General features: G+C 45.6%; 39 protein-coding genes and 2 pseudogenes. 20 read left to right on the forward strand and 21 right to left on the reverse strand.

The features are described 5' to 3' along the window. Window positions 1-445 precede the first annotated feature (445 nt). From ACRBG0_RS23100 to ACRBG0_RS23110, 3 genes are all read right to left on the reverse strand, one after another. Window positions 446-1831 carry a DUF819 domain-containing protein gene (locus ACRBG0_RS23100; RefSeq protein WP_431489210.1) on the reverse strand — a complete coding sequence of 462 codons (1386 nt, stop codon included), beginning with the start codon at window positions 1829-1831 and terminating at the stop codon, window positions 446-448. A gap of 166 nt (window positions 1832-1997) precedes the next feature. Beyond that, window positions 1998-2819 carry an SH3 domain-containing protein gene (locus ACRBG0_RS23105; RefSeq protein WP_431489211.1) on the reverse strand — a complete coding sequence of 274 codons (822 nt, stop codon included), beginning with the start codon at window positions 2817-2819 and terminating at the stop codon, window positions 1998-2000. A 222-nt stretch (window positions 2820-3041) separates the two neighbouring features. Next, window positions 3042-3506 carry a hypothetical protein gene (locus ACRBG0_RS23110; RefSeq protein WP_431489212.1) on the reverse strand — a complete coding sequence of 155 codons (465 nt, stop codon included), beginning with the start codon at window positions 3504-3506 and terminating at the stop codon, window positions 3042-3044. Between the two features lie 606 nt (window positions 3507-4112). On the opposite strand from ACRBG0_RS23110, the gene ACRBG0_RS23115 reads away from it, so the two are divergent. After that, window positions 4113-6536 (forward strand): ABC transporter permease, encoded by a 2424-nt coding sequence (locus ACRBG0_RS23115; RefSeq protein WP_431489213.1) that lies wholly within the window; start codon window positions 4113-4115, stop codon window positions 6534-6536. A gap of 35 nt (window positions 6537-6571) precedes the next feature. Here ACRBG0_RS23115 and ACRBG0_RS23120 read toward each other — a convergent pair whose 3' ends face one another. From ACRBG0_RS23120 to ACRBG0_RS23140, 5 genes are all read right to left on the reverse strand, one after another. Next, window positions 6572-9079, reverse strand: a complete 2508-nt coding sequence (locus tag ACRBG0_RS23120; protein WP_431489214.1) for a DEAD/DEAH box helicase — start codon at window positions 9077-9079, stop codon at window positions 6572-6574. A 190-nt stretch (window positions 9080-9269) separates the two neighbouring features. Beyond that, a complete protein-coding gene (locus ACRBG0_RS23125; RefSeq protein ID WP_431489215.1) occupies window positions 9270-10007 on the reverse strand; it encodes a hypothetical protein in 738 nt (245 codons plus the stop codon). Between the two features lie 38 nt (window positions 10008-10045). Then, window positions 10046-11107, reverse strand: coding sequence for a 3-dehydroquinate synthase (gene aroB / locus ACRBG0_RS23130; protein ID WP_431489216.1), 1062 nt, complete (start codon window positions 11105-11107; stop codon window positions 10046-10048). A 33-nt stretch (window positions 11108-11140) separates the two neighbouring features. Next, window positions 11141-11443 (reverse strand): putative quinol monooxygenase, encoded by a 303-nt coding sequence (locus ACRBG0_RS23135; RefSeq protein ID WP_431489217.1) that lies wholly within the window; start codon window positions 11441-11443, stop codon window positions 11141-11143. 9 nt (window positions 11444-11452) lie between these two features. Beyond that, window positions 11453-13624, reverse strand: coding sequence for a CotH kinase family protein (locus ACRBG0_RS23140; protein WP_431489218.1), 2172 nt, complete (start codon window positions 13622-13624; stop codon window positions 11453-11455). A gap of 678 nt (window positions 13625-14302) precedes the next feature. Between ACRBG0_RS23140 and ACRBG0_RS23145 the strand changes: the two genes are divergently transcribed. Both ACRBG0_RS23145 and ACRBG0_RS23150 read left to right on the forward strand, forming a co-directional pair. After that, window positions 14303-15694, forward strand: coding sequence for a T9SS type A sorting domain-containing protein (locus ACRBG0_RS23145; protein ID WP_431489219.1), 1392 nt, complete (start codon window positions 14303-14305; stop codon window positions 15692-15694). 24 nt (window positions 15695-15718) lie between these two features. Next, the gene (locus ACRBG0_RS23150; protein WP_431489220.1) at window positions 15719-16174 is read left to right on the forward strand and encodes a hypothetical protein; all 456 of its coding nucleotides are present in this window, start codon (window positions 15719-15721) and stop codon (window positions 16172-16174) included. A 144-nt stretch (window positions 16175-16318) separates the two neighbouring features. On the opposite strand, the gene ACRBG0_RS23155 is transcribed toward ACRBG0_RS23150, so the two are convergent. Next, window positions 16319-18604: an ATP-dependent helicase gene (locus ACRBG0_RS23155; RefSeq protein WP_431489221.1), complete on the reverse strand. Its 2286-nt coding sequence runs from the start codon at window positions 18602-18604 to the stop codon at window positions 16319-16321. Window positions 18605-18870: 266 nt separating this feature from the next. Here ACRBG0_RS23155 and ACRBG0_RS23160 point away from each other — a divergent pair, with 266 nt between their 5' ends. From ACRBG0_RS23160 to ACRBG0_RS23200, 9 genes are all read left to right on the forward strand, one after another. Further along, the gene (locus ACRBG0_RS23160) at window positions 18871-19428 is read left to right on the forward strand and encodes a YceI family protein (RefSeq protein ID WP_431489222.1); all 558 of its coding nucleotides are present in this window, start codon (window positions 18871-18873) and stop codon (window positions 19426-19428) included. Next, a complete protein-coding gene (locus tag ACRBG0_RS23165; RefSeq protein ID WP_431489223.1) occupies window positions 19425-22307 on the forward strand; it encodes a ligand-binding sensor domain-containing protein in 2883 nt (960 codons plus the stop codon). The genes ACRBG0_RS23160 and ACRBG0_RS23165 overlap by 4 nt, the downstream gene beginning before the upstream one ends. After that, window positions 22304-23050, forward strand: a complete 747-nt coding sequence (locus ACRBG0_RS23170) for a LytR/AlgR family response regulator transcription factor (protein WP_431489224.1) — start codon at window positions 22304-22306, stop codon at window positions 23048-23050. Before ACRBG0_RS23165 ends, ACRBG0_RS23170 begins: the two co-directional genes overlap by 4 nt. Before the next feature lie 108 nt (window positions 23051-23158). Beyond that, a complete protein-coding gene (locus ACRBG0_RS23175) occupies window positions 23159-23908 on the forward strand; it encodes a c-type cytochrome domain-containing protein (RefSeq protein ID WP_431489225.1) in 750 nt (249 codons plus the stop codon). Between the two features lie 7 nt (window positions 23909-23915). Further along, window positions 23916-24281: a hypothetical protein gene (locus ACRBG0_RS23180; protein WP_431489226.1), complete on the forward strand. Its 366-nt coding sequence runs from the start codon at window positions 23916-23918 to the stop codon at window positions 24279-24281. Between the two features lie 8 nt (window positions 24282-24289). Beyond that, complete coding sequence (locus ACRBG0_RS23185) at window positions 24290-24703, forward strand: OB-fold protein (protein WP_431489227.1); 414 nt, start codon at window positions 24290-24292, stop codon at window positions 24701-24703. Window positions 24704-24749: 46 nt separating this feature from the next. Beyond that, window positions 24750-25304, forward strand: a complete 555-nt coding sequence (locus ACRBG0_RS23190; protein WP_431489228.1) for a YceI family protein — start codon at window positions 24750-24752, stop codon at window positions 25302-25304. 60 nt (window positions 25305-25364) lie between these two features. Then, on the forward strand, window positions 25365-26243 hold the full coding sequence (locus tag ACRBG0_RS23195) for a DUF5777 family beta-barrel protein (RefSeq protein WP_431489229.1): 879 nt from the start codon (window positions 25365-25367) through the stop codon (window positions 26241-26243). 285 nt (window positions 26244-26528) lie between these two features. Continuing rightward, window positions 26529-26741: a GDCCVxC domain-containing (seleno)protein gene (locus ACRBG0_RS23200; RefSeq protein ID WP_431489246.1), complete on the forward strand. Its 213-nt coding sequence runs from the start codon at window positions 26529-26531 to the stop codon at window positions 26739-26741. A gap of 54 nt (window positions 26742-26795) precedes the next feature. Here ACRBG0_RS23200 and ACRBG0_RS23205 read toward each other — a convergent pair. The 8 genes and pseudogenes from ACRBG0_RS23205 to ACRBG0_RS23240 form a co-directional block, all read right to left on the reverse strand. Then, window positions 26796-27026, reverse strand: a pseudogene (locus ACRBG0_RS23205) (hypothetical protein); the annotation flags it as partial. 2 nt (window positions 27027-27028) lie between these two features. Then, window positions 27029-27562, reverse strand: a pseudogene (locus ACRBG0_RS23210) (hypothetical protein); the annotation flags it as partial. 18 nt (window positions 27563-27580) lie between these two features. After that, entirely contained in the window at window positions 27581-28840 is a 1260-nt protein-coding gene (locus tag ACRBG0_RS23215) for a sensor histidine kinase (RefSeq protein ID WP_431489230.1), read from the reverse strand. Beyond that, window positions 28837-29514, reverse strand: coding sequence for a response regulator transcription factor (locus ACRBG0_RS23220; RefSeq protein WP_431489231.1), 678 nt, complete (start codon window positions 29512-29514; stop codon window positions 28837-28839). Before ACRBG0_RS23220 ends, ACRBG0_RS23215 begins: the two co-directional genes overlap by 4 nt. A 12-nt stretch (window positions 29515-29526) precedes the next feature. Further along, window positions 29527-29991 carry a PepSY-like domain-containing protein gene (locus ACRBG0_RS23225; protein WP_431489232.1) on the reverse strand — a complete coding sequence of 155 codons (465 nt, stop codon included), beginning with the start codon at window positions 29989-29991 and terminating at the stop codon, window positions 29527-29529. Window positions 29992-30008: 17 nt separating this feature from the next. After that, window positions 30009-30755, reverse strand: coding sequence for a phosphatase PAP2 family protein (locus ACRBG0_RS23230; protein ID WP_431489233.1), 747 nt, complete (start codon window positions 30753-30755; stop codon window positions 30009-30011). Window positions 30756-30886: 131 nt separating this feature from the next. Beyond that, complete coding sequence (locus ACRBG0_RS23235) at window positions 30887-32068, reverse strand: acyloxyacyl hydrolase (protein ID WP_431489234.1); 1182 nt, start codon at window positions 32066-32068, stop codon at window positions 30887-30889. Between the two features lie 55 nt (window positions 32069-32123). Then, window positions 32124-33593, reverse strand: coding sequence for an ArnT family glycosyltransferase (locus tag ACRBG0_RS23240; RefSeq protein ID WP_431489235.1), 1470 nt, complete (start codon window positions 33591-33593; stop codon window positions 32124-32126). A gap of 137 nt (window positions 33594-33730) precedes the next feature. Between ACRBG0_RS23240 and ACRBG0_RS23245 the strand changes: the two genes are divergently transcribed. Beyond that, the gene (locus ACRBG0_RS23245) at window positions 33731-36376 is read left to right on the forward strand and encodes an MGH1-like glycoside hydrolase domain-containing protein (RefSeq protein WP_431489236.1); all 2646 of its coding nucleotides are present in this window, start codon (window positions 33731-33733) and stop codon (window positions 36374-36376) included. Window positions 36377-36378: 2 nt separating this feature from the next. Beyond that, window positions 36379-36744 carry a hypothetical protein gene (locus tag ACRBG0_RS23250; protein WP_431489237.1) on the forward strand — a complete coding sequence of 122 codons (366 nt, stop codon included), beginning with the start codon at window positions 36379-36381 and terminating at the stop codon, window positions 36742-36744. Here the strand turns inward: ACRBG0_RS23250 and ACRBG0_RS23255 are convergent. Next, entirely contained in the window at window positions 36741-39155 is a 2415-nt protein-coding gene (locus ACRBG0_RS23255) for a TonB-dependent receptor domain-containing protein (protein ID WP_431489238.1), read from the reverse strand. The two genes, ACRBG0_RS23250 and ACRBG0_RS23255, sit on opposite strands and share 4 nt — an antisense overlap. 110 nt (window positions 39156-39265) lie before the next feature. Here ACRBG0_RS23255 and ACRBG0_RS23260 point away from each other — a divergent pair, with 110 nt between their 5' ends. Genes ACRBG0_RS23260 through arsB form a run of 3 tightly spaced genes read left to right on the forward strand, consistent with a single transcriptional unit; the run spans window position 39266 to window position 41392 of the window. Beyond that, complete coding sequence (locus ACRBG0_RS23260; protein ID WP_431489239.1) at window positions 39266-39598, forward strand: ArsR/SmtB family transcription factor; 333 nt, start codon at window positions 39266-39268, stop codon at window positions 39596-39598. 12 nt (window positions 39599-39610) lie between these two features. After that, a complete protein-coding gene (locus ACRBG0_RS23265; protein WP_431489247.1) occupies window positions 39611-40288 on the forward strand; it encodes a protein-tyrosine-phosphatase in 678 nt (225 codons plus the stop codon). 57 nt (window positions 40289-40345) lie between these two features. After that, window positions 40346-41392 (forward strand): ACR3 family arsenite efflux transporter, encoded by a 1047-nt coding sequence (gene arsB, locus ACRBG0_RS23270; RefSeq protein ID WP_431489240.1) that lies wholly within the window; start codon window positions 40346-40348, stop codon window positions 41390-41392. 225 nt (window positions 41393-41617) lie between these two features. Here the strand turns inward: arsB and ACRBG0_RS23275 are convergent, their stop codons facing one another. Continuing rightward, window positions 41618-42472 (reverse strand): cation diffusion facilitator family transporter, encoded by an 855-nt coding sequence (locus ACRBG0_RS23275; RefSeq protein ID WP_431489248.1) that lies wholly within the window; start codon window positions 42470-42472, stop codon window positions 41618-41620. Between the two features lie 508 nt (window positions 42473-42980). On the opposite strand from ACRBG0_RS23275, the gene ACRBG0_RS23280 reads away from it, so the two are divergent. The 3 genes from ACRBG0_RS23280 (at window position 42981) to ACRBG0_RS23290 (ending at window position 48555) form a co-directional block, all read left to right on the forward strand. Beyond that, window positions 42981-43604, forward strand: a complete 624-nt coding sequence (locus tag ACRBG0_RS23280; protein WP_431489241.1) for a response regulator transcription factor — start codon at window positions 42981-42983, stop codon at window positions 43602-43604. A 316-nt stretch (window positions 43605-43920) separates the two neighbouring features. Then, on the forward strand, window positions 43921-47094 hold the full coding sequence (locus ACRBG0_RS23285) for a SusC/RagA family TonB-linked outer membrane protein (protein ID WP_431489242.1): 3174 nt from the start codon (window positions 43921-43923) through the stop codon (window positions 47092-47094). 33 nt (window positions 47095-47127) lie between these two features. Beyond that, on the forward strand, window positions 47128-48555 hold the full coding sequence (locus ACRBG0_RS23290; protein ID WP_431489243.1) for a SusD/RagB family nutrient-binding outer membrane lipoprotein: 1428 nt from the start codon (window positions 47128-47130) through the stop codon (window positions 48553-48555). Between the two features lie 163 nt (window positions 48556-48718). On the opposite strand, the gene ACRBG0_RS23295 is transcribed toward ACRBG0_RS23290, so the two are convergent. After that, entirely contained in the window at window positions 48719-49669 is a 951-nt protein-coding gene (locus ACRBG0_RS23295) for a hypothetical protein (protein ID WP_431489244.1), read from the reverse strand. A 374-nt stretch (window positions 49670-50043) separates the two neighbouring features. Beyond that, entirely contained in the window at window positions 50044-50862 is an 819-nt protein-coding gene (locus ACRBG0_RS23300; protein WP_431489245.1) for a hypothetical protein, read from the reverse strand. Window positions 50863-50927: the final 65 nt, after the last annotated feature.

Here is a 50927-nt window from a genome sequence, read left to right on the forward strand (position 1 = left end):
TGTTCAGAGTTTTACCCTGTTTATTCCTAGCTCCCCACCCTCGAGACAAGAGGGCATGGCTGCCAGTTTCATCACCTCACAGTGTGTTGAAGTCGGAGGTCAGAAGTGGGAGGTCGGAAGTGTTTAGGTTCCGAATTCCGCGGTCTTTATCCGACGTTTTGTAAAATCGGAGGGAAAACTTAAAGCTGAAGCACTTTTACTTCCGACTTTCGATTTCCCACTTCCGACTTTGAAATCAGTATCTTTCTACTGATGATGTGACAAATTTAAAGCAAGTGCTGGTTTGTTGCAAATATTTTAATAAATAAAATTAATATTTACAAAATTGATATTATTTTGATGTTTTTGTTGATGATTTAAAAAAATAGAGATCAGTAATTGCGGTTGAATTACTGATCTCTTAATGGGTGCTATATGCACCTGTATTTTGCTTGATTTTTTAGGGCTAACTTACTGCTGCTTGCATTAAATAAGCACAAATAAGGGCACCATAAGTACCTAGTGCGTAGCCTAACACAGCCATTAATACACCCACTGGTGCAAGGGCTGGACTAAAGGCAGAGGCAACAATAGGTGCAGAGGCTGCTCCACCGACATTGGCTTGTGAGCCTACGGCAACGAAGAAGAAGGGCGCTTTGATGAGCCAGGCAACAAAGAGCAGTAAGATGACATGAACGAGCATCCAGATTGCACCAATAGCAAAAAGACCCAGGTTGTTGACAATATCCCCAAGGGCCATGTGCATACCGATGGTGGCAACGAGTATATAGATAAATATACTGCCCCAGCGGGAAGCTCCGATGCCTTCCAGCTCGCGGAATTTTGTAAAAGATAGGGCCAAGCCAATTGTTGTGGAAATGACAACCAGCCAGAAGAACCCACTTAATAAAGAGTTGAGACCGGCTGCTTTAAGGCTGTCTGCAAATGGTTCCAGCCAGCCAGTGATGAGCTCTGATCCCCAATGAGAAAGGGCCACCCCTCCGAAGCCTACGGCCAACAAAACATATAGGTCTGTAGCTGTGGGGATTTTCTTGATCTTATCCTGGTATTCCGCCACTTTCTTTTCCAGGTCTTTAATAGCGGTATTATCTGCTTTGAGGCGGGCGTCGATGCGGTCGGAAATTTTTGCGCCGTAAAGCAGGAAGCCCATCCATATATTGGCCACCACTATATCAACGACTACCATAGAAGCGAAGACACTTCCTTTGACCTCGAAAATTTCTTTCATGGCTGTTTGGTTGGCTCCACCTCCAATCCAGCTACCTGCAATGGTACTGAGGCCACGCCATAGCTCGTCGGGAGAAAACCCTACCAGGTTAGGGAATAAATAAGTGAGAATAATAAGTGCAATGGGGCCGCCGATAACAATTCCGAGTGTAGCCGTGAGGAACATGATAATGGCCTTTGAACCCAAGCGCATAATACCTTTGAGGTCGATGCTCAGGCAAAGCCAGATCAAACTGGCTGGTAAGAGGTAGCGACTGGCGACAAAATAGAGTCGGGAGCCTCCCTTGTATTCTTTGTAAACGGCTTCATCAATACCCGCTTGGCCAAATAGTTTTTCGATTTCGGCCACCGAAGCTTTGGCCGGTAGGTTTACCCCTAGTTCTTTGGCCAGGTCGTAGATGCCAGGCTCAAACCAGTCGTAGGCAATAAGGTTAAGAGGCCAGTGCAGAATGGCCGGGATAAAATAGCACAGCAAAATAGCTGGAACGAAAGTGTAAAATCGTTTCCAGGCTTTTTTGTCGCTACTAGCGGTAGTGAATACAAAGGCCAGGGCCAGCATCAGGATACCGAAAACAATAGCGTCATTGGTAAAAAATGGCTTCATAATTAAGGACGGATAGATGAATTGATTACAAAAGATGCCGTGCTACTGAGCCTCAGTGGCACGGCATCTTTTGTAATGTGAGAATTGTTGCCAAAATAGGAAAATTTGCGCAATGGTTATCCCGACAACAACCAATCAACCATCAACCAACAACCATTGAACCCACTCAATCTCCCGCTACTAGCAGCACCATTTGCCACTGTCCAGCTTCATTTTTTTGGAAACCGGCGCGGAAATCCAATGGTGAGCGGTAGAATTTTCCGTAGAGGAACCCTTCCATACCATCGGCTAAGCGGACTTTTATCCAGGGGTGTGTTTCTCCGCCAATGGTTTCCTGGGTGGGTGTTGTTTCCAGGTATTCCACGAGGTCATAGGACAGCGTTTTTATGATTTTGGTACTCAGGCCGGGGCTGGAACGTAGGCGAACGCCAGCACCAATGACGGCACCAAACTCGTAAGGTTCGGCGGTGTGTGGCCAGCAGGGACCAAGGTAGGGAGCCTCGAAGTAAGGGGCTTTGTCATAGTTGTGGAATTGCCCGCCCAAGGCAAGCAAACTTTCGAGGGTAGGCCAAAGGGTAGAGTTGGGAATTTTATCTGGGCTGTCTAATTCCCACATACGGATAAAATCCTGGAGGCCACCTTCTGCACCAAAACCCGTTTTGATGTTTTCACTAACAAAGGGCAAGAGCGCAAAAATATCTTTATTGGCAACAATGGTTTTGAGCTGTTCGCGGAAAAGAAAAAAGAGGGTGTCTTTGGGAGCGCCATCAGCAGGGTTGATCTTGCCAGCTTCGGGGTTGCAGTTTAATGGAAAAACCTCTTCCCTGGTTGTAAGTTGTTGTTGGTAGCTTTGGACAATACTATCGGTAAGGTGGGTGTTTTTTGTGATTGCAGTTTGCTCCGTCTCAGAAGTATTGGAGGAGGAAGTATCTGCTTGACAGGCCATAAAGCCCCAAACAAAAAGGCTTAGTATCAGGTAGGTTCTCATAGCTTGTGATTTTTGGTAAAAGTACGCTTTAGTAGATGCTTGCGTTAATAGATTTGTTCTACGGAGGCATATCGGTGGAAAAAATCTAATGTACAAAACCAGTTGATAGAACCCTAATAAAAAACCCTTCTCCATTTCAACTAAAGTGAAATAAAGAAGGGTTGCATTGGCAATCTGATATTGCACTATTCCTTATTGGCTAAAGGAGCATTTTACAAGCGCTTAGTTGTTGCCACCATCTTGGGATGCCCGCTTTTGGCGAGGCTGACCACGGCGTTCGCTTTTAGCTGCTGCCTGCTCTGCTTCGAGCATCTCAAATTGTTCTGGCGTAAGAACCGCCTGAAGTTCTGCTTTCTGGGCATCGCGAATGGCTTTCATTTGCTGGCCGTTGGCTCTACGATCTTCTCCGGCGTTGGCACGAGCTTCTTTCAGTTGGTCGCGGTATTTTTCGTTGATACCTTTAAAGGCGGTAGCCTGCTCTTCTGAAAGGCCGAGTTTTTCTACCATTGCCTGGTGGCGTTCTTCCATTTTTGCAGCACGCTGCTCAGGGCTTGGCCCCTGGCGAAGTGGCGCTTCCATTTTATCCATCGTAGCAGGAGCTGTGCTGGTATTGCCTTTGTCTTGTGCTTGCAAGCTGAAGGTGAAAAGAATGGCTAGACTGAAGATTGCGAATTTGGTCATTTTCATTATTGAATGTTTTTTGACGTGAATATTTGTTTGAAGTTGTCTAATGTATAATTGCTCACTTATAGCAGAATACTTTAGAGCGTTTCTGTCCTTTGGACTCTGGCATTAGACTAAAGTAACATGCCGATTTTCCTACGAATATCTTAAAGTTTTCTTAATTTTTTTTGCGCTAAGGATGGTAGCAGGACCCTGCCAAGGGTAGACCGGGCTGGCGCAGCAGCCCGGGCCGACCAAAGGGAGCTGCGCACAGCCTGACCCGCAGGGGAGCGCCCTAATAAGTGAGGTTTGTTTAAATGCTTTATTATCAGTGAACTGGACTAGAAAACCTCAGGGTACAAGGTAAAAGGTATAGGGTGCTAGGTCTATTGGAGCGCGTGCGGAGACTGTTCATTTTTATACCAAGATTGTTCGTTATTGAACACTAGAGTGAGGTTTAGTGGTGGTGTGTTTTTCTTAAATTGCTGATTATCAATAGATTTGTATGCTGGAATGATAATTGAAACTATTGTGAGTATCGTTAAATGAAGGTTCTTCGCCCTTTAGGTGAATGGATAGTACCTGCCATAAATGACGGGGAACCATTAGTACAGACAAAAGCCAAAAGCAATGATTAAAAACTACCTGAAAATAGCGCTCCGCAACCTGAGACGTAGTAAAGTAATGTCGTTTATCAATATTTCCGGGTTGGCGATTGGTATTGCTACTTGTCTGCTTATACTACTGTTTGTACAGTATGAATGGAGTTTTGACCGCTACCATGAGAAGGCAGACCGTATAGTGCGGGTGATCTTTAAGGGGATGGTGCAGGGAGAAAAGCTGAACGAGGCCAATGTGATGCCACCGGTAGCAGAAGCGCTGAAGGATGAATTTCCGGAAGTGGAAGCCGCTACCCGTTTGAGAGTAGCTGGTAGGCCTACGATTATTCATGGAGAAGAAACTTATAAAACACACGAAGCTGCTTTGGTAGATGCTGATTTCTTTTCGGTGTTTACGTTACCGTTGATAAGTGGTGATGCCGCAACGGCTTTGGTGGAACCCAATTCGATTGTGATTTCTGAAGCCGTAGCTGAAAAGTTCTTTGGTGGAGAGAATCCGTTGGGGAAAACCCTTGATTTTAAGAACGGAGGTGAGCCCCACAAAGTAACCGGTGTGATGAAAGAGATACCGGAAAATTCTCATTTTCAATTTGATATTTTTATTGCCATGTCTGGTCTTGAAGAGGCTCGGAAGCCATCTTGGATGACCTCGGAATTTTACACCTATTTGGTGTTGCCGGAGGGGTATGATTATAAGGAATTAGAAGCAAAATTACCGACAGTTTTCGATAAGTACGCTGGTCCGCAAATGAAGCAAGCGATGGGGATGGGAATTGAAGAATTTCGGGCGGCAGGCAATGATTTAGGCTTGTTTTTGCAGCCCTTGACGGATATTCACCTCTATTCGGATTTTGCTTTTGATTTATCTCCGCATGGAGATATCCGTTACCTCTATATTTTTGGTGCCATTGCGCTGTTTATGCTGTTTATTGCTTGTATCAACTTCATGAACATTTCTACGGCTGGGGCCTCTAAGCGAGCCAAAGAGGTGGGCGTTCGTAAGGTGATGGGATCGAGGAAGCGGGATTTGATTTGGCAGTTTTTGCTGGAATCTATCCTGCTTGCGATGCTTAGTTTGGCGATGGCGATTGTTTTGGTTTCCCTGGCATTACCTTTGTTTAATGAAGTTGCGGATAAGCACTTGAGTTTAAACTCACTACCGATACAGTGGCTGGTGCCGGGCTTGTTGTTGTTTGGGTTATTGGTGGGTACGCTGGCGGGGAGTTATCCGGCGTTTTTCCTGTCGTCTTTTCGTCCTTCGGTAATATTGAAAGGAAGTTTAGGTATTGGGAATAAAAGCGTGAGTCTGCGGCAAGGGCTGGTGGTCTTCCAGTTTTTTCTTACGATAGCCCTGATGATTTGTACAGGTGTCGTTTTTCGGCAGTTGCAATTTATCCAGGATGCTAAATTGGGCTATGATACCTCTGCGGTATTGGTGGTGCCAGAACTGTGGGCGTTGGGGGATAGTGAGGAGGTTTTTCGGCAACAGCTTGCGCAGGATCCGCGTGTGGTAAGTGCCAGCTACTCTGGTTACTTGCCAGCGGGGCCTTCTTACAACAACAATTTTTTCCTGACACAAGCCCATGACAATACCCAGATGGTAAAAACGCTGCGTTACGATGTAGACGAGCACTACCTGCCTACGCTGAATATGAAACTGGTAGCGGGCCGCAATTTTTCTGCTGAAATGGCGACAGACGCTAGTGGGATCATCCTGAACGAAGCCAGTGCGCTTGCTTTTGGTTGGAAGGACGAGGAAGCGCTGGGGCAGCAAGTGGTGTATGCCAATAACCAAGGGGAGAAAACAAGCTATCAGGTACTTGGAGTCGTAGAAGATTTTCATTTCAAATCGTTGCACGAGCAGATTTCACCTTTAGTAATGGTGCTGGGGGGAAATAGTGGTTCTGCTATCTTGAAAGTACAAACGGATGATGTAGCTACTTTGCTAGCTGACCTCAAAAAGAACTGGACGGCCCTGACTACTGAGCTGCCCTTTGATGCTTTGTTTTTGGATGAAAGAATTTACGAAACCTACAAAGCGGAAAGAAGAGTAGGTGTTTTGCTCGCTGTTTTTGCTGGCCTGACCATATTTGTAGCCTGCCTGGGGCTGTTTGGCTTGACGGTTTTTGCCACAGAGCAGCGCACCAAAGAAATTGGTGTACGTAAAGTACTGGGGGCTTCTGTAGCAAGTTTGGTGCAGCTTTTGTCGAAGGACTTTATAAAACTGGTAGCAGTGGCCTACGTGTTGGCTTGCCCTCTTGCCTGGTGGATCATGAACCAATGGTTGGAGGATTTTGCCTACCGGATAACGCTAAACGGTGGTGTTTTTGCCTTAGCGGGCATCCTGGCGTTGGCCATTGCTTTTCTGACGGTGGGGTATCAAAGCATTAAGGCCGCGCTTGCGCATCCTTTGAAGTCGTTGCGAAGTGAGTAGGTTTTTTTTGGGTACTAGGTATTTGGTAGAACTCTCTACCCCAATTTGCCAAGCAAACCACTCAGTAGCTTCAATCCATTTTGGACAATGTCTGCATTTTCTACCGGAATTTTGAGGTAGGTTTCTCCTGTTTTTTCGTCTTTTTTAACGAGGCTGTTGACCAATTGCTCGGTAGCAGCGGGGTTGCTAAGCGTTTGAGTCAAACGACTGAGGAAACTGATACCATCATTGACCAATTGCTGTGGCCCGCCAGCATTGGCGGTAGCAGATGCCGAGGGCTGGCGAGTACCTTCTTGGCTGTTGGTTACAGGAACGGAAGAAACAGAGGTTTTGTCTTCGTCGGCTTCCCACCATTCCTCAACGAGGGTTTCTGCGGGATCAAGCGTATCTTCCTGAGCGGGAGAAGGGCGTTCGAGATTTTCTTCGTGGATGGAAGAATTGTCATCGGTGGCCGGTTCGCCGACATCGGTGGTGGTGACGACCTGAAGGCGTTCCATAAATTCCTCAAAGCGGTTTTTGTCCATGAAGACATCCTTTTCGGTGGCTTCCAATACCGCCTGCGCGAGTGCCGACTTGAAGTTGAGGGTGAAGAGCATCCGGTGCTCGATGGTTTTTTCGGAAACCAGGTTGATCACTTGTACTCCTTTCTTCTGTCCCATGCGGTAAGCGCGGGCAATACGTTGTTCGAGGACGGCAGGGTTCCACGGAAGGTCCATATTGATGACGAGGCTGGCCTTTTGCAGGTTGAGGCCCAGGCCGCCGGCATCGGTAGAGAGAAAAACGCGGCAGTCGTCGTCTTCCCGGAAGCGGTCGAGTAGTGGCCCGCGTTGGGCACTGGGCACACCGCCGTGGAGGTGAACGAAGGGGATGCCTTGCTGTTCCAGCTCGCCAGCAATCAGCTTGGTCATGCGCGACCATTGGCTGAAGATAACGACACTTTCATGAGGTTCCGCGAGGCGCTCTTCCAGGATATAGAAAAGCTCGTCGATCTTGGTATCGTAGCGGGTTTGTTGATCCACCAGGAAGGTACTGTTGCAGGACATGCGCATCAGTTGAAGACAACTCATGAGCCGCAGGCGATCAGCTTCGGTGAGGAAATTTAGCCGCTTCCATTTTGCAACAATCTGTGCGACATCATTTTCGTAGCCGCTGTGCATACTCCGTTGCTGTGGCGTCATGGGCACGAAAAGGTGCTTGTCGACCCGCTTTGGGAGTTGTTTGAGGACATCCTTCTTGCGACGGCGCAGCATTAAGCTGCTAAGTTTTTTGGTGATCTGGTCGAGGTTGCGATAACCGATGATGATGCCGTTTTCTTCCTTGACCTGATGGCGATACAACAAGAGATAAAGTGGCCCCAGTAGAAATTGATCCAGAAACTGAACGATGGAGTAGAGGTCTTCCAACTTGTTTTCCAAAGGCGTACCCGTGAGTGCCAATCGGAAGGGAGCCTGGAGTTGTTTGACGGCCCGCGAGATTTTGGTATCCCAATTTTTGATCCGCTGTGCCTCGTCGAGAATTATGAAATCGGGCTGTTGCTGATTGATGAGGTGCAAATCCCGAACGACGACATTGTAGGTGAGAATTTTGTAGAAGGCTTCCTCGGCGTACTGTTCGGTTCTTTTCTTTTGAGAACCTTCTACAACAATGACGGTACTATCGGTGAATTTTTCGATTTCGGCCCGCCACTGGTACTTGAGAGAGGTGGGGCAGATGATGAAAACGGTGTTGATCTGATATTCCCGGCGATACAGTTCGGCGGTAGCCAATGCCTGGATGGTTTTGCCAAGGCCCATTTCGTCGGCCAATAGGCAGCGGCCAGCCTGGGCTGCAAAAAGCACACCTTCGCGCTGGTAATCGTAAAGCTTGGCTTTGATGAGGCCGTCGAGACTATTGGGTTGGCTTGCTAGTGTGGTTATCCGTTGTGCGCGGCGCTGGTCTTCCCGTTGGTCGATGACCCAGGCGAGGGCATCCTGGTAGCAGCGGAAGGTACTGCTGATGGCTTGAGCCTGCTGTAGGAATTCGTCAAAAGCGAGGTAGGCATGAGGAAAGAAGATACCATCGTCGTCGAAATATTTTTGTGCTAAAGCAGTAAATTCTTCCTGAGCTTCGGTGCCGATCCTGATTCTGAGGGTGCGTTGTTCGCCATAGTGAAGGTAGACGGAACTGTATTCGCCCACGAGTGGTGGTTTCTTGAAATGTTGTTTGTTGCCGTAAGTATGGGCCAGTTTGTGCAGCGCCCATTCGATGTGTTTACAAGTACCCAAGCCACTCACCTTATAATCGTAACAATCGCAGTAGTTATCGAAGGTTTGCTCTCCGCGGATAGCCACCCGGTAGCTGGAGCTCCCCTCGGGGTTGAAAACCTTAAAATCAGACCAAACAGGATGCTCCCCCGTATTGGTGAGCTTAAATTCCTGCTGTTGGCCATATTGTTGGCGCAGTTTAACTTGCCATTCGCGGAGGCTGAGTTCCTCGGGTTGGCGGTTGTAACTGACTTTTTTTTCTTTCTTCTCTTTCTTTTTCTGCTGCTTCTTCTTGGCCATTGTGTAATGGTTTTCGCTCGACGATGTAGATGGTCACAAGAAGCAAAACTATTTATAATTTTTCAATATCCGCTTTACTCAGGTCGGTATATCGCATTGTTTTTTTAGTGGCTCCGTATTTTTAGTAAAAGACCTCTAGCTATTTCGTTTAACAGCCCACATCTAGGTATCATCATTTCTGGGATTAGAATTACTTTCTTTTTTTCTTTAGAATATATCTTCTGCCTCTTATACTATACCCATTTTCATCAAAATCTACTTGATTTAAGATCATTCTATTCTTCTTAATTCTAAACGTGTACATAGTTTGCCCTGAATTATCGACCTTGATGAGTAATTGAGGCGAACCATAATTTACAAACCACCGGGAGGGACAAGATGACACTTGTTTGTTACTATTATAGCTGACTGGATCAGTTACACAGGCATGAAAATCAGCTTTACCTATCTCGTTTGCTAGTACTACTCCACCATTACGTTCAAGAGTAATCGGTTCATCTCTATAATTCCAAAAGAGTGAATCTTTAAATCCACAATAATTTAACTTAATTCTTCTCACTCTTCGCTGTTCTTTATCAGCCACTCTGTGGAAATACCAAACGCCATTTGCCGAATTCAGTAAATTGGTTCTGTCTGTTTTTTGTGCCTCAAGCTCTATTTCAAAAGAAAAGGCTTCATTTGTATATTCAAAGCTGAGTATATTGTCACCAGTAGCAAATTTATAGTCAATAGTAAATTCGTTATCCGTACTTGTTATAGGAATTATTTCCAAGGTATCATTACTAAATAAAGGTTGTATTGCTATATAGATCGTATCGTATTCTTTTATTTCAATCCTATCTAGTCTAACTTGAACAACTTGAGAAAGACATTGATTAACACTGAGCGTAAAGCAAAATGGAAGAAATAGGAAGCTCAGTTTTTTCATTAGTTGTTTCTTGCTCATTGTCGTGTAGCCTTTTCCCCTCACCCCAACGCCCGATAATACACCAAACTCCCCACAATCTCCTCTTCTGTAGCTGTTTGGTTGACGGCTACCTTTCCCGCAGCAGGGATCAGGCTGAAATTGATGCGTGTATCTTCGTTTTTCTTATCCTGCCGCATGGTAGAGAGGAGGAGTTCGTCGATGCCTTCGGGAATGGCTTGGTGGCCATAAATAGTTAGGAAGTAATCTGTGATGGCGGTAAGTTTGGGCTTGCTGAGGCCGAGCTGTTTTGCCGATAGCCAAGCTTCGCAGATCATCCCTGCGGCGATGGCTTCCCCGTGGAGTAGGGGCGTCGCTGTTTCCAGGAAGTAGCTTTCGATAGCATGACCGATGGTGTGGCCAAAATTGAGGGCCTTGCGGATGCCTTTTTCGTGAGGGTCTTCCTTGACAATCTCTTGTTTGATGGATACGGAGCGGGCTACCCATTCGCTCCAATCAATGCTTTCGAGATGGGTGATTTGTTGCAGTTCCTGCCATTGTTGTACATCAGCGATAAGGGCGTGTTTGATGATTTCGGCGAAGCCAGAGCGGAGTTCGCGGGCGGAAAGGGTTTGAAAAAAACGGGCATCCGCCCATACAGCGCGTGGATCACGAAAGAGGCCGATGCTGTTTTTGACACCATAAAAATCGATGCCGAGCTTGCCACCTACCGATGCGTCTACCTGAGAGAGTAGGGTAGTGGGGATTTGTATAAAGTCCATGCCTCGCTTGAAAGTGCCGGCACAAAAGCCACCCATGTCTCCGATGACGCCCCCCCCCAGGTTGAGCAAGCACCAGTTGCGACCAGCACCAGCCTGGAAAAGTTGTTCCCAAATGTGCTGGCACGTTTCCAAGGTTTTATGCTTTTCACCAGCTGGAACGGTGATGTAATGCGGTTGAAAAACTGCTAATTGCTCCTTGATAAGTGGTAGGCAATGCTGGGCCGTATTGTCATCCGTGAGTACAGCAATTCCGGCAAATTCCTGAGCAGCCAACCAACGTAGATGGTCGGTACCGATGGGGGAGATGTCAATGTCGTAGTGATCGAGTTGTAGAACAGGCATGGGGTAAACATTTGGAAAAAGTAAAAGGACGTTTTATAAAAGCTCCGCCAGCGTATCCACACTCCAGGCAGCGGCTTTATCGGCGAACAGAGGTTTGGTTTTGGCCCAGGTGTTGCGGAATAGATCGGAATGCCGATAGTTTTCCAGCGCTTCTTCGCTCTCCCATTTACTGAAGGTAAACAACACATTTTCCTGCCTTTTTCCGCGCCATAATTCCAGATGGAGGCAACCAGGGAAGGCACGAATATGGGCACTGCTCTGGTGAAATACTTCAAGGAAGTTATCTATTTCCTCGGGACGGAAAGTCATCTTTACGATACGTTTAAAGGAGGGCATATTTTTAGATTAATGAATAATGATTTTCCCTTCCGCTATGCGGTTGTCGGTATCTCCCACAACATAGAAATACATTCCGGCTGGTAGATTTTGTACTTCTAGCATGACACGAGGAGTAAGGATTGTTTGCTGATGGATCAATTGGCCGAGGCTATTGAAGAGATACAGCTGTTGTCCTTCACCAACGCCAAAGATATCAAAATTGAGTATCCCGCTGGCGGGATTTGGAAATGCCTGGATGTAGATTTCATCGTCGTTCAGCGTACCCGTGCTACAACTGCCAAACATAAAACGGTCCATAAAATCGAGGCGTTGAAGCGTCCAGGTTTTTAGATAATCAATTTCTTCATTGTAGGTGCTACCGACAAAGTTATTGGGCCAAACATATTCGTCAAGAATAGGCCAGCGGGAGAAGTTGCGGGGCTGCGCTTCCTCCAAAAAACTTACTTGCTCATCTATAAAACCCATGATCGAATCTGTATGCCAGGAGCCTGAGCGCAGTTCTCGCCAGCGGCAGTTCATAGCATTTGCGAAAGCGGTGTCAGCCGTTATCATTCTAGCCCAGAAAGGAGGGTTGAGCCAAGCGTCTCCCGAGCAGGCCGTGTTGAAATCAAGCTCCCAGCCGGAGGTTAGATTGGCTTCGCAATAATCGACGTTGCCCCAGGCGAGGTTGTAATCCCATAGTGGCCCGGCGTAGAGTTTGCCCCCATTGCTGTCTTTCTTTTTATAAAGAAAAGTACTGATGCGGTAGCTATCAATGTTTTTACACAACTCGGTAGTAAGAATGTAATCAACGAAAGAATTTACGTCGATATAGTTTTTGTAGCCCGTCGTAGGGTCATTAAGGTTTTCGCTGTAAATAGCAGATTCAAAATCAGTAATATACTTGCTGATGTATTCCAATTGCTGGTCGGTAATATCTGGCAGCTCCGGATAATGGAGCAGGTAGTTGGTGTTTTGAAAGCTTCCACTGAGGGGGGCGAAGGGCGATGTCCAGGCGATAGCGTCTCCGCCCGTTTCTTTATCAAGTTTGACGATATAGCCGCCGGTGAGTTCGTCACCACTGTTATCGTCCTCTGTTAGTTTGGCGATGTCTACCCTGCCATTGTCACGTTTGATTTTTTCCATAAAGACGTAGACCCCTCGGTAATCGCCGTTGATGAAAACCTCGCAAAGTTGGGTGCGTGGCACCCAGTGGCCGGTGCGTCGCCCCATCTCGAAAGTGAGTACATTCCTCAATAGGCTTTTGTCGCTGAAAGGGCCATTTAGTATCCAGTCGTTTTCGGAAGGCATCCCAAAAAGGGAGACATTGTTGTTTTCCCCTTGTGCGTCGCGCGTTTCCAACCCGTATGACTTTTTGGGGAAAATCGCCGAGGAAGACCCCCTGATTTCGATGCCGATGAATCCATTGTACTCATTGCCCGAATCGCCAAGATAATTTCGCTGATCGGGGCCGTTGTGAATGATTTGCATATTGCCCAATACTTTGGGCTCATCAGGTATTTCTTCGTTGGTATTGATGATCACAAGAGGGAGGTTGGTACTGCTAAAGGCCGGCGGCGAAAAAATGCCTGTTGTAGGGCGATAGTCACGCCGATTATTGCTAATACCAGCATGCAGCCAGACTCTGGCACTGAGGTCGCTGGACGTTTCATCTTTGTTGTGAACCTGCACCGCGAGTACGTTATCCCCTTCGTTGAGGAGGGTTGCCAATCGTTGGCCTCCTATTAATACTTGCTCCGGTTCACCGCCTTGATAAAGGAGCGCCTCCCGATCATCAATGGCGGTTTGATTGAAAGCTGGGATGCCACTGCCAGCTATATTTCGGCGAGCAACTTCCTGGCCGTTGAGATAAATGACGATGCCATCATCGTAGTCAAACTGAAGTAAAGCTTGTTTTACGAGATCGAGGTCGGTGATCTCAAACCGGAGGCGCATAAAGCAAGATAGGGTAGGCGTAATGGTGGTTTGGTCATCATCGTCGCCATAGCCAATACCCCCGTTGCCAGTGAGCCAGGCGGTATCATCAAAGTTCAAGTTCACCCAGTTGGCGTCAACAGGAGAAGAAGGGAGGAGGTAGTGCCATTCATCAGTTTCGAAAACAATGGTTTCCCAGTGGTTGACTTGTGCGCATACATGAAAGCTAAGTACTAAAAGCACAAGGGTCATCAATTTTCTCATCCTCTAGCTGATTGATTTTTTCCTTCTCTGACATTTTTTTAAGCACGCTAAGGTAATAGACAATTAGTAAAGTTTTATTGAGGTGTTTTTGTTTTTAAAATTATTTTAATAAAAGATTTGTGTTTTAATGTGTGGTGACTTACCTTTACGAGGTAAAAGGAATAGACCCATTCTTTTCTACTCATCGGTTCTACCCCTCACATGGTCAGTGAGGAATATCAGAGGTTTTAGTTTTACGCAATGCTGGCTCTACTCCGTTGAGAGTGGAGGTATAGAAGCGTGCCCCTGTTTGTAAAAGCAGGCGGTGTGTGGTGAACCGGATGGAATCTACTCCATAGAATGGGTGGGTTCCCGCCCTGGCGGGCGTGGGGCAAGGCGGACAAAATCAAGCAAAAGTACCCGAATCACGCCCCAATCATCAGTTAAAGCGCGAAGATCCCTATCATAACAAGCGTCTTGTTTTCTGCGCAATACTAAGGTTATAAAATGAGGGTAATGTTTAGGGGAGACAGCGAACAGCCATTGTCCTGCTCTCCCGATGAATCGGGATCCGCCGTGCTCCAAGCTCCGCTTTACACACCATTTTAGAGCCTTCTTCCTTGAATACATTGCTCACTAAGCGCTTATTTCGTAAATTACAGTAACTGAATTCCTTCCTCATCCAATTTTCTCTGAACAATGAAACAACTAGTACGTCTGTCACTTTTACCACTATGCTTTTTCTTTTTCTTTCTGAATATCAGCCAGGCCACCGCTTTTGATATTTGGGGCATAGAAATTCAAGCTCAGCAAACGGGACTTTTGTCCATTGATGCCTCGATTGTTGTATATATCAGGCGTACAGCCCCAGCGGATTCTTTCCGAGATTCGCTGGTCTTATCCTGGGGGGATGGAACAGCGCATTATGTGCAAATTTCAAATGATGCAGATAACAATGGCGATGGTATTCCCGATGGTACACCAGTAGACGAAAATTTTATCAAGTACATCTATTCTGGGACTCATACTTATGCTACGATGGATAGATACTTATTATCTATAGAGAACCCCAACCGAGGTGCCGGTATCCTAAATGTTAATTTTCCTAATTCAGTAAGTATTAACCTGTATACTGAATCTGAAATTACCTTGATCGAAGATTATGAAAATAACCACTTGCCTGTACTGTTAGAAACGCCCACCAACTATGCTTTTGAGGGGCAAGAGTACCTACACTTACCCAACGCTTTTGATATTGATGATGACAGTTTAGTCTACGAATTGGTAGTACCTAAACAGGGGCCAAACGACCCCGTACCCAACTATTTTGGTATTGGATCACTGGCAACGATTGATTCCGAAACTGGAACTTTCTATGCCTTGATTGATCAAGCAGGAACTTACACTTTTGCTATCCAGGTTTCCAGCTACCGAAACGGGGTTCTCATGGACAGGGTGGTGCGGGACATGAAGTTTTTCGTAGAAGATACAGACGGAGAAAATGATCGACCATCGTTTCAGCTGAATACGCCCCTCACGGTGATCCAGCAAGTAAGCGTTGGTGATACCGTTCGTTTTCAGGCGATTGCCCAAGACGATAACACCACCGTACCCGCCGTGCGTGTCACCAGCGGACTCTTCGATTATTATGCAGAACCAGCCTCTATCAATATCGACTTGGCCGTTGCAGATTTTGAATGGGTTGTCCGCGAAGAGCACATCCGTACCCAACCTTATCCCGTAGTTCTTCGAGCTAAAGATGACGGATACGTATTTGGTTATGCCAACTTCGCGCTGGTTCGCTACCGCGTAAGTGGCGGCCCAACTTCTGCCGACGACCTGACGGAAGCTCCTGCGCTCACCCTTTACCCCAACCCTACGAATGGTTGGATACGGCTAGATATTCCTCCCTCGCTGGCAACGAAAGTGATCAATTACCAGGTATTCACTTATGATGGGAAGCGGGTAATGTCGAGGGAATTCCAAGGAAGTAATGAGCAACTAGACGTGAGCGCCTTACCTACAGGCATATACCTATTGCGATATGAAATTGAAGGAATGCTGTATCAACAGCGGTTTGTCATTCAATAAAATCACTACCCAACTGACCATTATATGAGAATTGTCATTGTAATTTTAACTAGCCTTTTTCTACTAATCTGCATACGTTTATATATTGGTTCTAATACGCTAATCGCCGACTCAAATTTACCTCCCCAAATCGTTCAATTTGACATCGTGGGGGAAGAGGTTGATTTTCAAAATATTTTCGTGTGCAACTTAGCTACCAGAGAGCAAATAGAAGTTCATCGAAAGAAAAACATATATTCTTTTGAGACGGGGCAATTACCTGGAGGCGAAGAGATATTTTTTGGAAAAACAGTGAAGAGAATAGATCCTCTAGATCACAAAGTTGTGTCGATTGAATGGAGAGGAATTGGTAAAGGCTATCTTTCAATCAATGATTTTAATTCGCTCCCGTCTGAAATCAGAGAAGATCAAGGAATAGTACACCTTCTTGATAAGGCTGGTTTTATTGAAGCCCAAGCTACGTTTAGTACGAACATTTAGTGATGTAAGATGTAAAGTTTTGCCATCGGCATCCCGATGTGGCAGATGTCAAATTTTTCCAATCAACCTGCAACAATCAACCATCAACACCACGAAGTAGCCGCGAAGTGAAACCCCCAACCCCCCCAAACCAACAAACTGGTTTTATTCCAAAATCTGCAACTTAGCAAACTTCAACATGATCTTCTTCTCAGGGTTGGAAATGCCTTTGAAATGGATTTGGGCGATCCCGTTGTCGATGTGGACGACCTTGCCTTTACCAAACTTAAGGTGGAGGACGATCATACCTGCACGAATCTGATCGTTGGGGCTGGGTTTGAAATCTTTAGGATCAATGACCGGTTTGAGTGGGCCAGCTTGATTGCGTTTGAAATGCCCTGTCACTCTAGCAGCAGGTGGCCCCATAGGGGTACGGGCATCATTGCTCACACTGCTGAGGTTGGCGGTATTGGTGACATGATGAGCAGGTATTTCTGTTAGGAAACGGCTGGGCTCGTTATAGCTCATCTTACCAAAACGGTAGCGGGCATTGGCAAAACTCAAGGTCAGAAATTCTTCCGCCCGGGTTATGGCAACATAAAAGAGACGGCGCTCTTCATCCAGCCCCTCTGGTGTGTCCATACTCATGAAGCTGGGAAAAAGCTTTTCCTCCAGGCCAGACACAAAAACGGAACGAAACTCCAGGCCTTTGGCCGCATGAACCGACATCAGGGTCACATTATCCGCATTTTCGGGATCCTTATCGTCGGCATCCGTCAAGAGGGCAATGTTTTGTAAATAGCTGGCCAATCCTTTGTCCTGAGTATCTTCCGTCTCGCCCGCAGTTTTTTCCTCCGCGACGAAGGCCTGAATACCATTCAGCAAGGATTGATAATTTTCCTGACGGCTCATGCCCTCAATAGAGTTATCCTTTTTATAAAAGTCCTCTAGTTTTGACCGCTTGGATATCATCGTCGCTACCTCAAAGGCATCGGCTTTGTCTAACTTTTTGCGGGCACTCTCAATGATGTCAATAAATTCGTTGAGATTACTACGAGTGCGACCCGTAGCCGGAAACTGCTTGATGGCATCCCACAGGCTAATATTCTGGTGGTTGGCCAGGTCCATTATCTTTTGCACCGTCGTATTTCCAATGGCCCTTTTGGGGAAATTGATGATCCGGCGCAGTGCTTCTTCATCTTTAGGGTTGACAACAGCACGGAGATAACCGATGAGATCCTTTACTTCTTTACGTTGGTAGAACGACTGACCTCCAAAAACTCTGTATGCAATGTTGTAGCGTCGTAAATATTCTTCAAAAACTCGACTTTGTGAGTTGGTCCGATAAAGAATGGCTATTTCTTTATTGGTCAGATGGTTGCGCGTTTTTTGCTCCAGAATTGTGTCTACAATACGTTTTCCTTCTTCGTTATCGGTGGTGGCTTTTATGACTGTAATCTTTTGACCAGTTCCTTTGTCTGACCAGATTTTCTTCTGAATCTGCCGCTTATTATTGGTGATAACCTCGTTGGCGGCCTGTACAATATGCTCCGTAGAGCGGTAGTTCTGTTCTAATTTGAAGACCTGAATATTGTATTTCTGAAAGTCCTTTTCAAAATCCAGGATATTCTGGATCGTCGCACCACGGAAAGCGTAGATGGATTGTGCATCATCACCGACTACACTTATATTACGTGGGCTACCATCATACTGCACGAGCTTACGGACGATGGCATATTGAAGATGGTTGGTATCCTGAAACTCATCCACGAGCACGTAGCGAAACTTCTCGCGGTATTTTTTCAATATCTCTTCCTTACTTTGTAGTAGTTCATAAAGACGGTAAAGCAGATCGTCAAAATCCATGGCCCCTGCTTTCTTACAACGCGCAGTATAAGCGGCGTAGAGCTTATACATAGCAGGCATCCGCGACATGCGATCCTGGGTCATCAACTCTTCATTTTGCTGGTAAAGCTTAGGGGTGATGAGGTTACTTTTGGCGGAAGAAATACGTTGACGAACACTGTTTACATTATAAGTGTCGGTATTAAGGTTATTTTCCTTGATCAGCAGTTTGACCAGGCTTTTGCTATCATCAGAATCGTAGATCGTAAAGTTGCTGGGGTAGCCAATGTGCTCGGCTTCTACCCGCAGAATACGGGCAAATAAAGAGTGAAAAGTACCTGCCCACACCCGGCTGGCACGGTGACCTACCACTTTTTCTATACGTTCCTTCATCTCCCGTGCGGCCTTGTTGGTAAAGGTCAGCGCAAGAATTTCCCAAGGCGCAACGCCCTGCTCAATGAGGTAGGCGATGCGGTAGGTCAATACCCTGGTTTTACCAGAACCGGGCCCCGCCACAACGAGCACGGGCCCATCGGTGTTGATAACTGCCTGGCGCTGAACATCGTTTAACTGATCGAGATAAGAAGACGTAGGAGATGGAATCAAAACTGCTTTATTTTGACTGCAAGATACGGGATCAAGCGAAAAGAAAGAGGAGATCAACGAAAGAATTGACATCTTCTTAAATACGTTTCCAATTAAGGTCGATGGAAAAGTAATGAGCCGTCAATTTTTCTCGTTCAGCCAGAATAAGTCCTTATTCAGCCAACCTTTTCCTTTATCAATCAGTGAAATTTACTAATTTTCTGTCTTAAGGAACAGCACGAAAATAAAATGCGGTTTTATTTTCTGCGCAATACTAAGTTAATACTATGCGAATCTTATTTTTCCTGTTTCTGACAACTGTTTTTTTAGCGCCAGCACAAAGTCAGCGTGAAATCTGGCAAACACGTGAAGGGAAAGTGAGTTTTCTTTCTGATGCTCCTTTGGAAATGATCGCGGCAAGCTCCGAGGAATTACGAGGGGTGCTAGATATTGAAGAAAACACCTTTGCTTTTGCCGTAAACATCAGTTCGTTTGATGGTTTTAACAGCCCATTACAGCGGCAGCATTTTAACGAAAACTACCTGGAGAGCACTCTTTTTCCACAGACAAGTTTCAAAGGCCGCATCATTGAACAAGTGGATTTTGGCAAAGATGGGGAGTATGTCATCCGTGCCAAGGGGATTCTAAATGTACATGGTGTGGAGCGGGAACGGATTATCAAAAGTACATTGGTTGTAAAAGGAAACAGTATTAGTATTACAAGTAACTTTTCCGTTCGCCTAGATGAGCATAATATTACTATTCCCAGAATTGTCAATCAAAAAATTGCAGAGGTTATACAAGTAGAGGTTGCAGCAGTATTGATAAAAAAGAGCAACCCTTGAAGCAGCTAATTGGTATATGGAGTATTTTGTTATTGTCAGGTGTTATTTCGATAGCAAACGCGCAATACCTGTCTTATGATTGTCTTTCGGAGGAGAGTGATTTGATAGAGGGAAACTATAGCACATTATTACAATCTTTCGATGGTAGCTTATGGGTAGGAGCCAGTGCTGGATGCTGGGTTTATGACGGCGAGAACACGCTGCCTGTCGATCTCAAAGAGGTCATTAATACCTCAGATGTTAGTGCCATTTTTGAAGATAAAACGGGAAGAAAATGGATTGGTTTTAGCACTGGGCAAATTGCTCATGAAGATGAGTTTGGGCAGTTCTCTCCTTGGGAAATCGAGGAAGGGTGGCCTCAAGCCAAAATTACAGCAATACAGGAGGATAGTTTGGGACAATTGTGGATAGCTACCTATGGTGAAGGTGTTTATTGCTATAGCAAAGGAAGACTTTATCAATTTGGCAAAGAGGAAGGCCTGATAAGTGAAGATATTTATGACCTTGTTATTGATCGTGCTGGACTGGTTTGGGCGGCTAATGATGCAGGTGTTTGTTTACTTTCCTGGAAAGAAGGTAAGAAACAGGTACGTAGTTTTTCTACCGTAGATGGTTTGCCCGATAATATTGTTACCCATCTTTTCGCTGATCCTTACGCTGGTGTTTGGATAGGTACTTATGATGCAGGAATTGCTTACTGCCAATTGGAAAACAGCCAGATAAAGGTAGATTTGCCAGATTTTTGGCCGGGTGGTATCGTGAGTACGATGGCCAAGGTAGATCGGAATCAACTTTGGGTAGGTACCGAAGAGCAGGGACTATATGTTTTTTCGCTTGCTGATCAAAAGGTGGTTTACCAAAAAACTAATATTGAGCACCCACCTCAACGCATTGTTGAACTTCTCTTTGACCAAGAAGGCTTGTTGTGGATGCTTTCTCATGATCAGGGCCTTTGCAGGGTACAAGCCCGCTTGCTCAATTGGGATAACCTTCCCGTTGCTACCCAAGCCATTGCCATTGATGAGCAGAACCGCATCTGGGTAGGTAGCCAGCAAGGACTTTACTATCGGCCAGCTTCCGGAGGTGAGCTCGTCCCTTATAGATTGGCAGCAGATTTGAATATCATCAGCTTGTATGTCGATCATCAAAACCGATTATGGCTGGGAACCTTTGGCGAAGGCTTGTTTATATTGGATGCTGAAAAACTGGAGATACAAAAGATTGGAGCGACTCACGGTTTAGGCAATGGCAGTATCCTGTCAATCACTGGGGATGCTAATGGCATCTGGCTGGCTACCTTGGGGGGCGTCTATTATTCACCATCGCCTAGCGCCGGAGGATTACCTAGCTTTAACAGGCCTGAAGCAACCCAGTCGATTGGTACGGATTTCCTGTATTGTAATCATATCGATCATGCAGGCAATGTTTGGTTTGGTACCGATGGTCACGGGGTGAGTTATGTACAAAAAGACGGCAGTCTTAAGACTTTCAGGAAAAGTAAGGATGGCACTTCAATTAATGCTGTTTACGCTATTACGGAAGATGGTCGTGGACGAATTTGGATCAGTACCAATGATCAACAGCTCTACTATTTAGAAGAAGGAAGCTTCCAAAAACCCAAAAAACCGCTGACTTTTGGCCGAAACGAGGTGATTGGTATCGGGAGTGATCATTTTGGCAATATTCTTATTACGCACCAGCGAGGTTTGATGGTGTATGATGTAGCTACCGAAGAGACGATTGATTATCATCATTTTTACCAAGAGGCTAGTTTTTCTCCGGCATTAAATGCTGTAGCGACCGATATGGAAGGCAAAGTATGGCTTGGAGGAATAAGGCAGTTGCTTTGTTACACTCCTTTTTATGGTAAATATCGGCAGCAGCCGCGCTTGCGTCTTGAACAAATTTCTGTGTACTTGGACCCCTTGGATTTTGAACACAAATCGGTGTTGAAGTCGAATGAGAATAACCTTATTTTTCGCTTTCAGGGGGTCTGGCTCAGTGATCCTGAAGAGGTGCGTTTTAATTATCAATTGAAAGGTTTCGACCAGGATTGGATTGCTACTCGCGATCACCAGGCGGTATATTCTAATTTACCACCAGGACGGTATGAATTTGTTGTTACGGCTTCTCAAAATAATCAATTTTCTTCTACGGAACAGCAAGCAAGTTATGCCTTTAGGATTCGCCCTCCGCTCTATTTGCAGGGCTGGTTTATTGGAGCCTCTATTTTGTTGGCAATTTTGCTGGGAAGATATTTTTTGCAAAAAAGAGAAGGGCGATTGCAAAAAGAAGCGCTGTTGCTAAAGGATAAAGTGGAAAGCCAGTATGAAACCCTGAAAAGCCAAATTAACCCCCACTTTTTGTTCAACTCCTTTAATACGCTGGTAACACTCATTGAGGAAAACCCCAAAAGTGCAGTAACTTACGTAGAAAAGTTGGCTGATTTTTATCGCTCGATTTTACAATACAGGGAGCAAGATGCGGTGAATTTGAACGAAGAAATTCAAGTGGTAAAAGATTATCATTTTCTTCTCACCCAGCGGTATCAGGATCATTTGCAGCTGGATATTGCTGTACTGCCGCAGGGGAAGAGGGTGCCTCCTCTAGTGGTGCAAATGTTGATAGAGAATGCCGTTAAGCATAATGTCATAAGCAGGCATCATCCGCTTAAGATTTCTATATACACGGAAGCCGATTACTTGGTAGTAGAAAATGCTATTCAACCTAAACTCACCAAGCAGCCTTCGACAGGTTTCGGGTTACAGAATATTCGCAACCGTTATGCCCTGCTGAGTGCCTTGCCGGTTAAAGTAGAACAAGATGAGCAGTTTTTTCGGATAAGTATTCCCCTTGTTGTTGATAAATTGAGCCAATGAAAGTATTAATTATAGAAGATGAACCTGCGGCTGCTCGCCGACTAAAGAAATTGGTGATAGAGATTCTGCCAGATGCAGAATTATTACCAGTGCTGGAAAGTATTGCCGAAAGTGTTGCTTTTCTCGATCAGCACTCCCCACCTGATTTGTTGTTGCTAGATATCCATTTGGCAGATGGTGCTAGCTTTGAAATATTTCAGCACGTTACCGTGAAAACGCCTATTGTTTTCACCACCGCTTATGATCAATATGCGATAGATGCTTTTAAGGTAAATGCTATTGATTATCTACTGAAACCCATCAAAAGGGAAGCGCTGGCTAGAGCTATCGATAAATTTAAAGACCAGCAAGTGGTTCCATTAATAGACTATCAGAAACTGGCTCAACAATTGGAAGTTCGTAACGAAGCTCGCTTCTTAATTCGCCTGGGGCAGCAAATAAAGCTATTAGACGTAAAAGATATTGCCTACGCCTATACCGAAGATCGCATTACCTTTTTTATGACCAATAATGGTCGACGTTATCCCGTAGATTACTCACTGGAAAAGCTGGAAGAACTCCTTCCCGAAGATCGCTTTTTTCGGATCAACCGACAGTTTATAGTGGGCCTACCTGCTATTGAAGAAATGGTCACTTATTCGAAAGGACGGGTAAAGTTAATCCTCAAACCCGCTGCCGAACAGGACACCATCGTGAGTACAGAACGATCTCCTGTTTTTAAAAAGTGGCTGAATGCTTATTAAAGCTTGCACCTTTTCCCGCTCAAGCAGCAATTGTTCCCGTTCAGGAGAATGAATTTTCAAGAGCATTATTTCCCCCTTAATTTTGTTGCAAATAGCAATACTTAAGAGATGGCGAAAATTATTCAGACGGGTTTAGGAATGGTAATCCTACTAATGCTACTGATTCAGTTCAACGCCTGTAAGCACGACCCTTTCATCACAGAGGACGATATGATGCCCATCGATACGACGGATAATCCTATTGATACTACAGAGATGGGTATGCCCTGTGATCCGGATAAAGTGTATTTCGCATTAGAAATTCAGCCGATCCTTACCTCCAACTGTGCATTCAGTGATTGCCATGATGCTGCTTCTGCGCAAGATGGTGTAGTGCTTACGAGCTACGAGCGGGTCATGCAAACGGCTGATGTGCGGGCTTTTGATTTGGATGGCAGTGACCTTTATGAGGTCATTACCGATAGCGACCCCGATAAAAGAATGCCGCCGCCGCCGCGTGCTAGTCTTACCAGTGCCCAGATTAACTTAATTGCTACCTGGATTTTGCAAGGTGCTGAAAATCTGGAATGTGACCCCGATGCTGGCGTTTGTGATACCGATAATGTGAGTTACGCAACGATCATTGTACCCATTTTGCAAAATACCTGCTTGGGCTGCCATAGTGGTAGCACCCCATCCGGAGGAATCAATTTATCCACTCATGCTGGCGTGCAAACAGTTGCGCTTAATGGTCGACTGGTAGGAGCGGTGAGCCATGATTCGGCTTATTCGTCAATGCCACAAGGTGGGCAGAAACTTTCAGATTGTAAAATTGATCAGATTCGCGCCTGGGTAGATGCCGGTGCTCCTAATAACTAGAAGAAGAATGCTAAAGTCATCATTACTATTTCTGCTGAGCCTGACCTGGTTGGTAACTGCTTGTTACTACGATGTGGAGGAAGAATTGTACCCCACGCTAGAATGCCTGACAGACAATGTCAATTACAGTGAGGAAGTACTTTCTATAATTAGTACCAATTGCTATAGTTGCCATAACGCTGCTTCCAATTTTGGGAATGTCACCTTAGAAGGGTATGCTGCGCTTAAGGCACGAGTAGATAATGGACAACTTTTAAAGGTCATCCGCCACGAATCGGGGGTGTCTCCGATGCCTCAAAATCAACCTCAATTGGTTGCCTGCGATATTGCAAAGATTGAAGCCTGGGTCGCCGCTGGCGCTCCCAATAATTGAATTTCAACATGAAGAATATTCTGAAATACGGCCTGTTACTGGCCCTGATAGGTGGTGCCATTGGTGTTTATCTTTGGAATAAACCCCACGAAAATATGGACAAGGCCAAAGCCGATGTCCAAATCGCAGCAGGCGAATTATTTACGGCTTTCGCCGAAAATGAAACGCAGGCCAACGAAACTTACCTGGATAAAGTAATTGCAGTTACCGGTAAGGTGCGCGAAGTAAGCAAATCTCCCGAAGGACTCGTGAAAGTGACGCTTGACAGCGGCGACGAGATGTTCGGTGTTATCTGCCAGCTCGACGAACTCAGTGAACATCAGCGTACGGAGTTTCAGCTTGGAGAATCCGTAACACTTAAAGGAAAATGTACCGGAATGCTAATGGATGTCGTCTTGGTACGTTGTGTCGAAATAAAATAAATTTCCCCAAAACTGCCGTGTCGATACGGTAAAATTTATCAAACCAATGCAAAAGTTCTTTTTTTTATTAGCCACTATCCTCTTGCTTGGAGGTACTGTAAATGCTCAAAAGTATTTTACCCGCGAAGGTAAAGTAACTTTTATATCAGAAGCTCCGATTGAGAAAATTGAAGCAGTCAATCAATCGGCAACAGCCGTACTTGATACGGAAAGCAACCGGATAGAATTTGCTATTCTTATTAAAGCCTTTCAGTTTGAAAAAGCTTTAATGCAGGAGCATTTCAACGAGAATTATATGGAAAGTAGCACCTTTCCCAAGGCTACCTTCAAAGGACAAATCGACGCCGCTACCAAGGTGAATTGGGGTAAAGACGGTAGCTACCCTGTAACCGTCAGTGGGGATATGATGATTCATGGTATAACCCAAAAACTAACCGCCCCAGGTACTATTACCGTCAAAGAGGGCACCATCACTGCTCAGTCTACTTTCACAGTAGCAGTAGCAGACTATGGTATTGAAATTCCTTCAGTGGTAGCCGAAAATATCGCTAAGGAAGTAACGGTCGCTGTCGATGTACAACTTGCTCAATTGAACAAGTAATGTCGTACCAGGGGCTACCAGAATGATTGTTCTCGGTAGCCCCTATTTTAATTTTATATCATGAAGAACTGGATAATACTCCTTATTTTCTGCTGTACTGGATGGTCTGCCTACAGCCAGGATGATCTGCTGGATTTGCTGGGGGAGGAAGAAACAACCGACTACGCTACGGCGGCCTTTAAAACCAATCGGGTGATCAACCTCCATAGTTTGGAGAGTACCTCGGCAGGCGTACTTGATATCAAAATATCTCACCGCTTTGGGATGCTCAATCGCGGGGCTTATGACCTTTTTGGGCTGGACAATGCTACCATTCGTATCGGTGGTGATTATGGTATTACTAACCGCCTGACGGTGGGTTTTGGCCGCAGCAGCTACGAAAAAACCTTGGACGGATTTGTGAAGTACAAATTTCTCCGTCAGAGCGCTGGCAAAAGAGTTATGCCCATTACAGCGGCATTATTTGCGAGTACTGCGGTACAAGGCTTGCGTTGGGCCAATCCCGATCGGGAGAATTATTTCTCCTCTCGCCTTACTTATACTTACCAGCTGATTTTTGGTCGTAAATTCAGTGATAACTTTAGTCTCCAGTTTTCGCCTACCGTAGTGCATCGCAATCTCGTCAAATTTAGCATAGAAGCCAACGACGTATATGCTGCCGCAGTGGCTACTCGTATCAAACTGACCAAGCGAATAGCAATCAATGCCGAATATGTCTATTTATTACCGGATCAGCTCGTTCCCGGCTACCGGAATAGCCTCAGTATTGGCTTCGATATCGAAACCGGCGGTCACGTCTTTCAACTCCATTTTACGAATAGTACCTCCATGATTGAAAAAGGCTTCGTTACAGAAACCAGCGGCGATTGGCTAGACGGAGGAATTCATTTTGGCTTTAATGTGAGTAGGGTGTTTACGGTGCGTAAGGCGCGGCATTAGGGTACGTTGAAGTAAATAATGATAAAAAATGCGTAATTTGCAGGTCGTTAAAATCCTCGTAAGAAATTCGCTAAAGTGCAAGCTAAAACTTCGGTACTCGGTGGCGTAATTGCTTTTGTCTTGGCAATCAGTTGTTGTTGGCTGCCAGCGCTGGCTATCGGTTTAGGAGGAGCGAGCGGGTTAATAGCCTTGTCTACCGGCTTGGAGCAAATCAGTGGTCCATTACTGGTTGCTGGGAGTGGATTGTTGCTCTATGGAGGTTACCAATTTTATCAAAAAAGGAGAATGAATACAGTCCTTTTAATATCAACGATTACTTGCCCGGAATGTGGCCAAGAGAAGGAAGAGATTATGCCCACTGATGCCTGTCAGTTTTTCTATCAGTGCACGGTTTGTCAGGTAGTACTGAAGCCAAAACCTGGCGATTGTTGCGTTTTTTGCTCTTACGGGACAGTAGATTGCCCACCTATTCAACAAGGCGAAAAGTGTTGTGAATGAGTACTCAGTATTCGAGCTAAAACAAATTGGCTCACCTTATTTTTATATGCTCACTTAAGTGATGTTTCTTACGTTGGTATTTTTCTCTTTTTGTGAAGAATACCACACAATCATAGTCAGCAAAACCGCCGTCACCAGCGTTGCAGGAATAGTTCCCAAATCAAGACCTCCTTTCGCAATGGGCTTGGTGAGTAAGTCACCGAAGGTAGCACCAAAAGGCCGCGTAAAAATGAAGGCAATCCAAAAAAGCAATACTTGATTTAAACGAGTGGTGTAGTGTAATAGNNGTGTAATAGGATAACGATGCCGATAATAGCCGCCGTCACCGCAGCGCCATTGAGGTAGCTAAGTCCCATGTTATCACTAAGGAAATCACCAAAAGCGGTACCCAGACTGTTGGAAAAGAGAATCGCTATCCAGTAGTAAACTTCTACACGGTAGGTGGTGATAGGATATACGCGTATTCCTTTTTCCTGTTGGTACCATAAATACAGTGTAAACAGAAGGCCGGAAAAGAGGATCAATGACCCTAGAAGGTAGCCCAGCCCAAGGGTGCGATCCATAAAGTCGGAAATTTCAGTACCCAGCGTAGTGGTTCCTACAATCACCAGCCAGTACAAAGGCGCATGAAATTTCTGGGCCTTTAGCTGAGCCATTAATACCCCCACAAAGAATACCAAGGTGATGATGAGGCTGATCGTATAACCAATATTTAAAGTCATTGACAGTAGATCACCCAGTGTTTCGCCCAGTGTAGTAGCGAGAATTTTCATTACCCAGAAGAGTAGCGTGATACTGGCTACTTTATTGATGTTTTCCATGACAATGTAGTTGTTTGATTAAAAAGTGATGACTACTTGATGTAGCTCGCGCTCAAAGCGGTACTCGATTTTCCATTGATAAATCTCACATATCTCTTTCACGATAGCGAGGCCCAGCCCTAGTGATTTGCCGCTGGCTTCTCCTTTGTGGAAACGCTCAAATAGTTGTTCGGGAGAGACAGTCGGAGGTTTACCAGTGTTTTCAATAATGAGCTTTTGCTGATCAAGGGTAATATTGATCTTGCCTTCGGGCAGATTGTGTTTGATGGCGTTGCTCAGCAGGTTGCCCAAGAGCATGTCCATCAAGTCGGGGTTCGTTCGGATTGGTTTTTCGCCTATTTGGAGGTTCACCGCAAGGCTATTTTCATCAAGTAGCGGAGCAAAAACGTGTACCTTTTGCTGAACCAGATCGTGTAGTGGCAGGCTTTTTAGTTCTACAAACTGACGGTTTTCGATCTTTGTCAGCAGCAGTAACGATTTATTGAGCCTTGATAAACGCTGACTTGCATTTTGGATCTCTTGCAGGTGGGCGGCCTGCTGTTCATCTAAATTAGGGTTTTGGAACAAGAGCTCTGTCTGGGATAAAATAATAGCCAGCGGCGTCTGTATCTCGTGAGCCGCATTTTCACTGAACTGCTTAAGGATGTGGTAATCTTTGACCAACTGACCTGTCATTTTTTCAAGAACCTCGGCCAGCGTTTTGAATTCATCAATCTCGGTAGATAGCCCCTTGACGGCGAATTTGTCATTGATATCAAAACTGGATATCTGAGTAACAAGATGATGGAAAGGGCGCCAGATTCGTTGGGAAAGGTAGCGGTTAAAAAGGTTGAAAAACAGCAAGAACAATAGCAAAAAGCCAATGGTCAATAACAGCAAGGCGGTCACCATGTCTTCTCGCTCGAATTTGGTGTGACTGAGTTCAATCCGGTAATCTTGCCCATGGATGTTTTCCGAAAAGATGTATTGCCGGAAAGGCTCCAACTCTGTTTCTTCCTCTTCCCGTACCAGTAGTAAGGTATCCTTAAAATAATCTTCCTGAAGGGGGGCATCCATCTTTTGCAAACTGATGCGCTCATCCATGATTTCCAGGTAATCAGGTAGAGGATCACGTTGTAATAGCTCTTTCTTGAGCACCTTGCGCGTATGGATCAAGGATTCATCCAACTGATGTGTAAAAACAGTGTTTAGCCCCCAAGAAATAACCAGAACACCTGCCAATAAGGTAGCAAGAGAAAAAATAAGAAAATAGTAACTCGTGCGATGTAGTAGCTTCAATGCACTGAAAATTTATACCCCACACCGTACACCGCTTGCAGGTAATCTGCCGCACCAGCGTCAATGAGCTTACGCCGTAGGTTTTTTACGTGGGAGTAGATAAAATTAAAACTGTCGAGCATATCTGCCTGATCACCGACCAATTGCTCGGCGATGCTTTCCTTGGAAAGTACCCGGTTTTTGTTGGCAATAAAGTAAATTAAGAGTTCATATTCACTACGGGTGAGGGACAGCTTTTTATTGCTGATCCAAACATTTTTTTCATCAGGCAGGATTTTTATTTCCTGAAACAGTATCTCTTTTTGCCCATGGAACTCCCTGCGTCGAACCAAAGCGATGATGCGGGCATTCAATTCTGATAAATGGAAAGGTTTCGTCAGGTAGTCATCGGCACCAAGGTATAGCCCTTTGAGTTTGTCGTCGAGCGCATTTTTAGCAGAAATGATGATGATTCCGGCGGTGCTTTGCTGCGCTTTTAAGGCCTTGACAATATCTAGTCCATTGCCGCCAGGTAAGGTGATGTCTACTAGGATACAGTCATAGCTGTATACCCCAATTTTTATTTGCGCTTCGGCAAAAGTAGCTGCAGTATCACAGCTGTTTCCCTCGGTCTGAAGGTATTGCTGGATACTGTTGGCCAATATGTTTTCATCTTCAATGATGAGAATCTTCATAAGGTCTATTAACTAGTCATCATCATTATCACCGTCGTGATCTTCGTCTTCAACAGTCTTTTTTATTAACTCACCGCTTGCTGAAAAAACAGCCTCCATTTCTTGGTCTCCTTCAAGTTTTACTTCATAGGAAACAGAGGAATCAGGTAAGTCCAACTTTTCGGCTTCGTCTATTTTAGCATCGGGAAAATTAGTGGCGATACTTGCCAGTACAGCTTCCGGCAAGTCGCTGGTATTTATTGCTGTTTCACTTTCCAGCCATCTGCCGGTTTGCGTAAAGTTGGCAGACATTTCTTGGCCACCTAGTTTGAACTCGGCTTCATAGTCGCCATTTTCCATTTCCCATTCAATGGACTGGGCAGAGGGATATTTTTGCAGGAAAGCAGCGGTTACTTCCTGAGGCACTTCAAGCGACTTTTTGGTACAAGCAAACGACAGCAGTGCGATGCACGCCAACATTAAGGTAATGGACTTCATTTTTGTCGTGTTTTTAGTTAAAAGCGATAATTCAGGTATACACCTCCCATGCTGGGAGCGATGGATAAACTTTTTCCTTTGGGTTTCTTTTTATGGAGGGTAGGTATTAGGTACCCCACGGCACCGCCTACCAGGTAACCGACCAGCACATCGCTAGGGTAGTGCCTACCAGCTCTGATCCGTAAGTAACCGGTTAGGGCTGGCAAGGCAGCAGCCATCCCCCATACATAGGGTTTTAGTTTGCTATCTGGATAGTAATCCGCAAAGACACGGGCCGTGAAAAAGCTCGCGGTAGCTGCACCACTGGTGTGCCCGGAAAAAAAAGAAGACCGGTCATTACTATTGAGAACCGTCGTACTGGGAAAACTCTCTTCAAAGATATACGGCCGAGGCCGTAAGGCTGTCATTTTGACCAAATCCGTAATCCCCTGGTTAATCAACATTGTCTCGAAATATAAGAGGGCAATGGTACTGATATCTCGGCGACTCTTTTTACCCACTAAAAAGAGTGCGGGTAAGCTTAGCGTACTGAATAGCGTTTGGTTACTGAAATTCCGGGCTTTCTGGGAATAATTACCCAGACCCATTTGGTCAAATCCAGATAAATTCGGCTGTTTGACTTCACTAGCGGTTATAGAAGGTAATCGCTGCTGTAGCATAGAAGCACCAACTGTTCCTACCAAGCCACTACCCGTATAAAGCATCTCCCGCTTCAGGGAAAGGTAGTACGGCCCGTCCTGGTCTTGTGCAAATAAGCTTGTCATTTGCAAACAAATACAAATTGATAAAACGTAAAATTTTCTGTAACCCATGGTAGCAAAATCTGTGTAAGTAAGTATCTATGATTGATAATTTACTATAAATATCGGAATTGATTCTGTAGGAACTTTGGAGACTAACTTCCAAACCTGTAACCAATGTTCCATTCTACAAAGTCGGAAACATGAAACTGGTAGGTTCGCAAAGTAATGCCCGCAAAAATATTGGGCATGAAGTGATACTTGATGCCAATTCGTTGGTGAAAAGTAGGCGTCTGGTTCAATGTTTTTTTTCTGGCAATATAGAAGGAGGGTTGAAGAATTAAAGCAAATTTATTGACAACCAGTTCATATGAAAGAAATGAGCTAAATTGTAGTTTGTCAATTATTGGCCCTGGAATGGCCTCCAACTCATCTTCATCAACAGCAGCTTGAGCATCTGTTGATCCATCATAGGAAAGCGCTGCGCCTAAACCAATTTTTGATTTATAGGTGATATGACGATTAAAAGTAGTAGTCACTCCTAAAACTGGAAAGAAAACACCTTCATATCTCGCAACGACCTCAATTGGAGCATCTTCGAATACGACGTTTTTGGATCCGGCAAACACACCTACAAGCCATTCGTTGCCAGGAGTATGCTTGGTTTCAATACGATGTTCAAAAGGTGGTGTAGGAGCTAATTTATAGGCTAAGTTTAGCCTTGGAGCAACGGTATTGATACCATAGTTTGGTTGTTTAAGACCTCCGTTGGAAAAGTGGGTAAGCGAAAACCCGGCTCCAAGTTCTAAATACTTACCAATCGGATAGGAAATATTCATTCCCAAGTCAACCAAAAACGATCGGCCTGCGCCTAAAGCGATATTGAATTGATTAGAAACCGGATCAAATGGTTTCCAGTTGAAAGTAGCGCCAAACCCTATATTGTAGTTCAAAGAAAGTTTTTCCCATCGGTAAAAAGGCGCTTGGAAAACCCCATAAAGGGCAATTGGAAGTCCGATCTGCTCTTTCTCATAAAAATCAGCTAAGTAGATGCCTAAGCCCCATTTAGGATACAGAAACCGCTGCTCCCACTCCGATTCACCTGTGGTTTGCTTTGAAAAGCTTAAAGAAAATGCCTGGAAATTAGAAATGGGTTCATGTTCCGTATTAATGCCTCGCACGAAGTCATTGGTAGCGAACACATGCCCTCGTTGATACATACCACTAATTTCCAGAGAGTTGCTGCTCTTTCGACTTAAAGTGTCTTCCTCAATAGGTTGGGCAACTAAAAAGAAGGGGGAAATCAGAAGGAAGAAGCTGAGTAGTTGTTTTATCACGCTAAATTTAGGTTTTTGCAAACCTATCAACGGATTCTGTAGAAACTTTGGAGGGTTAGCTTCCTAAATAATTTCGACATTCAAAAACCCAAAACTTGCGCTGAATTTCGCCATTGTCAGCCTCAATTAGAATGGGCGCTAACTGAATGACCGTATCAAAATGTTCTATAAGTAATGGAGGGATGAAATCCAATGAATCTGGCGATTTCATCCGCTTGTCGGAATCCAAGTAAAAGGCATCCTGGCCTTTGAGGAAATTCAGCTGCGGGTTGATTACCTCAAACTGAAATCCTGGCTCTCCGATGACGTTTCCGGCGTAGACCGGCTTGTCAAGATAAAAATTCAATACCGCTGTCGTTTTATATCCGTCATTGGAAAAGAAAAAATGATCGGGGTGTCCTGCTTGTAATGTTTCTACTTCTGTTACCAACTCTTCCCACCCATACCAGGTATCGTCGGATTTCAAAATGATGGGATAGTTGATGACCTGGTAGAGGGCAACAAAGTGCAAGACCAACGCAAATCCGAGCTGGTAATTTAAAATGCGGTTACCCAGGTAGTGGCCCGCTAAAATGATGGCCGCGATGTAGCCCGGCATCATCCAGTTGAGTTTTACCCAGTAGAAAAAAGAAACGGCAAAGAAAAAGCCCAGCAGTGGGAGGGAGAAAGCCAATAAGAAAAGCTGTTTACCATCGGGCAAACGCCATTTTCCAATGATTTCTCGGCCCACCTTTGTAAGCGTGATCAATAACCCAATAAAAAGAGGAGGGAGCAGAATCAAAATCTGTGTACCCAGGTTACCAAAAAGATATTTGGGCCGAAAAGACAGCTTCATAATCGTGGTCGCTCGATCAGAGGACTGAAACAGCAGCGAGACCCATTCGTTTTGGGCATTCCACAGCAGTACCGGCGTACAACCCACCACGAAAGACAATAATAGCCAAAGCATTGACCTGGACAATAATAAGTGGCGGTATTTGGACGAGAGTATCAGGAAGAAAAAGACGCCAAAGAGGAGGAATAAAGCGGTGTATTTACTGTCAAAAGAAAGCCCGATCAAGAGGCCGGTGAGCGCCCAATAAGCTTCTTTTTGTTGAAAAACAGCTTTACAAAATACCAGCAACGTCAATGTCCAAAAAAGCATCAAAGGTACGTCAGGCGTCGTATTGATGGACAGAATGGTCACAAATAAGGTGCTCCCAAAAAAGAAGGTAGCTTTTAGAGCCTGCTCTTTTTCGAGGAAGAATTTGCTGAGGTGAAAAAAGCTTAGCAACGTACCTAAAGTCACGATAAAATCAGTGAGCTTGATGGCGACAACGCTTTTGCCAAAGAGCAAAGAAAAGAAGTGTAGCATGTAAGCGACCATCGGAGGGTGGTCGAAATACGACAAGGCTAAATGCTCGGAATAATAGTAATAATAGGCATCCTGGGGCATCAAACCCATGGTTTGCGTGAGCAGCAAACGGATTAAATACAAGCCAATAAAGGCAATGAGTATTCCTTTGTTTTTTAGTGCTAGTTCCATACTGTCCCTTGAAAATTGAGTACAAAGAGACAAAGAAAAATTGGAGAAACCTTGTAGAAGTGGTTTTCTCTTGTATTTCAAAGGAAAAAATGGAGGTGCAGAGAAAATTGGTACCTTTATTTTTCGAATAAATAACCATGAACACAGCAGAACACAAACGCCTGGAAGAAAACTATTCAGGCACTAAAGATTGGCTAAAATGGGGCCCTTACCTGAGTGAACGCCAGTGGGGGACTGTACGTGAAGATTACAGTCCAGGGGGTGATGCCTGGAATTATTTTCCTCATGAACACGCCCGCAGTAGAGCTTACCGCTGGGGCGAGGATGGCCTAGCGGGATTCTCTGATCGGTATTGTAATATCTGCTTCAGTATCGCACTCTGGAACGGCAAAGACGATATACTAAAAGAACGCTTGTACGGCCTGACTGGCCCGCAGGGTAACCACGGAGAAGATGTGAAAGAGTTGTATTACTACCTGGATAGTACTCCTTCGCACGCGTACCAAAAGCAACTGTACAAATACCCACAGCAAAAATTCCCCTACGAGCAACTCCTCGCTGAAAGTTCAAAACGGGGGTTAAAGGACCCTGAATACGAACTACTGGATACAGGCATTTTTGCCAACAACGAATACTTTGATGTCTTTACCGAATACGCGAAAGCTGACAACGAAGATATTCTGATCAAAATTACGGTAAGCAATCGCGCAGATCAGTCTGCTCAGTTAGAGTTGTTACCCACCTTGGTGATGCGTAATCACTGGAGTTTTAGAGGCATGACGGAGAAGCCTGTCATCAAAAAACAAAGCGATAACGGACATCCATTTGTCAGTATTGACCATGAGTATATGGGGCAGTATTACCTCTATTTCGAGTCGGCACAGCACTTGCTTTTTACCGAGAATGAAACCAATACTGAGGTAGTTTCTAAAATACCTAACGATCATCCCTACAAGAAAGACCTTTTCCACGAAGCAGTGGTCTGTCAAGATTTTTCGTTGGCAACCAGTAAAGAAGAAGGAACGAAATTTGCGCCTCATTACGTCTTTGAGCTCACTGCAGGCGAAACAAAAACAACCTGCTTGCGGCTCTCGAATAAAACGCATCATGAACCATTTGGTGCCGAATTTGCAGAAGCTTTCACTCAACGACAGAAGGAAAGCGAACAGTTCTATCAACAGCTGACCGAAGGGCTGGATGCTGAAAAAGCAGTCATTCAGCGGCAAGCTTTCGCTGGCTTACTGTGGACAAAACAGTATTACAATTACGATGTAGAGCGCTGGCTGGAAGGTGATAATAAAATAGCTAAACCTCCTGTTGAACGTTTGAATGGGCGCAATAAGAATTGGAAAACCTTGCGCATACACGATGTTCTCTCCATGCCCGATGCCTGGGAATATCCTTGGTTTGCAGCCTGGGATTCGGCTTTTCACTGCCTCACTTTCGCGATGGTCGATCCTGAATTTGCCAAGCAGCAGTTACTACTTTTTACTAAAGAGTGGTACATGGCCCCCAACGGGCAGATACCGGCTTACGAGTGGTCGTTTAGTGATGTAAATCCGCCGGTACAAGCTTGGGCAGCTATTAATATCTACCAACTTGAACAAAAACAAACGGGCAAAGGCGATGTGAAGTTCCTCAAGCGAATGTTCAATAAACTAGCCCTCAACTTTACTTGGTGGGTCAACAGATTGGATAGTAGCGAGAACAACGTTTTCGAAGGCGGTTTTCTGGGGCTGGATAACATCGGGGTATTTGATCGAAGCAACGACATCCCCGGCGGCGGTATTCTGGAGCAGGTGGATGGTACAGCGTGGATGGCAATGTATTGCCTGAATATGCTGGAAATGAGCCTCGAAATAGCCTTGTACGATGACACCTACGAAGATATGGCCACCAAGTATTTTGGCCACTTTGTTTTTATCGCGGAAGCACTGAATAAAATAAGTGAGGAATCTCCTGGCACCTGGGACGAGCACGAAGGTTTTTTCTACGATAAACTCATTTTACCTACAGGCGAGTCTGTGCCCATCAAAGTTCGCTCGATTGCGGGCTTGTTGTCGCTGGCGGCAGTACTGACCATCAAGCGGGAAACGCTCAAAGCATTGCCTCGCTTCCAGCAGAGTGTGCTTTGGTTCCAGAGTCACCGCATAGAAAACCTCAAGTATCCAGTGGTTCAACGTTACGCCGAAGGCGATGATTTACTACTCTCTCTCGTACCCAAAAAGCGGATGGAAATCTTGATGGCTGCCCTTTTGGACGAAAAAGAATTTCTCAGCCCTTATGGAATCCGCTCCTTGTCGAAAATACACAAAAAGCCTTATTACCTCAATATTCAGGGCGTAGATTACTCCATTGACTATGAACCCGCCGAAGCCAGTGTTCACCTTTTTGGCGGCAACTCTAATTGGCGCGGCCCGGTATGGTTTCCCATGAATTACCTCTTTATCCAGGCCATCCAAGAATACTATCAGTATTGCGGAGATGAGCTACAATTTGCCTATCCAACGGGTAGCGATCAGTTGATGACATTAGATCAAATAAGTAAAGCGCTGAGCCAGCGGTTGATCGATATATTTCTACCCGATGAAAATTGTAACCGCCCTGTCAATGGTCTTCATCTGAAAACCTACAGCGATGAATATTTCCGTGATTTGATCCTTTTCTATGAATATTTTCACGGTGAAAACGGGAGAGGTGCGGGAGCTTCACACCAAACAGGGTGGACAGCTCTAGTCGCGAATTTAATTGCAGAAACTAAGGACAGCACAAAAAGGGACTAACTATGGCTTTCTTAAAATTTGAACACAAGAAAGAAACGCTGCTGCCTCGCCATGCGTTTTTGTGGCGTACGTTGAGGTACACTATTTATGCTTTCGTATTGGTCGTTTTTTCGGTAGGTATAGGCACGCTGGGATATCATTTTTATGGCAAATTGGGTTGGATCGACGCCTTTTTTAATGCTTGCATGATCCTGGCGGGTGTAGGGCCCATTGCTCCTATGCCTGATGATGCTGCCAAAATCTTCTCTTCCTTTTACGCCCTGTTTAGTGGTACAGCCTTTTTCAGTATCATCGCCGTTTTACTTTCTCCCGTTGTCCACCGGTTTTTGCACATGCTCAACCAGGAAGATGGGGAGGAGGAAGACTAAAATTTATAACTGTATCCCAATCTCACCACCTGTGTTTCGTAGTAATCATCGCTGGTATAGCTAAACCCTTGCCCCTGAATGGTTCTCCGAATGACCATCGTTCCCAGTAAATCACTGGCGTTGAGGAATATTTCTCCCTGCCCATTTTGGACCGCTTTTTTCGCACCAATGTCCATAGAGAAACGCGACTGTATTTCTCCTTGCGGAATAATATCAGGCGCTAAGTAAAGTAGCGTCACTTGAAAGTCGAAGTCATTGGCGAAATGAAAGCTGTTGTTGAGTTTCACATTGCCAGAATAGATGGTTGCTTCATCTGCCGAAAATAGATGCGGCACCGGATACAGGTTTTCCACCGTGAACGCATCAATCTGATTACGGTAAGCATTGACATTGAAGTTGAACGTGTACGCTGGAGAAATGTCTTGTGTGATGACCATTTCTACCCCCGTGTTGTAGCTCTTATTAACGTTTTGGTAAATGGCGTAAATCAAGTTGCTGTCATCCACAATACTAGATATTCTGGTGGTGGTGCCATCGGCAAATTTGTGATAAACCGCGCTGTACCAACTCCCCGTTTCCCAGATGGTTTTGTAACCCAATTCAACGGAATTGGTAAATTGTGGCCGCAACGCAGGGTTGCCAACCTTGATGATCTCTGAATCATCGTACTTGGGGAAAATGCGAATATCTACCTCGTTGGGACGATCCACTCTGCGGTTGTAAAATACAGAAAGGCGGTGGTTGTCATTCAATTTGTAGCCTAAGCGAATATTTGGAAACGGCTGCGTATAATCATAGCCATCACTGCTATAGGTCGGGTGATCCGGATTCACTTCGTAGTCAATGCGGACGTATTCAACCCTTACACCTACTTCTGCTTCCCATTTAGGCGTTTCAAAAATGTAGCTTCCATACACCGCAGGAATCAGTTCCCGGTAGGTCGCTGCTCCGCCTGCATCACTGTCCAGTACCGAGTTTACACCAGGAATGAATTCCATATTGGTAGGAATATCCCTCAAGCGCAGTTTTACGCCGGTTTCCAAATGTCCATACTTCAGCGGCTTTTGATAATCAACATTAAAATCATAAACCTGCTCATCAGATAGTAGCTTGAAGGCGTCTTTACCCGTTGATACAGGCAAGAAGTTATCGTAAAAATATTGCTCATCTTCCCGATGAAAAGTATAGTTGAACCCAGCACTGAGGATGTGGCCCGCTTGCTGATAGCGGTGCTGATAATTCGCCGTAGCAATCCAGGTGGTTTTTAATTCATCTTCAAAAAATTGCCACAAACGAATACGCTCCGTGTAGTCTTCATTGAAAAAAGGCTGATCACCACGGTCAATGATTTTTTCACTACCAAATAAGCCCGAAACCGTTAGCGAACTTTGTGGCGTGAGTTCCACATCCACACCCGCCTTTAGTGTAGTGAAATGGGTATTTCTGTTGCGCTTTAATTGTTGGTTAATCACCTCTCCGTTATCATAAGTACGTACCACAAACTCATTCTTGTTCAAGGTTTCAGTGTACAGATAATCGCCGTTGAAAAAGGCATTGACCTTGTTTTTACGGTAGTTTAGTGATACGCTCGGATTGACTTTAGGCGTGGAAGTGTACTGCGGGCGGATGGTAGGCAAATTAGCTTTTCGTTCCCACAACGAGCCTAGGCCAGTGGTCAGCCCGACCTTTCCATTAACACCTTCCTGTCTGCTTTTCCTGTAGATGATGTTGATGATGCCCGCATTGCCGTTGGCGTCGTATTTGGCAGATGGATTATTGATGATTTCAATTCTCTCGATGGCCGAGGCAGGGATATTGTCCAGCCCCGTTTGATTGCCAAAGCCGGTAAGTGCCGTTTGTTTGCCATCAATAAGAACGATCAGTTTGTCGCTTCCGCGCAGCTGGATCTTACCATCCTGAACGGTAATTCCGGGCAAATTCTGCATTGCTTGCAAGACAGAACCACCAACCTGGCTGGTATTGTCTTCCAGCGAAAACGTTTTCTTATCCAGTTTGCTACTTACTGCGCTGGCTCGTCCGGTCACTTCTACCTCTTCCAAAACCGTACTGCTCGTTTCCAGAAAAATGGTATTTATATCTAAAAAGCGGGAGGAGCTACCTACGTATAAAGATTCATTACTGGTTGTGTAACCCAAGTAGGTCACTGATATAAGATAGTTGCCGGGGGCGATGTTTTCTAAACTAAAATTACCATCCTCCTCAGAGGTGGTGCCACTGACAAAGCTGCTGTCTCCTTGGTTCAGTAATAAAATACTGGCATAGGCAATCGACTGGAGATCTGCCTGGTCTGCCACCGATCCGGAAATGGTTACGCCCGACTGGCCTGCAAGGCGAGTGAGGAGTAATAGCAAAAAAAGGATAGAAAAAGCGTGTTTAATTTGATAGATCATGGGGGATTGTCTTGGAGAAGAATACAAATTTAACCTAAGAATTTGGAGGAAAGTTGGAGATGGTTAAAATTATTTATCGTAATATTGCAATATATTAATAGAATAAGACCATGGGCCTAACCAAAACCGAAAACTTTACCGATCAGCAAAACGAACTAGCAACCATCGCCAAGGCGATTGGCCACCCGGCCAGGGTCGCTATTTTGCAACATTTACTCAAGGTAGATGCCTGTATTTGTGGCGACTTGGTAGCTGAAATCCCACTAGCACAGCCAACGATCTCACGCCATTTGCAGGAACTCAAAGCAGTGGGTATCATCAAAGGCAGTATCTCCGGCACCAGTGTCAATTATTGTATTGACGCCACTCGCTGGCGGGAGGTTCAAAATCAGCTGAATGGCCTTTTTGATACTTACGTATCTGATCAAGATTGTAATTGTTAAACCATCTAAACAATAATAGTGCAACACAATTCAACACAACCATCAGAGGGCTTACCCTTATTGGATGACGTTCGCCAATTAACAGAGGAGCTACTCGCCGAGAGTGCACTCATCCCCGAGGCCAGAAAAGGACTATTAAACCGGTTAACCAGTTATTTGGTGCAGAAATTGGCCGCCAACGAGCCCATCTCCCTCAATTTCATCTGCACCCACAACTCTCGCCGTAGCCACTTGGGGCAGATTTGGGCAGCCACGGCTGCCGCTTATTTTGGCTTGTCAAACATTGCTACCTATTCCGGCGGCACAGAAAGCACGGCCTTCAACCCCCGCGCGGTCGCGGCCTTGAAGCGGGTAGGTTTCCAAATCGAAAACCCTGGAGGAGATAACCCGCACTATCAAGTCCATTACACTTCAGTAGCGCCTCCCTTGGTTTGTTTTTCAAAGACCTTCGACGATCCTGTTAACCCTGAAAAGCAATTCGCCGCCATCATGACCTGCTCTGATGCCGACGAAAATTGCCCCTTCATTCCTGGTGTCGAACTTCGCCTACCACTTACTTATGAAGACCCCAAAATAGCCGACGACACCCCCGAAGAAGCCACCCGCTACGAGGAACGCCTCCGCCAAATTGGCCGAGAAATACTCTACGCTTTTCAATTGGCCTTTATCAAAGCCCGAGGTGAGAAGTAGGAATCCGGAAGAAACCAATCACCAAACCATCAACCATCAACCAAGAACCATCCAATCATGGCAAAAAAACGCTTATCCTTCCTCGATCGTTACCTTACCCTCTGGATCTTCCTCGCCATGGCCATTGGCGTGTCTCTGGGGTATCTATTGCCCGAAACGGCAGATTTTGTCAATAAATTTTCGGTGGGCACCACCAATATTCCCATCGCCATCGGCCTCATTCTTATGATGTACCCGCCGCTGGCAAAGGTGAATTATAAAATGCTTCCAAAAGTTTTCAGTAATGTCAAGATCCTGGGATTATCGCTGGTACTCAACTGGATCATAGGCCCTATTCTGATGTTTGCGTTGGCCATCATCTTTTTGCGAGACTACCCAGCATACATGACGGGCCTCATCTTGATAGGCTTAGCGCGTTGTATCGCGATGGTAGTCGTGTGGAACGACCTCGCCGAAGGTAGCAGAGAATATGGTGCGGGTTTGATTGCACTCAACAGCATTTTCCAGGTATTCTTTTACAGTTTTTACGCTTGGCTATTCATCACCGTCCTTCCTCCATATTTTGGTTTCGAGGGCGCCATCGTCGATATTTCTATCGGTACCGTCGCCGAGAGTGTGGCCATTTATCTAGGCATCCCTTTCCTGGCGGGGCTCCTCAGTCGGGTGCTGTTGGTTCGCGCGAAAGGGGAGGAGTGGTACCAGCAAAAATTTATTCCTGCCATTTCTCCCATCACCTTGGTGGCCCTGCTTTTTACCATCGTCGTCATGTTCAGCCTCAAAGGCGAGCTGATCGTAACGATCCCATTTGATGTGATCAGAATTGCCATTCCATTGCTCATCTACTTTGGCCTTATTTTCCTCATCAGCTTCTTCATCGGCAAAGCCCTGGGCGCTGATTATCCTCGTAATACGGCCATTGCATTCACGGCAACCGGCAACAATTTTGAGCTAGCCATTGCCGTCGCTATCGCTGTTTTTGGCCTTAATTCAGGAGAAGCCTTTACTGGCGTCATCGGCCCCTTGGTCGAAGTACCTGCCCTGATCGCATTGGTCAATGTAGCCTTTTGGTTGCGGAGAAAATATTACCCTCAAACGGTGGAATAGATCGTTTTGGGGCCATGCCGGTAGTGCCGTTGCTGTGCAAACGCCACTACGGCACCGCGCTGTCCACTGCCAAGGGAGCAGTTCCCATCGCTTGTCCTCCTCCTCCGTCCGGCGAGCTCCGGCCTGCCGGCCTCCGCACTAACTTTAGACTCAGCTATTTGAGGCGCGCGAGGTGCCTGTCTTTTCGATTTCCGAATCCAGCGAAAGCCTCCTGATGTACAACCATCAACCCATCTCCCAAGGCTCCACATGCACCAGCACATCCACCATCTCCGGCATAGCTGCTCGAATTTGATCTTTCAAATCATGGGCGATATTATGTCCGGTTCGTACACTGATGTCGCCGTTTACAACCAGGTGGATGTCGGCGTGGTAGGTCATCCCTGATTTGCGGATAAAGCACTTTTCGATTTCGATAGCTCCCTCTACTTTGGAGGCAATTTCATGGATTTGCTGAATCATGTCATCGTAGAACTGCTCATCCATGATTTCCCCCAGCGCGGGGCGCAGGATCAGGTAAGCATTAAAGACAATGAAGCCCGCCGCTATGATGGCCGCCCAATCATCGGCGTATTCGTAGCCAGGCCCCATCCAAAGCGCCCAACTGATTCCACAAAAAGCAATAAAGGAAGTGATGGCATCACTGCGATGGTGCCAGGCATCTGCCTGTAGAGAGGTACTCTGTACTTCTTGCCCTTTGCGACGAACATAACGATAGGACAGCTCTTTGACCAAAATGATCACTCCTAATACGATCAAAGTAAAAGGCTTGGGGACATCGTGAGGCTCCTGTATATTATGGATAGCTTGAATGACAATGATCGTCGCAGAAACGATGAGAAAACCGACAACAATGAAGGTTACTACAGGTTCTATCTTTCCATGCCCGTAAGGGTGGTTTTCATCAGGCGGTTTGGTCGAATATTTTAAACCAAGCAATACCAGCGCAGACGAAACAACATCAGTGGTAGATTCGATAGCATCTGCAATAAGGGCAAAAGAATTTCCCAATACCCCTGCAACTCCCTTTACGACGGCTAGCAGTAAATTGGAGGCCAAGCTGAGAATAGCGGTGCGGATGGCTTTGGTAGAAGGGTCGACAAGCTTCGGTTTTGGATGCTTAAAGATAAATCAATTAGAAGGTATTAATAACCTGTATACCCTTGTTTTTGAAATTATTCATGGCCACCAAACAAACCCTTTTGTCATCCACCTTACCAGTTGCCTCCCATTCACTGCAACTCATGCCCTATTCACCAAAGCTACCCAGGTGTGTGGTTGTTTAGGCGCATAAATCCGTTTACCTTGGAGCCAAGATGAATGATGCGAGTTTTTATTGGGTGTCTATTTATAGGTACCCTGCATTGAATGACAAGACGAATGTATCCAACAGCAAGTATCCAAACCTGCAACTTAAAGACCGCATGGTTCGTCATTATTAGGGAAAGGGAAGGAAAAGAGGCGAATAAATTGCCTTTGAAACTCCAACACTACCCAGGTTTATATTAGTCAACACTAGGATTTTTTGACTAATTTTGAGTAGTACCTCCATGAGCGGTAGTACTACGTCACCCGACAAACTGTTTAAATGATATCCGTAGCGATTGTTACGGCCAGTCGCTCTTTGCGCACGGCTTGGCAAGCAGTTGTGGACAAAATGCCCGACGCGCAATGCGTAGGTGCTTTTGCTACGGCCAATGCCATACCGCAAGAAGTTGATGGTCCACCTATTGAAGTAATACTCTTGGGCATAATGCCTAAAGACGATGGTCTCCGTTTATTTACAAAAGCGCAGTCTGCTCAGGCTGATGCTGCAATATTGGTTTTAGCAACCGATCTTTCTGATTCGCAATTCTTTGCCGTGCTTCGTTCAGGAGCAGCGGGTTTTATTTCCTCTAATAGTTTTCCAGCGATAGTACAGGCTGCAATACGACAGCTCGCAAAGGGTGAAACACCCCTGAGTAAAGATGCTACAAAGCGTATAATGGACTCCTTTCGGGCCCAACGGCGTAGCGATAATCTTTCGGAAAGAGAGCAGGAAGTTTATCATCTACTGTGCCAGGGCAAAAATTACCGAGAGATCGCGGAAAGCTTATTTGTGAGTCAGAATACGGTACGTTTTCATCTAAAAAATATTTATAAAAAATTAGACGTGAAATCCCGCCACGAAGCGGTCGCTCGCGCCTATGAGCTCGGCCAGCAGGGAGGATAACTTGCTCGCTGTAATACCGTGCTAATAATTTTGGAACTATTGAGCGTTTTTTCATACTAGTAGTTGGCTGCCGGGTCCTTGTGACCCGGCAACTTTTCTGACCTCTCAGAATTAGCCAAAAAACGCAAACGCTTCACAACAATAAATTTTCATCAACCTTTTGGGATGATCCTTTTGGTCATCTGAATCCCCCTGCGTGAAAACGTCAGGAGGGAAAAGGTAAGCTGTTTTTTACTGTCGAATAATAAATACCTCTGGGTCCGCGGCGATCCTTTGGCAGGATGCTTTATGCGACTTTTTAATAAAACTCACTGTTATGAAACGTATTTTATTACTTTTTGGCCTGTTTTGCAGTTCCGTATTGGTACTCCAGGCCCAACGCACCGTCACGGGAACAGTGACGGAAGCCGATGGCACCCCTATGATCGGGGCCAGTATTCTAGTAAAAGGAACCAGCACAGGAACGGTAACGGACCTGAATGGTGCCTACCAAATTGGGGTGCCTGCTGGTGCCGAAGTGCTTATTTACAGCTATACAGGGTTTGACCCTAAAGAAGTACCCCTGGGGGCAAGTTCCGTGATGGATATTGTCTTGTCAGAAGGTATTACGCTGGAAACAGCGGTTGTTACGGCACTAGGTATCGAACGAGAGCGCAAAGCACTCACTTACGCGGTGGAAGAAGTTGGGGGCGATGCCCTGGCTCAGAACCGGGAAACCAATATTATTAATGCTATTGGTGGCCGGGTGTCCGGGGTGCAAACCACTTCCTCTGGTGGGCAGGCTGGATCATCTGCACGGATCATTATCCGTGGCAATTCTTCGTTCCTGGGGAATAACCAGCCGCTCTTTGTCATTGATGGTATACCCGTTGACAATTCCCAGATTTTTGGCGGTGGCCAAAATGGAGCCAACGGCGGAGGCAACGGTGATTCTCCACTTTTCTTTGGTGGTACCACCAACCGTGCAGTGGATATTGATCCCAATAATGTAGAAACGATGACTGTCCTCAAAGGGGCAGCAGCTACAGCACTTTATGGATCACGAGCAGCCAATGGGGTCGTACTCATTACCACGAAAAGTGGTAGCCAGGGCAGCAAGCCAAAAATTACATTTAGCAGTAATTATGGCTTTAGTAACGCACGTCTGCCTGAACTACAAACCAAGTACTCACAAGGACTAAATGGAAACTATTTCAACGGGAGCGATCCCGCTCAACGGATTTCTACCAGTTGGGGGGCACTCATTGATACCCTTCGGGTAGACAGTGATGGGAATTACGACCCGAACGGTAGCCCGGTTTCTGTTCATGACAATGCGAAAGATTTTTTCCGCCAAGGGTCAAATCTGGATAATGCCTTGTCTATTTCAGGAGGTACAGCTACTAGCGACTACTATCTTTCTTACGCTAATCGTATCGAAGAGGGTATTGTTCGTAACAATGATATGGATCGCCATAGCCTCTTGGCAAAATTCAACACCCAATTAAGTGACCGCCTGGGGGTCGGTGCAGGAATTACCTACACCAATACGGATATTACTACAGTAACAGAAGGAAACGGAAGGCAATCGTATATGTGGACGGTTTACGGGGCGCCGGTCACCTATGATCTTCAGGGAGATAATCCACAAGATTACCTCAATGAGGATGGTACACAACGCTTGTATCGTACCAGTCGAAACAACCCTTATTTTACCGTCGATCAGAATCGATTGGTCAGTAATGTCAATCGCTTCCTACCTAATTTCAACATTAGTTACAAAATAATGGACGGCTTGCGCCTGACCAATCGCTTTGGAGCCGATGTTTATTTTGACCGCCGACTTTATCGCGAGGTCATCGGTACGATTGGAACGTTTCCAACGGGACGTGTTTATGAGGACAACATCACCAACCGCCAGTTTAACAACGATATTACACTGAGCTACAATCGTCAGATCAATGACTTTAATCTTGATGTTTTGGTCGGTAACCAGATCAATGACCGGGCCACGGATCGTATCTTCACACAGGGGGTAAACCTGGCCGTTCCTGACTTTTTTGACTTGTCAAATGCGGCGACGATTACAACCAGCCAGAGTAATAGCCAGCAGCGTTTGATCGGGGCTTATGCTTCGGCAACAGTGGGCTATAAAAGCTTTCTGTACCTAACTGTAACAGGCCGTAACGACTGGTCGAGTACACTGCCAAAAGACAATCGGAGTTACTTCTACCCCAGTGTTTCTGGTAGTTTTGTGCTGACTGATGCTTTCGCCAGTTTGCAGAGTAGTAAGGTACTTTCGTTTCTGAAAGTTCGTGCGGGTTATGCTCAGGTAGGCAATGATGCGCCAGTCTACGCTACACAGACAGATTTGTATGCTCAGTCAAGTGTAGGAGATGGCCAACGGGGAAATATTCTTTTCCCGTACAACGGTACCAATGGTTTTACCATTAGTAATGTGATTGGAAATCCAGCGCTGAAGCCTGAACAAACGGAAGAGATTGAGTTTGGCGTAGAAGCCTACTTCTTTAATAGTCGTGTCCACCTGGAGGGTACTTATTACGACCGTAAAACGAACGATCAAATTTTCCAGGCACCGGTAGCGGGTTCTTCTGGTGCAGTATCTCGTTTGGTGAATGCCGGTTCGATGCAGAATGAAGGTGTAGAGTTTTTATTAGAGGTAACTCCGGTGAAAACGAGCTTCTTCCAGTGGGATATTGGCGGAACGTTTACCAAAAATACCAATCGTGTAATTTCATTGACAGAAGGTGTAGATAACATTCGTCTGGGAGGGTTCACCAACCCTGGTATCTACATTGTACGTGATCAGGGATACGGTGTTATCTGGGGTTCTCAATATGCGCGTAATGACGATGGACAGGTGCTTATTGATAGTGATCCTAATTCTGGCACCTACGGATTACCCTTGAGGGCTGCGGCCAGCTTGGGAGTAATTGGCAATACCCAGCCCGACTGGTTTGCAGGCATCCGTTCTACCTTCCGTTTCGGTAACGAAAAGACTGGTGAATTTACCCTCTTCGGCTTGTTGGATATCCGCCAAGGGGGAGACATTCTCAATCTGGACAATTTCTATCTCAACGGCTACGGTACCACCAAGCAAAGTGAAGATCGTACGGGCGAAAATACGTTCGTCTATCCGAATGGTGTACTTGCCGATGGTTCACCGAATAACATTGAAGTTCCTTACGATGAAAATTACTGGCGAATCAATTTTGGCCGCGCAATGGAAGACCTGGTTGAAGATGGCAGCTTCGTTCGCTTACGTGAAGTAACCTTTGGCTACAGCCTACCCAAGTCTGCATTGAGTAAAACCTTCATGGAGGAGTTGAATATCTCCTTCACGGGGCGTAACCTCTACCTCAATGCACCTAATTTCACCGGTGCTGACCCCGAATCAAGCCTTTATGGTTCTGCCAACGGGCAAGGTTTCTACAATTTTATCACCCCCGGAACAGTGGGGTACAATGTAGCATTGAATGTAACTTTCTAGAAAAGCACATCGTGTTCAATAAAAATAATGATAATGAAACATATAAAATTTCTCTTTATCCTGGCTTTGGGCTTATCCCTGGTAGCCTGTGATGATTACCTCGATATTAATACCGATCCTAATCAGCCGGAAAGCCCCGGCGACCTGGATTTACTACTCGCGGACATGACCGCTACCACTGCCTATAACCTTGTAGGAGGAGGTAATTGGAGCCGCTACGGAGCGCAGTGGATGCAGCAAATTGCAAATAATACAACTGCTCCCAGTAATGATACTTACCGAATCAATACGTCGGATTGTAATAATGAATGGGCTTTTTATTCCTACGCTGGTGTTTTGATTAACGCCAAAAAAATGATTGAACTGGGAGAGGAAGCTGGTCAGGAGCATCATGTAGGTGTTGCTAAAGTTTTAATGGCACACAACTATGCATTATTGGCCGATTGGTGGGGGGATATCCCATTTACGGATGCACTCCAGCGAGAGAACAACGGTAAGCCTTTATTTGATGACCAATCAACGGTATACGATGGTATTCAGCTGATGCTGGATGAAGGAATTGCTGCATTAGGCAAGGAAAGTCCGGTTTCTATTGGCGGTGGCGACCTATTGCTAGGTGGTGATCCTGCAGCCTGGATTCGTTTCGCGTATGCCCTCAAGGCCCGCTACTACCTTCGTTTGACCGATGCCCCTGGGGCGGATGATCAAAATTTGTCGAACCTGGCGCTTGCCTCCCTCGAAAAAGCGATGACAAGCGCAGGGGATGAAGCCCGCTTTGAATATAACAGCGACCCTGGCCAAGAATCGCCCTGGAACCAATGGATAGTGAAATTTGCCAATACGATGCAGATGAGTAATTTCTTTGTGAGCAAACTTCAGGGCCTCAATGACCCTCGTTTGCCTATTATGTCCGACGTTAATGGTGTCGATGCTATCTACCTTGGTCATTCCAACGGTGGGGCACCCACCCAGACACTGGCGGAGATTTCAAATATCGGAGCCTATTACCTGGATCCCGACCTGGACATCCCGATGATGACTTACGTCGAACAACTTTTCATTAAGGCGGAAGCCCAATGGCGAACGGGGCAGACAACCGAGGCAGCAGCCACGTATGAAACCGCTATTCGTACCCACATGGAGCAGTTGTCGGGCAATGGAGAGTTTGAAACAGTAATTTCGAGTACTGATATAGACGCATATTTGGCTGCTAACCCATTGGAAGGATTAGGTGACTTGATTGAGCAGAAGTACATCGCTAGTTTCCTCTTAGGAGCTTTTGAAGCTTACAACGACTTCCGTCGAACAGGCTTTCCGGATGATATCCAACCTGCGTTGAATGCGGACTACAATCAAATTCCTACCCGTATGATTTACACGGATACCGAGGTGAATAACAATGCAGCAAATGTTCCCGCAAATATTACACTCACCTCCAAAGTTTGGTGGGACGGTAATTAAAAGGAGGTTTGGTAACCCAAACAGAAGAAGTATGTTTTGCCATGAAATGGCATATGGTGAATAGGATGTCGCCTCGCGTTGTGCGGGGCGACCTTTTTTATTAGCTTGGCTGAAGCCAAACTTAATAGACTTGTTCTCCCGAGATGCTCCCAGTAGAACAAGTCTAATACTTGAACCTCAAAAAGACAGTCTCTCCTCGCTCCAGCGCCTGGCCTACCTCTTTTCGGCCACCATAAATAGAGCCCCTGGTCTGGTTTTCTTCAATTTCAATAGGATAAAACGTGGCCAATTTTTCTTCTCTTATAAAGGTTTGGCCCATCGCTTGGTAGACGTCGTAGGTGAAAAGCTCCAACGGGTCTCCTATACTTATGCCATTGTCTGCTCCTGCATCGATAATTACCCGAGTAGGTTTTTTCGTTTTACCAGCCACTACCTTAACCAAGTGTATAGGACATGGGAAAAGAGCTGAAAGTTCTTTGTTCCAAACAGCAGGAAGGGCATCTAAAGCATCAAGAAGAAGCTTGTTTTTTTGCTCTTGAATAATTGTAGCTTCCTCTTGCGGGGAGCCAGGAAAGGGGTACATTTTGACGAATTTCCAATCAGGATTTCGCCCATAGTCGAAGACAAAATTTCGGGCCAGGAAATTTTTACGGCCATAGGCACGTGTCACACACTTGACCTCCCGGCTGTACTTGAGTTCGCCGGTGACAATATTGGTCACGCGCAAGTTGAAGCTAAATCCCCCAGCAAGGGAATAGTTGGTGCGTGTAAGCATCCCCAACGTGTCAAGGGCATCGCTCTGACTCAAGTCATCGATTAGCGGTTCCATGTTTAGTTGGAAAATATACTCGGGGTCAACTTCCCCTTTGTTTTCCTCCGTAGAGTGATTGATCACCTGAAAATGCCAGTGCCGCTCTAAGGAAAGAAAGGCAATTTGCTGCACCCTTTCCACCACACCTGGTGGCACATCAGCAGGAAACTGCATAGGTTCTATCAATACAGGAATCTTATCCCTGCTAAAGGTATCCAGCAATTGATTCTCTTGCCCAATTGCATAATTCGCCATCAGGCAGCAGCAAAAGAATAACAATGATGATCCAATCTTTTTTATCATAGTTTTTTTGTGTATTTCTTGACTAATTTTCAGGCTCTTGGTCTCGGGAGAGCCTATTAATATTAGGTTGAAACTAAGGTAATCAGTACCATAATCAAAATAGAAGGTTTATGCTTACTATTGTGCGACCTCTCCGAGGTCGGTCCGTTGTTTGTTTATGTTTTCTACCAATATTTAACCTCATCCGAGGTCAGCTCAAGCACCTCGGATGAGGTCTCACAAGTACATGCCTGTTTTTTTGTAAACAAATATTAGGTGGAATACTATCCCTACCGCTCATGTTAGTTTCCTAACTAATGTGTTATAATATCCCGCTGGTCTCTTGACCAGCAGTTAGCGTTAGTCTCCTTTACGTTAGTCTGGTTTCCCCCCCCTTATAAAATCTCAATAAACACCTCCTGTCCCTTATCCAGTGCCTCTTGAACTTCCCGGCCACCAGACATGATGACGCAACGACTAAAATGCTCGCTTTCCACTTCTTCTACGACTATACTGGCTATGCGAACGGAACGAGAACGAATCTCGCCCTGGTTGTTTTCTACAATTGTGGTCCTCACCGCCAGTTCCTGATGGCGACGAAAACCTTGCTTGGTGCCTCCTGCAATGAGGATGGTTCGGGCTTTACTTTTAGAACCTTTAAGCACTTTTACGAGCGGTACTTCGGCAGGGAATAGTTTGGTGAGCATACGTTGGAGGCCGGTAAGAACCAGCGATTTGCGTTCATTGGCATTACTCCATAGACCGGCATTAAAAGACAGTTCTTCCTGGATAAGAGGGCGATGATCCGTAGCGCGGAGAAAGGTAAGGTTGAGTTTTTGCTCGCTAATGGAAATGTAACCTGTTAGGAAGTACTCGACACCTTGTACTGCCCACTGATCTACGACATAGCCCTCTATGAAGTCTTCGTCGCGTTGTAGGTCACGCTCGGCGGCTACAGCCTCTTGCTCAGAATGGGCGATCAATTGTACTCTCGCATCAGCATAAAGGGCAGACATTACCGCTTCTTGGAGTACCCTGCAATCAGAAGCGTTGGCACCTGTTGGCCCAAGCAAATAGTCTCTAAAAGTAGGCTGCCCCCCTCCGCAACGAAAATTGAGAACGGCGATCCGTGATTGAGATGTAGCCAGTTGTTGGCACCCGAGAATAAGAAGGATTACCAGCACGAATCGCTGGCCAGAGAAGAAAGAGGACAAAGTGGAAGTGTTTATTTTAAATTAGTTCGCTGCGCTCACGTTTGTGCTCGTTCCTCGCGGTAGTG

The sequence above is a fragment of the Lewinella sp. genome (assembly GCF_050633125.1).
Classification (GTDB): domain Bacteria; phylum Bacteroidota; class Bacteroidia; order Chitinophagales; family Saprospiraceae; genus Lewinella.

What these genes read in the sequence shown, in the direction of transcription:
- ACRBG0_RS23185 (WP_431489227.1), top strand. Translation starts at nt 24,290, where the DNA reads ATGAAGAATATTCTGAAATACGGCCTGTTACTGGCCCTGATAGGTGGT.
- ACRBG0_RS23125 (WP_431489215.1), bottom strand. Translation starts at nt 10,007, where the DNA reads ATGAAAAAACTGAGCTTCCTATTTCTTCCATTTTGCTTTACGCTCAGT.
- ACRBG0_RS23115 (WP_431489213.1), top strand. Translation starts at nt 4,113, where the DNA reads ATGATTAAAAACTACCTGAAAATAGCGCTCCGCAACCTGAGACGTAGT.
- ACRBG0_RS23280 (WP_431489241.1), top strand. Translation starts at nt 42,981, where the DNA reads ATGATATCCGTAGCGATTGTTACGGCCAGTCGCTCTTTGCGCACGGCT.
- ACRBG0_RS23135 (WP_431489217.1), bottom strand. Translation starts at nt 11,443, where the DNA reads ATGCCCTCCTTTAAACGTATCGTAAAGATGACTTTCCGTCCCGAGGAA.
- ACRBG0_RS23195 (WP_431489229.1), top strand. Translation starts at nt 25,365, where the DNA reads ATGAAGAACTGGATAATACTCCTTATTTTCTGCTGTACTGGATGGTCT.
- ACRBG0_RS23290 (WP_431489243.1), top strand. Translation starts at nt 47,128, where the DNA reads ATGAAACATATAAAATTTCTCTTTATCCTGGCTTTGGGCTTATCCCTG.
- ACRBG0_RS23160 (WP_431489222.1), top strand. Translation starts at nt 18,871, where the DNA reads ATGCGAATCTTATTTTTCCTGTTTCTGACAACTGTTTTTTTAGCGCCA.
- ACRBG0_RS23230 (WP_431489233.1), bottom strand. Translation starts at nt 30,755, where the DNA reads ATGACAAGCTTATTTGCACAAGACCAGGACGGGCCGTACTACCTTTCC.
- ACRBG0_RS23170 (WP_431489224.1), top strand. Translation starts at nt 22,304, where the DNA reads ATGAAAGTATTAATTATAGAAGATGAACCTGCGGCTGCTCGCCGACTA.
- ACRBG0_RS23285 (WP_431489242.1), top strand. Translation starts at nt 43,921, where the DNA reads ATGAAACGTATTTTATTACTTTTTGGCCTGTTTTGCAGTTCCGTATTG.
- ACRBG0_RS23225 (WP_431489232.1), bottom strand. Translation starts at nt 29,991, where the DNA reads ATGAAGTCCATTACCTTAATGTTGGCGTGCATCGCACTGCTGTCGTTT.
- aroB (WP_431489216.1), bottom strand. Translation starts at nt 11,107, where the DNA reads ATGCCTGTTCTACAACTCGATCACTACGACATTGACATCTCCCCCATC.
- ACRBG0_RS23100 (WP_431489210.1), bottom strand. Translation starts at nt 1,831, where the DNA reads ATGAAGCCATTTTTTACCAATGACGCTATTGTTTTCGGTATCCTGATG.
- ACRBG0_RS23180 (WP_431489226.1), top strand. Translation starts at nt 23,916, where the DNA reads ATGCTAAAGTCATCATTACTATTTCTGCTGAGCCTGACCTGGTTGGTA.
- ACRBG0_RS23145 (WP_431489219.1), top strand. Translation starts at nt 14,303, where the DNA reads ATGAAACAACTAGTACGTCTGTCACTTTTACCACTATGCTTTTTCTTT.
- ACRBG0_RS23110 (WP_431489212.1), bottom strand. Translation starts at nt 3,506, where the DNA reads ATGAAAATGACCAAATTCGCAATCTTCAGTCTAGCCATTCTTTTCACC.
- ACRBG0_RS23105 (WP_431489211.1), bottom strand. Translation starts at nt 2,819, where the DNA reads ATGAGAACCTACCTGATACTAAGCCTTTTTGTTTGGGGCTTTATGGCC.
- ACRBG0_RS23120 (WP_431489214.1), bottom strand. Translation starts at nt 9,079, where the DNA reads ATGGCCAAGAAGAAGCAGCAGAAAAAGAAAGAGAAGAAAGAAAAAAAA.
- ACRBG0_RS23295 (WP_431489244.1), bottom strand. Translation starts at nt 49,669, where the DNA reads ATGATAAAAAAGATTGGATCATCATTGTTATTCTTTTGCTGCTGCCTG.
- ACRBG0_RS23200 (WP_431489246.1), top strand. Translation starts at nt 26,529, where the DNA reads ATGAATACAGTCCTTTTAATATCAACGATTACTTGCCCGGAATGTGGC.
- ACRBG0_RS23150 (WP_431489220.1), top strand. Translation starts at nt 15,719, where the DNA reads ATGAGAATTGTCATTGTAATTTTAACTAGCCTTTTTCTACTAATCTGC.
- ACRBG0_RS23250 (WP_431489237.1), top strand. Translation starts at nt 36,379, where the DNA reads ATGGCTTTCTTAAAATTTGAACACAAGAAAGAAACGCTGCTGCCTCGC.
- ACRBG0_RS23245 (WP_431489236.1), top strand. Translation starts at nt 33,731, where the DNA reads ATGAACACAGCAGAACACAAACGCCTGGAAGAAAACTATTCAGGCACT.
- ACRBG0_RS23255 (WP_431489238.1), bottom strand. Translation starts at nt 39,155, where the DNA reads ATGATCTATCAAATTAAACACGCTTTTTCTATCCTTTTTTTGCTATTA.
- ACRBG0_RS23140 (WP_431489218.1), bottom strand. Translation starts at nt 13,624, where the DNA reads ATGAGAAAATTGATGACCCTTGTGCTTTTAGTACTTAGCTTTCATGTA.
- ACRBG0_RS23240 (WP_431489235.1), bottom strand. Translation starts at nt 33,593, where the DNA reads ATGGAACTAGCACTAAAAAACAAAGGAATACTCATTGCCTTTATTGGC.
- arsB (WP_431489240.1), top strand. Translation starts at nt 40,346, where the DNA reads ATGGCAAAAAAACGCTTATCCTTCCTCGATCGTTACCTTACCCTCTGG.
- ACRBG0_RS23260 (WP_431489239.1), top strand. Translation starts at nt 39,266, where the DNA reads ATGGGCCTAACCAAAACCGAAAACTTTACCGATCAGCAAAACGAACTA.
- ACRBG0_RS23220 (WP_431489231.1), bottom strand. Translation starts at nt 29,514, where the DNA reads ATGAAGATTCTCATCATTGAAGATGAAAACATATTGGCCAACAGTATC.
- ACRBG0_RS23175 (WP_431489225.1), top strand. Translation starts at nt 23,159, where the DNA reads ATGGCGAAAATTATTCAGACGGGTTTAGGAATGGTAATCCTACTAATG.
- ACRBG0_RS23190 (WP_431489228.1), top strand. Translation starts at nt 24,750, where the DNA reads ATGCAAAAGTTCTTTTTTTTATTAGCCACTATCCTCTTGCTTGGAGGT.